Source organism: Paraburkholderia ultramafica, assembly GCF_902859915.1.
Classification (GTDB): Bacteria; Pseudomonadota; Gammaproteobacteria; order Burkholderiales; family Burkholderiaceae; genus Paraburkholderia; species Paraburkholderia ultramafica.
On the sequence record NZ_CADIKK010000029.1, the window covers coordinates 56523 to 105434 of the forward strand.

A 48912-nucleotide genomic window follows, 5' to 3' on the forward strand; every position below is an offset into this window, starting at 1 on the left:
GAGAAAGATCTGTGCGACGCGCTGCGCGCCACCTGGGATGCCGACCGCGATGAGCGGGTCCTGGCGGATCTTCTCCACCCACGCGACGACGATGCGGGCCTTGTTCGAGTCCGGGTCGATGCCATAGCTGGAAAAGACGCTCCCCAGGTCGCCTGGTCCGGCGTCGGCCGATGCCGCCGCGGTGGCATCGGCTGGCAGCGCAAGGGAGTCCAGATCACGGTGTATCGCGGCACTGGCCAACGTCGTGGCCGCGAGCGTCACGATCAGCGTAGCGAGACAAGAGGCGGAACGTTTCATGTCGCTTCCCGGTACTGAAGCGCAATACGCGTTGGTTAGCCCGTTGAACGTTGGGATGGAAAAGTTTATCGCCTCGCCGGAATGTGGAGACGCACAGTTTGTTTTAGGCCGGATCGGCGGACCTTGGCTGGCTGCGGCCGTCAGCGGGCGGCCGGACCAGCGCTTTGCCCATCTTCAAGGCTGCGGCTGCACCTTCGCCCAGCCCGGCCCGGGATCGAACGACGGCATCGCGTTCACCTTGGCCGCGCTATCGGGGCCAAGGTCGCGCTCGTAGACCTGGCCCGCGTGACTCACCATGAAGGTCTTGATGCCGGTGTCCCCGTACCGCACTGGCCATGCAACGACGGCAAAGCCGCCAAACAGCTTGCCGTGCGCGAGATAGTCGTAAGCGCCGCCTGGCGCGTGCGAGCCCTGCGAGGTGAGCAGCTTGTAGTGATAGCCGTGGTATCCGGTGTCTTTGTTGCTGCGCGCGGTCGCCCTGATGAAGGCGGCCCCGAGCGGACTGGGCGGCGCATCCGCTTGCGTCGGCCAGTACAGGCCGTCCTGTTTCCCCGGCGAACTCACCAGCTTCGACGCATACGATAGCAGGCCGTCGCCGTCATGGTCGGTGAGCGCGTATTCACGCTGCGCGTCGTAGACCGCGAGCATCGTCTGAATGACGGCGAGCTCGTTGCGGCCGATGCGCCGCAGCCGCATTTCCTCGGCGCCCGCCCGCATATCGAAACGCCATCCCTGGGCGTTCTTCACGAGCGGAATCGGGAAGGTCCAGCCGTCGTCGCCGACTGCGATCTGCGCATGGTGGTCGTCGATCTGTTTGATCTCGTGCGACTTGCCCCATTCATCGAGGAAGCGGGCGCGTATTTCGGCGTCGGCGGGCGGAATCAGGTCGCGAAAGTGCTGGCCGAAAATGGCTTGCAGCGTGGCCTCTTCGTTGTGGGTGACGGCCTCGCCAAATGCACTCATCGCGGCATCGGGAGAACTGAAGTCCTTCTCGGCGTGAGCCGCGGGCAGCGCGCCGAGACACAGCGCGCACGCCACGGCGGCAGTGCGCAACGCGCCTGCCAACGCGCCCGAGCGAAATCGTAACGGTGCTGTCATGTTCTGATCTCCCTAGCGTCTTCCACCGCGTCCGCCGCCGCCCGCCCGCATGCCGCCGCCGCCGCTCGGCCGGTTGAAGCCCGAGCTCTGCATGCTGGAGCGTCCGCGGTCGGCACTGCGTTGGGTCGCGCCGCCCGCGCCCACGCCCTGAAATGCGCTGTCGCGGCCGCCACCGACACCACCGGCGCCGCGTCCGCCGCCGGCACCGCCGACACCGCCAACACCACCGGCACCACCGGCACCACCGGCACCACCGGCACCACCGGCACCACCGGCACCACCGGCACCACCGACACCACCGGCGCCGCGTCCGCCGCCGGCACCGCCGACACCACCGGCACCACCGACGCCACCGACGCCACGTCCGCCGCCGGCACCACCGGCACCGCCAACACCACCGGCGCCGCGTCCGCCGCCGCGGTCGCCGGCAACCGACCTGTCCGCCGTCCCTGCGCGATTGCCCGCGCCCGCCCGGTCGGCGGTGTTGGCGCGCCCGCCGCCCGCCGTGTCGCGGCCGCGGAAATCGTTACGCCCCTCCGCACCGCCGACGTTGCGCGAATACTTTTCGCGGGTCGCGTTGTCGCGATAGGCGACGCCCTGGCGATGGCTCCCGTCGTGCTGCCAGCGGCCTCCTTCGACCTTGGTGCGGTCGAAGTTCCGATCGATGTTCGCGGCCTTGTTGACGTTGACATTGACGTCGCCGCCGCCCCAGTTGCAATTGCCGAAGATCGCACCGGCGGCAGCGAGCCCGACGCCCCAGGCGAACCCCGTCATCAGCGCGCCGCCAGGATAATAGGCCGGCGGGGGCGGCCAGTAGGTTGGCGGATAGGCCGGATAGCTCCACGCACCGTATACGACGGTCGGGTTATAGGCGGGCACGTAGATCACCTGCGGGTTGGCGGGCTCGATTTTCACGATGCTCTGCCCGCCGGCGGGCGCCGGTTCGACGATCACGTTCTGCTGCTCGTTCGACTTGAGGTTGCCCGAATCCTTGGCGCGAGCGCGCAAGCGCTGCACGGCGGCGAGCACGTCTTTTTCCTGCGCGAGGAACGCGTCGCCGAGCTTCTGGGTCCAGTCGAGCTTGTCGCTCATCGGCTCGAGAATTTGCGGGAAGGCCACCATCGATTTCACGCTGACATCCCATGTCTGGTTTTCGACGGCCTTCACGGCGGCGTCGCCCGTGACCTTCGGATTGGCCTTGACCCAGCGTGCCGCATGCACGATCTCGAGCGGATAGGTCGCCGCCATCAGCACTTGCGACAGCACGGAGTCGGGGTAGAGGGCGATCGGCGCGACCAGCGCCTCGATTTCTTCCGGCTTGAATGGCTCGCGCGGCTGCGCCGGCTGGGTTTGAGCACGCGCAACGCCCGCCCCCAGGGTCAGCGCGACAAGCATCCACAGGCATAGCACTGTGGCCCATCGGTGATTCCACAGGGACATGGCTGCTCCTTCAGACTGGTTGACAGGTATCCGAACTAATCAGGCCCGCTGCAAATGACGGCGAATTGCAGAATCCTATGCGTGAGTGTGCGATCTCTACCCAATATGATGTTAGAACATCCAACGGGTCTTGTGACGCAAATACGCAGTCCATTTACCACTTTCGAAACGGGTGCGATGCAAGCGAAAACGATGCTGACGCGGCGTGGTGCGAGGCACGCAATGACGTCGGCGCGCGCCACGCGATAGTTAGCGCACTTCAGCGCAGCCGAGCTTGTCGCGAGCGTCGTGGAGTCTGCTAGAACATGCTCCGCCGGCTAGGATCGCGCAACGGATCCGGAGACTTCTGGGTTTGTCGCACGATGCCCTGATCGTCAAAGTAAAAGTTGAAAATCATGTAGAAGACATTGCTTTCCTGATAGCGGTATGACCACACCTCCCGTTTCATCAACGGGAAATAGGATTTCTCGAATGGACGGCCAAAGTTGACGAGCACGTCGTCATGCGTCCACTTGCCGACCTCGGCGCGATAAAACTCGTTTTCCTGCAGCACTTGCCGGGCACTCACCACCTTGCCGGATGCATCGATGTCGGCCGCTGTCGTCGTGGTGCCCATCGGCTGTGTCGGCCACATCAGCCGCTTGCCGCCATTCGGCAGATCGTAGATTTCCTTCGGCGGTCCCATGCGTGCGATCAACGCCGCCTGATCCGAACCGACTTCGATCTGCTGATACGGTTGCGCGCAGCCCGTGAAGGCCAATACCGCGATGCAGATCACTAACCTTGCAGCCCGGCTATCCATGATCGTTCTCCCACAAAGACGCGGTGTCCGAGGCCGTCTGTCCGGGATACTGCGCAGACGACTTGCGTCAACGGCAACGGCCGGCCTGTGTGATGCCTGAATGAGTTATAGACCTTATTGATCGAGCGGACAGGCTGCCGTTATGTGCGCGATCATCCATCACCGAACTGCGCGTCGCAGTGCGAAATCATTTGCACAAATCGCGCGAGCACAACATTCACATCCTGGTTCTTAGGCATTGATCGGGACGGCCGCTCATGATGAATGGGATGCAACGCTGGCCGTCAAACAAGCGCGTTCAGCGTCCCATTCGTCGGTCGTAGCCGCGCGAGATGCGATCGAGCAATGTGGGATCGCGGGCGTTGGGCGAATTGAACTGCACGACGACACTGCCATCGGCTTGCTGGCGCACACTCGCCGTGACGGTGCTGCCGTTTAGTCCACCGACGACGGTGCCGCTGGCTGGATCCTGAACGGTAATCGCCAGACCTTCGTCGCTAATTGCGCCCGCCGCGGCCGAGAAGGACCGGTCGAAGCTGGCCGGTGTGGTGACGACGGTTCCGGCAGGCACCGCGTAATACGGGCATCCGGTCAATGGCAGCAACAACGCGCAGACACTGACGAGTACGAGCCGCTTGAAGATCACATCCTCGCGTTTCACTGACCCGGCTCGAATGACGTAGCCCCTGGGCGCGTGAGATTGACGCTTACTCGATGGAGTCATCGCTGTTCCCCTCGATTGAATACGACGCCCGGCAATGCATACATTCTTGTCCCGGCATGCGGCCTCCAGTAAATCGCGGCGATCCTGTCCTTTGCGGTGTTGCGCGCGCAAGCATTACGCAGCAAGTCATGCAATGCGCGGCGAGCAGAGCGGCGGCCGGCGCGTGCAGTACGATCGCCGCATTCGATCATGCAGCAAGCGTACGGCGCGGTTTTCACGACTGGCGCCCACTACTCAATACTTGATATCGCGCGCCGTCTGACGCCCTTGCTGCTTGGTCTGCCGCTTATCCTGCCGGCATTGCGAATTGCTTTTCTGGTCTGTCGCGCGGCATTCCTGCTTGGTGTTTCGTGAACCCTGCCGTGTCTCCTGGCGGACGTCACGCCCAGCACGGCGTTGTTGCGCCTGCTCAGTGGCCCACGACTGCGTCGACATGGTGGCCAGAAACATCGCGGCTACCACGGTGATGAACCGGCGGTTCCATGCTGGCATGATGTGATCTCCGATGGACGATGTCGCGTAACCTGCATCCAGTCAAAACAATACTGACAGCGATCGAATCCGCGCCTGCCGTCGATCGCACCATGAAGGCATTGCATCGCGTGCGGGGTGAGGGGTTCCGCAAAGTTCTCTCGTTCCCGTGGCTCGCTTCAGTTTCGGACAACCTTGTCGGGGTCGCCGGTCGTATCGGCGATCTGCGGCTCGCCGCCCTGCGGGGCCGAGGCGTCCGGCAGGCCGACCCACGCCAGCAGCAAGTGGTACGTCACCGCGAGCACCACCGGACCGATGAAGAGTCCCGCCACGCCGATCGACAGCACGCCGCCGAGCACCCCGGCGAGGATCAGCACCATCGGCAGCGCGACCGCTCGCCGGATCAGAATCGGGCGCAGGATGTTGTCGAGCATGCTCACGCCGATCGCCCACGCCAGCAGCAACAGCGCAGCCACGTTCGAGTCACGTGAATACAGCCACGCGACACAGCCGAGCAGCGGCAACAGCGGGCCAATCTGTACCAGGCACGTGAGCACCAGCAGTGCGCTCAGCACGCCGGCGAACGGAATGCCCGCCACCCATACGCCCGCTGCGGCAAGCGAAGCCTGCACGACCGCCGTGACCACGATGCCGAGCGCAATCGCGCGAATCGCCAGACCGATGAGGCGAATGATGTCGGCGCCGTAGTGCGGCGAAATCCGCTGGGCGACCCGGATGACGAGTTGCGCGGCGGTTTCTCCCTTCGCGTACAGCAGGCCGCAGACGATGATCATCAGCAGCAGATGCAGGACGAACACGCCGAGCAGGCTGACATGCGCGAGCAGCCAGCGTGCGCCGTCGACCATGTACGGCTGGATTCGCGCGAGCGCGCCGCCGGGACCGGCATCCGACAGGGTTTGCCATTCGTGCGCGATGCGCTCGCCGATCACGGGAATCGCGCCGAGCCAGCGCGGCGGCGACGGCAGCGCGTAGGTCGGCAAGCCTTTCACGAACGCCATGATTTCGGCGGCATGGTCCGCGAGTGTCGAGACTGCGCCATAGACGGGAATCACAATCGCGACGAGCTGCACCAGCAGCATCACGCAGACCGCCGCTCCGCGGTGTCCGCCCAGCGCGCGCTGCAGCCGGATGAACGCAGGCCATGTCGCGACGACGATCATGATGCTCCAGATCAGCGCGGGCGCGAACGGCAGGAGGACATACAGACTGCCGCCGCCCAGCAGCAACATCGCGCCGATCCCAAGCACGGCGCGCGGCAGATCCGGCAGCGGGCGCGCGCCGCCGTTGGTTGGCTGGCCGGTTGCCGGGGCAGGTGCAACGTCGTTCATGGCCTGACGAACTCCTGTGGCGCCGCAAGCGCCGGAGTGATGCTGAAAGACCGCCGGCGCGGGACATCCCGCCCCGGCATGCGCCGCGCTACGACCGGCGCTGACACGCAAGCACGCCACGCCCGGAGGCGGGCGCGAGGCGGCGCACACGCCGCATGTCCAGCTTACCAGCGCGACCGATCACGACTATCGGACCTTGGTCCTACCGAAGCGCGCAGCGCACAGGCGAGCATTCGTGCGGCGCTTCGAGCAACGCAGCGTGCCTGGGCACAGCCTCAGCCGTTCAGTAATCGAGCGGATCGCGGATCAGCGGACAGGTCATGCAATGGCCGCCACCACGGCCGCGCCCCAACTCGCTCGCCGCGATCGTGATGACTTCCACGCCGGCCTTGCGCATCAGGGTATTGGTGTAGGTGTTGCGGTCGTAGCCGATCACCACGCCGGGCTCGATGCACACGACGTTGTTGCCGTCGTCCCATTGCTCGCGCGCAGCGGCGAAACGGTTGCCGCCGGTCTCCACGACACGCAGCCTCGCCAGGCCGAGCGCGCCGGCCACGACATCCATGAAAGGTTTGTCCTCGTGGCGCATGCTGAACTTCGACTCGCTGGCGTCGTCCGGTCGTAACGAAAAGGCGACGATTTCCTTCACGACTTCCGGATAGATCGTGACGAGGTCGCGGTCGCAGAACGTGAACACCGTATCGAGGTGCATCGCCGCGCGCGATTTGGGCATGCCCGCGACGATGATCTGCTCGACGGCGCCTTTCGAGAACAGCGCCTGGGCGAGTTCACCGATGGCCTGGCGGCTCGTGCGCTCGCCCATGCCCACGAGCAGTACGCTTTTGCCGACCGGCATCACGTCGCCGCCCTCGAGCGTCGACAAGCCGTGATCGACGTCGGGGTCACCATACCAGGTCTCGAACTTCGCATTGGCGAAGTCCGGATGGAAGCGGTAGATCGCGGCGGCGAGCAGCGTTTCCTGACGGCGCGCCGGCCAGTACAGTGGATTGAGCGTGACGCCGCCATAGATCCAGCACGTGGTATCGCGCGTGAACACGCTGTTCGGAAGGGGCGGCACCACGAAGCTGGCGTACCCGAGGTATTCGCGGAACAGCTTCAGCGTATTGCTGTGCCCGGAATCCGGAATATCTTCGACGGTCACGCCGCCGATCAGGAACTCGGCGAGCCGCCTCGGCTCGAGACTGTCGAGCCAGCTTCGCACCTCGCCGGCGAGACCCGCGCCGGTCGTGTTCGAGCGGATCTTTCTGTCGAGAATCCACTTGCGCGCTTGCGGGTGATGGACGGTCTCGGTGAGCAGATTGTGCATCTCGACGATTTCAACGCCGCGTTCGCGCATTTTCGTCACGAAGTCGAAGTGATCGCGCCGCGCCTGACTGACCCAGACCACGTCGTCGAACAGCAGTTCGTCGCAGTTGCCGGGCGTCAGACGCTGGTGCGCGAGTCCCGGCGAACACACCATCACGCGGCGCAGCTTGCCGGCCTCGGAGTGGACCCCGAGCTTGAATGTCTCAGTACTCATCACGCTTCTCCTGAGATCAGTGGGCGAGAGAGCGCTTCCAGAGTCCGGCGGCCGCAAGCCACGCTCAGTTCGCGACACAGATCAGGACAGCTTTCCCGAGGTCCGTGCAAGCGGGTTTTCCCGCCATCGCACGCACAGGTTTTTCCCGGAGACTCAAGACCATTCAAACGGGTAGTCGCCCTGACTTCCGGTAACAGAAAATCACACCATGCGGTCGAAGGCAATTGGCCTAAGGTCCTATATCCGCAAGGCGCTCGATCACGAAGCGGCGCGATCGCCCGCGCCGGGCCAATAGGACCAAAGTCCAATAACGGGGGCAGGTATTCTGTGTTTTTCTTGAGCCATGCTCAGGGCATCGTGCCGGCCATGCCGACCCGGCACGGCCGGGACCGGATACCGATCTTCACGGCTGTGTTTCGACCTCGCCATGACGGGCAGAGCCCGTTGCACCGACCACGTGAGTTCTTATGAGCGATCCGGATTCTTCGTCGCCCGTTGCGGAACCGGGCCGGCTTGCGCGCCGCACGACGGCCGTCCGGCAGACCGGCTGGAGCCGATGGCTGCCGGGACTTCGCACGTTGCGCGATTACCGCATCGCATGGTTGCGGCACGACATCGTCGCCGGCCTGGTGCTGACCACGATGCTGGTGCCCGTGGGCATCGCCTATGCGGTGGCGTCGGGCGTGCCTGGCATTTACGGGCTGTACGCGTCCATCGTGCCGCTGCTCGCTTACGCATTGGTCGGACCCAGCCGGATCTTGGTGCTGGGCCCGGATTCGTCGCTGGCCGCTGTCATCCTCGCGGTCGTCCTGCCGCTTTCCGGCGGCGACCCGCATCGCGCGATCGCCGTGGCGGCCATGATGGCGGTCGTGTCGGGGACGGTGTGCATTGCGGCCGGCGTGGCACGCCTCGGCTTCATCACCGAACTGCTTTCCAAACCGATCCGCTACGGCTACATGAACGGCATCGCGCTGGCGGTATTGGGCAGCCAGTTGCCCAAGCTTTTCGGCCTGTCGATCAAGGCCAGCGGACCGCTGGCAAACGTCTGGGCCACCGCCACGGCGGTGTTGGCCGGCAAGGCGAACTGGATCACGTTCATGATCGGCGCAGGCACCCTGGCCGTGATTCTGCTGCTCAAGGGTTACAAGCGCTTGCCCGGCATCCTGATCGCCGTGGCAGGCGCGACTGTCGTCGTCGGGTTGCTGGACCTTGCGGCACGCGCCGGGGTGTCGGTCCTCGGCAGGCTTCCGCAAGGTCTGCCCGCGTTCGCCATTCCCTGGATCACCACCGCCGATATCGTTCCCGTCCTGATAGGCGGATGCGCGGTCGCTCTCGTTTCGTTCGCCGACACCAGCGTGCTTTCGCGAGTCTATGCGGCCCGCACCAGGACCGATGTCGACCCGAACCAGGAGATGATCGGGCTCGGCGCCGCCAACCTTGCCGCCGGATTCTTTCAGGGCTTTCCGATCAGCAGCAGTTCGTCGCGTACCCCCGTGGCCGAAGCGGCGGGCGCCAGAACGCAACTGACCGGGGTCGTCGGCGCGCTGGCTGTTGCGCTGCTGCTGATGGTGGCGCCGGACCTCCTGCGCAATCTGCCCAACAGCGCACTGGCCGCGGTCGTGATCGCCTCGGCCATCGGACTGATCGAGATCACCGACCTGCGACGCATCTCTCGCATCCAGCGCTGGGAATTCTGGCTATCGATCGTCTGTACGGTCGGCGTGGCCGCGCTGGGCGCGATCGAGGGCATCGGCCTCGCCATCGTGATTGCCCTCATCGAATTCCTGTGGGATGCCTGGCGACCCTACTCGGCGGTTCTGGGCCGCGCGGACGGCGTCAAGGGCTACCATGACATCACGCGCTATCCGGACGCGCGCCTGATCCCCGGGCTGGTCCTGTTCCGCTGGGACGCTCCGCTGTTCTTCGCCAACGCCGAAGTGTTCCACGAGCGGGTGCTGGATGCGGTCGATACATCGCCTACGCCGGTGAGCTGGCTGATCGTCGCGGCGGAACCCGTCACCAGTGTGGACGTGACGTCCGCCGACATGCTGGCCGAACTGGACGACACGCTGCACGCGGCAGGCATCCAGTTGTGCGTGGCCGAGATGAAAGATCCCGTCAAGGACAAGCTCAAGCGCTTCGGGCTGTTCGCGCGGCTGGGCGAGGAGGCGTTCTTTCCGACCATGGGTGCCGCCGTCAGCAGCTATCTCGCGGTCCATCGGGTGGACTGGCAGGACTGGGAGGACAGGAGCCGCTGAGCGCCGCGAGGAACCGCGAAAACACGGATCGGAAGCAGCACCAGACGCAGCGGCAGGCTGTAGTTGCGCCGCACGGCAGCGCGCGTTTGCCGCGGGTTGAACGGATGTCATGGTCGCTCCCGTTCACGCGGATTGCTTCCTTGTCCATGCGGCTTTGCTCGTCTACAGTCGTCGTGAGCGGCCGCTTTTTGCGCCGCAACGAGCGCAATCCTGATTTGCATCAAAGTGCTCCAAACCGGACAGGGCGACTCTGACGTGCAGATGGCTCGCACGACGCACGATCGGACCGGCATGAGGCGTCGTTCACCGATGGGGACAATCATGGCGGATCTGTATGTGAGCAACGTCGACGCGGACGTGCCCGATGAAGATATCAAGGCGTTTCTGGTCAAGTACGGTTTTCCGCCGTTCGACAGCATCCAGCGCGTCCCGGGTGACGGGTTCCGGCCCGCGGTGGTGCTGACGTTCGACGGTGTCGAGCCCGAGTTGCTGCGCCGTCTGCAGCCCCGCGTGCACGACATGTTCTGGCACAACCGGAAGATTACGGTGCAGGTCATGACCGGCCGGTCCGAGGAATGATTTGGCGGAGGGGCATATGGGCATCCTTGACTGGCTGATCAATCGCGGTGAAGACCGGGCCGAGCAGGAGGAAAGCGAGCGGGTCACAGAAGCGATCGAACGCATCCTCGCGATCAATCCGCGCCTGGGGCTGGCGCGGCGCTACCGCGAGCGTCTTACCGAGGCGGTGACGGTATCGGTCCGATACGAAGACGCTCTGGTCGCATCGTTGCCGGCGCCGCACGAGGCGAGCGCGGCGGCCTGGTCGTCCGATCCGTGCATCCGGGCTTTCTTCGCGACGCCCGACGACATGCCGCGCATTTTCAGCCGATCGAGAGAGCTGCGCGCGCATTTCGACCGCTATCCCGAGACGGTCGAAGCGTATGCGGTGTTGGGGATGACGCTGACCGAGCGCCATGTGCTGGGCGTCGCGCTCGAAGGCGATTCGATACGCAACGATGTCGCGCAGACCACGCTGTGCTTCAGCGACCATCGCACGAGGATTTGCGGGCGCACGGAGGTCGAGCTGCGTCAGGAAATCGGACGGCTGCTGGTCGATCAGCTGGCGCTGGAAGGGCTGGAGATGCTGGCAACCGATCGCCGTAATCTGGTGGCGCAGGGGCGCGAACTGCTGCGTGAACGGCTGGCCTTGCTGCAGAGTCAGGGCGCCGGCGTGAGCTCGATGGTGGGGCACGAGCCGCAAGACGATGCCGAGGAACTAGCCCGCGTGCAGGCAAGGATCGAGGAAAACGCAAACGATCTCGCGGCCCTCAGGGTGCCGACGAATTTGATCGAACTTGAATTCGAGCGTGTCTGTGAGGTGCTGTCCGATCCGTCCACCCACCTTTACATCACGAAGAAGCGGGTACGCATCGATCTGATGAACGTGGTGCAGGAGACAGTCACGCAAGCCGGCCACGAGATCGAATTCGACATCGCGCGCCTGCCCGGCAATCCGCCGCAAATGCGTGCATTTGCACTGGTGCGCTATCGCCGCGACGGCTTGCTGCCGGACGGACTGCATATCGACGCGGCCATGCGGGCGCTGTAGCCCGGTGCGGTGTGAAGGTTCGAGGTTTTTGCCTACCGCCTGGGCACACGGTCTTTCTATTGTTCAGGAGCCAGGTATCGCAAGGCTTGCTCCATTGCCGGATCGTTTTGCATTGTTCGGGATACCCGCCACGGTCGCGAGCTGGACACGACATGGCGGGTGGGCCGGTATTCACGTCATGCGGCCGTAGCGCTCAGCGGAACAGGCGGCTCGCGAGTTCGGCAACGTGCTTGCCCTGGTAATGTGCGATGTCCAGTTCGTTGCGCGAGGGCTGCCGGCTTCCGTCGGTGCCGGCGAGGGTGGTCGCACCGTATGGCGTGCCGCCGGTGATCTCGGCCATGTTGGTGAGTCCCGCGCATGCGTACGGCACACCTACGATCACCATGCCTTGATGCAGAAGCGTGCTGTGAAACGACGTGATCGTGGTTTCCTGGCCACCGTGCTGGGTTCCCGTCGACGCGAATACGCTGCCGATCTTTCCGACCAGTGCGCCGCTCATCCACAGGCCGCCGGTCTGGTCAAGGAAGGTACGCATCTGGCCAGCCATGTTGCCGAATCGCGTGGGCGTGCCAAAGATGATGGCATCATAATCGGCAAGCTCAGCCGGGGTGGCAACCGGAGCCGCCTGATTCAGCTTCACGCCAATCGTCCGGGCCTGCTCCTCGGCAATCGTTTCGGGCACCCGTTTGAGCGTCACCCCGGTGCCGGGTACCGAGCGTGCGCCTTCGGCCACAGCGTTGGCCATCGTTTCGATATGGCCATACATCGAGTAATACAACACCAGTACCTTTGCCATGTTTTCCTCCTGCTGGGTTGGGCCTCGCATGCCGGCCGCCGCGCGCGCGACGGCGGCGGCGGCCGGCGCGGGCTGCTACTTTTTCGCTGCCGGCTCCACGGAAATGGCGAGCGCTTCGGTGTACACCGCCTCCACCTGATCCCCCTTTTTGATGTTGGCGAACTGCTCGGGGTTTGCCACATGCAGGTCTACCGTGTTGCCCTTGGGACCTTTCAGCGTGACCATCCTGCTTTTGGGGTGGACCTCGACGACGTCGGCGACGATCGTCAATTGCCGGCCGATGGCCCCGCCGGGCTTGCTTCCCTCGGGGGTGCGCTCCATTGAGGGCTTCTCTTCGACCGAGGTCGCGGCGCCGCCGTTTTTCTTCAGGCTCAGGGTCAGCGATTCCCGGTAAACGACCGTGACGACGTCACCCACCTTGAGCTGGTCGAAGTTGCGCGCTTCATCCCCGACCTCCACTTCGACGATCTTGTGGTTGCTGGTTTTCAGCACGACGGTTCTCGTCGCGGGATCGATGCTCTCCACCGTGGCCGTCACCTTGGTGGTGCCCTTGATGGTGGCCTGGCCCGGCGCTTTGTGCATTTCCACATGGGGTTGCGTCTGTGCCCATGCGGCTGGTGTGATGGCTGCGAGGGCGGCGATGACCAGCAATTTTCCGTTCTTCATTGAGCTCTCCTTTGAAACGATGAAGCTTCCCCGGTAGCTGGTCTGGACCTATGCAGAACCCGCTATGCCGTGCATCGCTGCGTGAAGCGCAGGAGCATCGACGATTCCGGACCGGCGGGCTTCAGGGCCCGCCCGTGGACTGATCGGATTACGCGTGACATCGGGCCGGTATCAGCCGGTGTCTGGCGCATTCTTTCGCTGTCTGATCCTGTGTTCCTCCCTGTGCGTGTGCCCGCTAACGTGAGGTCTGCGTGCCGGACGGTGCGGTCGTGCCAGAACCGGCAACGCCCAGCCACTCGTCGATCACATCGGCCACCGACACGCGTCGCCCGAAATAGCCGACCTGTTCTTCCAGCCCCTCGGCGCGCAGGATGTCCCGCACGCCCGCATGCGCGTTCACCAGCCGCAGGCGCGTGCCGGCTGCGCGCAGCTCCGAGTGCAGCGTCGCCAGCATGCGCGCGCCCGCGAGGTCGACCAACGGCGAGGTGGACAGATCGCATACCACGAGCCTGAGCGGCGCCGCGGCGCCGCGGATTCGTCTCCAGACCGTGGTACGCACATGGTCGGCGTTGAAGTACAGCAGCGACGCCTCGACGCGGAACATCAACGCGCCCGGCACAGGCTCGTTGTCGGGATGGCGTTCGAGGTCCGAGTAACGGCGTGCGCCGGGAATGCGTCCAAGGATCGCGACGTGCGGGTGGGCAGCACGGCTGATGAGCAGCAGCATCGACACCAGCACCGCGCAGAGCACGCCCTTCAGGATGCCCAGCAGCAGCACGGCAGCAAAGGCCACCATCGCGACGAGGAATTCATAACGGCTGACTCGCCACACGTGGCGCAGCTCACGAATGTCGATCAGGCCTTGCACCGCGACCAGCACGATCGCGGCGAGCACCACGTTGGGCAGATTGGTGAGAAGACCCGTGAGGAACATCAGGCAGAGACCAATCGTGATCGACGCGAACACCAGCGAGAGCGGTGTCTTCGCGCCAGCCTTGTGGTTGACGGAAGACTGCGAGAGTCCGCCCGCTACGGGGTAACCCTGAAAGAAGCCGGCAGCCAGATTGGCCGCGCCGAGGCCGAGCAGCTCCTGGCGCGGATCGATTTCATAGCCGTCCGCCTGCGCAATGGCGCGCGCGGCGGACACGCTTTCCACATAGCACAGCAGGATGCACGCGAATGCCAGCGGAATCACGCCGTCCACGTCGCTCACCCGCAAACCTGGCGGATGGAACGCGGGCAAGCCCTGCGGCAATACGCCGACGACCTTGAAGCCCATCGATGCGAGCGGCGTGACCGACAGCAGAATGATCGACATCGCGACCACCAGCAGCGCGACCGGCCGCCCCGGCAGAAGCTTTTCTCCGAGCAGCAGGAGGGCGAGGGCAATGAGGCCGAACGCGAGCACCGCGAAATTCGTCGCGGGGAGCTGGCCAGCCAGCACCGCGATGCGCTCGAAAAACTGTTCGCCGCCGCCCGGCACGCCGAACAGCTTGGGCAACTGGGTCAGCGCGATCGTGAGCGCCGCGCCGGCCTTGAAGCCGAGCAGGATCGTTTCGCTGATGAAGTTGACGAGCGAACTCAGCCGCAGAATCCACGCCACCACGCACATGCCGCCGACGAGCATCGCCGTCAGCGCCGCTATGGAGGCGAACCGCGCCGGGTCGCCGCCGGCCATGTCCGCGACCGTCACGCCGACGAGCATCGAAATCGCCGATGTCGGGCCGATCGCGAGTTGCCGCGAAGATCCGAACAGCGCGTAGAAGAGGCCGCCCACCAGATAACAGTAGATGCCGTATTGCGGGGGCAGCCCGGCGAGCGTAGCGTAAGCGAGCGACACCGGAATGCCATAGGCCGCGAGGGTCACGCCGGCAATCGAGTCGCGCGTCAGCCACTTCGCCTGATAGGCGGGCAGCCACTGCGCGGGAGGAAACACGGCGCGCCACCCGGCAACAGGCGCCGGGTTGATGGTTTCGCCTGGCGGGCGAGGTGCGTCGGTCATTAGGGGCGTCTCCTTTCGTGGCGCCGGGGTCGAGGCGGGATCGGCGGGCCGACATCGCAGTCCGGACACGCGCAGTCCGGACACGGACGCCTGACGCCGACGATCCGCCGACGATCGTATGCCGCTCATCCAGCGTAGCCCTTGCGAGGGGCGGCGGACATCGGACTTTGGTCCTGGTTCCTCGTGGGTCCCGCTGCCTCGTCTGGCGGATAAGACCATGGTCCGATTGTGTTCGCCGGACCCGCAACGCAATCATGGAAGCAGGACTGTGACGGTTTGCTCCGCGCAGCGCGGGGCGCGCGCGAGCGCTTTACAGCAGGCAGGTTATGGGCAGGTCGCACAGGCCGCTGACGATCGCTGACCGACGTCGGGCGTTCAGCGTGACGGTGAAGCCGTCAGCGCCGACGGCATGCGTCAACTGCAGGGCATGCAGGTCGCCATGTTGAATGGCACGAGGCGCACAGGCACACGCGCGCAATGCGATGCCGTCATCGCGCGCACAATCGAGGAGTTGCTGTGAACACATACAGGAAACGCTACATTAGCGCGGTCATCGTCGGCGGAGTGCTGGTCGGCTCCGCCGTGCACGCGAGGCCGGTCGCCTATCCCGCCAAAGGGCAAAGCCAGCAACAGCAGCAGCAGGACGACGGCGCATGCCATGCGTGGGCCAAAAGCAACACGGGCATCGATCCAGCGACGGTGGCCGCGAACCAGCCGCCGCCGCCTTCGGGACCGGCGGTGGGCGGCGGTGAACGCCTCAGGGGCGCGGCGCGTGGCGCGGCCGGCGGCGCGGCGATCGGTGCAATCGCGGGCGATGCGGGCAAGGGTGCCGCGGTCGGCGCGGTAGGCGGCACGATGGTTGGCGGGGCGCGGGCGCGCAACAATCGGCAGGCCGCAGCGGCTAACAGCCAGGCGCAGACCCAGGGGGCAATGGATACTTTTTATCGCGCCTGGGGCGCCTGCATGCAGGGGCGCGGTTACACGGTCAACTAAGCGTTGAGCGCACGCCGCGGTGAGCCGGCGTGCGCGTGATCGCGTGATCCAACGCGGCGCTCGACCGCGCCGCTCAATCGTGATGCACGGCCTGATGTCACCGCAGGCCAGCAGCGCCTGCATGCAGCGCTGGGGCGCAGCATGCGTCGCAAGTTCGGGCGGCGTCGCGACGCATGGGGGCAACGTGATCGTCCCGAGCGACGATCCGGGCGACCCGCATCCCGTTCTCGCACTGTGCTCTGAAGCGCCTCGCGACGGGCTTCATGGTCGCGTCACGCAATGCTGGCCTGAACGCGGCGGCTGCGAAGGGAGCAACTATTTACGTTTCAGCAGTTGCCATTTCCCTTTGCCTGCCCGGCAGTATTGAGGATGCAGGTCGAGCGACTGGCCCTTGGCGCGCAGCGTCACGGCCAGGTGGCGGCAGGTCCGCTGGTCTTGTGTGGTGGTCTGAGTGGGTGTCAGGTCCGCATCGATCGCCACGCCGTTGCCGAGACCGTGATTGTTCCATGCAGCGGTTTCGCCGTCCGCCTTCGACTCAAGCGCGCTATCGATGGCGCGGTTCAGGGAGTCCATATCCGGCTGTTTCATGTAGGCGAGGGGCGTGTTGTTGAGAAAGCCCAGATTCGACGTGCCGGCGACGGCGTTCATATTGAGCAGCGCGCCAGCCAAAGCGAGGCCGGCAAACTGCGTGGCACGCAGCGGCGTGCGGATCTTCAGTGGCATTTTCCGTTCCTCCTCGACGCGCAGGCACGATGTGCAACACACACGTCTTCAATTTGCTCAGGATGACGATAGATTGCCGGAATTCATGGCGACGCCCGGCGCTGCGCGCGAACGACAGATGATCCGCGTGGCGTTCGCCTTCGGGACGAAGCAGGCTTTCACCGCAACCAATCCGGCTTTTCCCTTACATCATGTCACCCGGCAGGCGCGCGGGAATCGGACCTTGGGCCTATCCAAAGTATTTCGACGCAGGCGGGCGTGCATTCCCGGCGTCGTCGTGCGTCATCAGGCGCGGATTTTGGCGTGCTGTAAGACCAAAGTCCGATTCCACCCATGCGGCGCCATGACATCATGTAATCGGGCGGAAACCGGAAGTCCCCGGTAACGTGACCGCCCGGCGTGTTCCGCATGGCCGCGGCTGTACCCATCCGCAGTTACAACGCCGCCGGTTGCCCGAAGCAGACATGGCAGGCGGTGCGAACTTGCGCCACGCAGCAGATGAACCGTGAAGCGCGTCTTACTGGAAGTCGCGACGAGGCACGTTGCGCCCGACTGTCAGGCTATTGGCTGGAACCGGATCGAAGGACGAAGTGGTCAGAACCACGCACCGGGGATTCGCCTCGGAACCACAATGGAGGTCAATAATGAACAGACGGAACTTTGTGCTGAAGACCGCGGTGGCCACGGCCGTTGCGACTATGGCCCTTGCGGGCTGCACGACGACGCCGGGCAGCGGCAAGAGCCCTGAAACCGATGCCTCGAAGCGCCAGGCGATCGACGCGAGTGTCGATGGCACGTTGTCCCGGCTCTTCTCGACGGTACAAGGCTCACGCGAACTCGCAGCGAAGGCCCAGGGCGTCCTGGTGTTCCCGGACGTGAAGAAGGCGGCCTTCATCGTTGGCGCCGAGTATGGCGAAGGCGCATTGCGTGTCGGCGGCAAGACGGTCGGCTACTACAGCACGGCGGCGGCGTCGTTTGGATTCCAGGCCGGGGCTCAATCCACCGCCGTCATTTTCATGTTCATGACGCAGGAGGCGCTCGCCAAGTTCCAGAGCGCGTCTGGCTGGTCGGCCGGCGGCGACGTGGCGGTGTCGGTCGTGAAAGTGGGCGCGAACGGTGCGATCGATACGTCATCGGCTTCGTCGCAGGTGGTGGCCCTCGTACTCACCAATACCGGTCTGATGGCGGACGCTTCGGTGAATGGAGCGAAGGTGACCAGGCTCAATCTGTGAACCGGTCGGGCGGCTTGCCTCGCTGCGCCAGGATTGCCTGAGCGGTCATAACGGTCGCCGCTTTTCCCGGATCGCGCGTCGCGGAGCCGATCGACACGGAACCGACGATAGTCACGGCCATGATCAGGCCGAACAGGATTTCAGAGACCCGATCGACGGGGTCGAGCAAAGGCACGCGCTTTTCCGGTTTCATGAAGACTCCTTACCGTATCGGCTCTTATTGCAGGCCCGGCTATCCGCGACGAGTTGCCCGAGCGCAACGGTATCGATTCACTCGTCCGGTTGAGGTTCGCGCGCATGCGATCGAGGTTCCGGATGCATTGGATCAGGCTGGCTGCGCGGCACCATCAGCCTAAAGTCCTATTGCCCGCCGCCCACCCGGCGACGATAGTCAGCAGGGTATAAGACCCGGCTGCGACCGGAAGGCACGGAGGCGAAATCATGTCAAAAATGGCCGATGACGGGAAGACGGGTGCGAAGCGCGCAGACAAGCTCGACAACAAGACCTATCTGAAGGAACTGGCGCGGCTGCATGCCGAACTGGTCAAGCTTCAGGAGTGGGTGGTGAAGAGCGGCGCGAAGGTGTGCGTGCTGTTCGAAGGGCGTGACGGCGCAGGCAAGGGCGGCACGATCAAGGCGATCACCGAACGTGTCAGTCCGCGCATCTTCCGGGTCGTCGCGCTGCCGGCGCCGACCGATCGGGAAAAGAGCCAGATGTACATTCAGCGCTATTTGCCGCATCTGCCCGCGGCGGGCGAGATCATGCTGTTCGACCGCAGCTGGTACAACCGCGCAGGGGTGGAGCGCGTGATGGGCTTCTGCACGGAGGAACAGGTTCAGGAGTTTCTGCGGGTCGTCCCGCTCGTCGAACGCGCGATCATCCATTCAGGCGTGATCCTGCTCAAGTACTGGCTGGAGGTGAGCGCCGAAGAACAGACGCGGCGGCTCGAAGCGCGGATCCACGACGAGCGCAAGATATGGAAGCTCTCGCCGATGGACATCGGATCCTATCGCCGCTGGTACGACTATTCGCGCGCGCGCGATGACATGTTGGCGGCGACGGATACCGAATACGCACCATGGAATGTGGTGGTGTCGAACGACAAGAAGCGCGCACGCCTGAACCTGATCAGTCATCTGCTGAGCCAGATTCCCTACGAAGCCGTGCCACGCGAGAAGATCACGTTGCCGGCGCGACAGAAAGCGCACGGGTATGAGAATCCGGACTACCCGTACAAGTACGTGCCCGACAAATTCTGAGCGCGGCTGGCTGCGCGTACGCGAGTCAAAAAAAGCGGACTGTTTCGCTTTGCGCCTGACTTTCGAGTGCGCGGTGTACGCATTTGCCGCGTGTCGACGACACATTCGTCTTTGAAGTACTCCGTGGCTTCCCGCAATTTCGGCCAGCAGGCCGTCTCTTTTCGCCAGGTGGGCACACGTCGGCCGGAAGATTCCACACTCAAAACGCGACGCGACGCTCGTCGTCGACGACTTCAATCCGCGTGTTGATATCCGCATCGCATATCCACGCTGGCGCTAATAAAATCTCATCACTCGCCGTGCAGGCGAGGTTATTAAGCGCCCCGAAAAAACCTGCAGATCTCTCGTCTTTTTTTTGACCTGACAGCGCTGGCATGGCCGTGCATTTACGAGAAAATGCCGAGCGGATTTCACAATCTCTTTACATTTCAGTATATGTTACTGACAGGCGCGAAAGCTCGATGCTCACGCCTGGGCGGATGCTTGAATGCCGGGGCCGTTCAAGAATCATTGCTGGATCGACCTGCCAGTTTGCCGGCGTATCAGTCAAGTGTTCGGGGCGATGCGGCATAGATGGCCGCGAGCCCGCTGCGAATGGAACATTGCTGCTCGACACCGTAACGAACAGTACGGAGAGTTCGATCATGAATATCCCCACGCAGGATCACCGCAATGTGGTGGCGGGAGTCGTATCAGCTTTTGAGTGGCTCACCAATGCATGGCGCGCCCGCCCCGGCGAGCAGGACCCCGTGCCGGCGACGCTGGCCGGCGGGATCAACACGACAATACCTCTGCATGACAAAGCGCCGTGTGATGCGCCCGGCATGTTCCTGCGTATGCGCGGCGCGTCCGGGCAGGATCCGGCGCATCGGGAACAGTCTGGCGCGCGGGCACACAGGCGCTCCAAGGCAGCGCGTGTCGACCGGATGGGGCGATTGACAGCCGCACTGGCCGGATATGTTCCGTGGTCGGGCCGCCACCCCGAAGACGAACCCCGCCATTCCTTGGCAGAGGGCTTGCAGCCATTGCTGGACATGGTGCCCGGCGCGGTGATCGCCGTCGACGACGCTCACCGGGTCGTGCTGGTCAATGAGCCGGCGGCGACGCTGTTCGGCTATACAGCGGAGGAACTGGGCGGCATGTCCTTCGTGCAGCTGTTTCCCCGCATGGCCGACGACGACGCGAAAGCCGGCTCCGGACCCTCGTCGCCCGGCGCACCGGGTGACGGCCTGGCAGGCGCCGATGAGTTGCGCACGGCCATTGCCAGATGCAAGGACGGCTGCGAACGCACAGTCAGCGTCAAGTGCACACAATACGGAGCCGCTGGCGCCGCCCCGTGGATCGTGCTGATCGTCGATCCGTGCGGGCAGGAGGAAGCGCGCCGGGACGAGCAGCAGAGGGCGCATCTTGCGCGCGCATCCGAGCTGGGCGAGATGGCGGCCGCGCTTGCTCATGAGATCAACCAGCCGCTCACTGCGATCCTGAGCAACGCCCAGGCGGCGCAGCGATTCCTGGAGTTGACCCCGAGCGACATCTCCGATTTGCGCGAGGCGTTGGCGGACATCGTGGCCGATAGCTTCCGCGCCACCGAAATCGTGCGCAAGCTACGGCAGTTCGTCAGGCGGGTTCCCCCCGACACGCTGCCGCTCGATATGGGCAACCTCGCGCGCGAGGTGATGCACCTGATGCGTCGCGATGCGGTGTCGCGGGGCGTACGCATGACGCTGGATAGCGCCGCACAGGTGCCACTGGTGCGCTGTGACAAGATCCAGTTGCAGCAGGTCATGATCAATCTGCTGCTGAACGCATTCGACGCGGTGGAGGGATGCTGTGCGGAGGATCGCGTGGTGTCCGTGACAGTCAGCACCGCGCCGCAAGGCGAGGGGGTCCGCATCGCGGTGAGCGATCGCGGCCTGGGTCTGAATGCGGATCAGGTCGGCGAGGTATTCAAGCCTTTCTCGTCATCGAAGCCGCATGGACTAGGGCTCGGCCTTTCGATCAGCTGCTCGATCGTCTCGATGCACGGCGGACGCCTGTGGGCCGAGAACAATGGCGACCGCGGCGCCACGTTCCACATCCTGCTTCCATCGGCGAGCGGGGCTGAAGGCTGCGACCCGCGTCAATCATCGTGAACGGACTTGCTTGCGTGGTGTTCGTCGTCGATGACGACGAACACGTCCGCACCGCCCTCGCGCGACTGATTCGCTCAGCCGGGTATCGCGTGGAAACCTTCGACAGCGCGGAGGCGTTTATCGAACGTGCCGATCTGGAGAGTTGCCCGGCCTGTCTGTTGCTCGACCTGCAACTGCCGGATCTGAGCGGACTGGCGCTGCAACGTCGGCTGCATGAGTGGCTGCCGATCATTTTCATTTCCGGGCACGGCGACCTGAGTTCCGCCGTCGACGCAATGAAGGCGGGGGCGACAGACTTTCTGCCGAAGCCGGTCAGTGACAGCGTGCTGCTCGACGTGCTCGAACGGGCGCTCGGACGGGCACGGCGGATGTTCGAGTCGCGCGCGGAACGGGCGGACATCCAGAGCCGGCTGGATCATCTGACGCCGCGCGAGCGCGAGGTGATGACGCTCGTGGTGGCGGGCTACCTGAACAAACAGGTGGCGAGCGAGCTGGGCGCGGCGGAGAAGACGATCAAGATTCATCGCGCACGCGTGATGGAAAAGATGAAAGCCGGTTCGCTTGCCGAGCTGGTTCGTCTTGCCGAAAAAGCCGGCGCTGCGCCGACCACAGACGCAAGCCGCTAGCGCGCCGCGAGCGCGTGTCATCCGAAGCTGACACGGTGCCCGCGTGCCGGTGCGGATCAGCCCTGGTGCGCGTCATTTCCTTCGCGCTGCCCCTCGTCGTACCCGGAGACCTATCGCGCACACGCGCGCCCACACGCGCCCACACGCGCCCCGACGTCGTCGGCGATCCCACGCAATCCATCGACGGCGGTGGACCAAAGTCCTATTCCCGTTTGCACGCGAGTCCATTAGGCTTGGTCTGCAGGATTGACCTTACGACATCGCCTAAAAGGTCCGAAAGCGCCATATGGGTAAGCTCAAACCAACCGCTGCCGTCGTAGACGATGAAGAATCGGTCGGAAGGGCGATCAAGCGCCTGTTGCGGTCGGTTGGCATAGAGGCGGAGGTCTTCACCAGCGGCGATGCGTTTCTGGACACGCTGTCGTCCGTCCCCTCGTACCGGCCGGACTGCGTGATTCTCGACATCCAGATGCCCGGCACCAATGGCCTGGAGGTGCAGCGCCAGCTGGCCGGCCGCGGCATGCCCGTCATCATCATCACGGCTTACGACGATCCGGGCGTACGTGAGCAGGTGCTGGCCGCGGGCGCCGTCGGTTACCTGCGCAAACCCTTCAACGGTTCCGTGCTGATCCGCACCGTTCAGACCGCGATGGGCCTTCCGCCGACACCCTGACGCCGTTGTTGCCGCGCGCTTGCGAAGCGCTGCGCCGAGTGTAACGGCCGTAACGATCATATGAGACCAAAGTCCGATTGTCCTGGCTGCACCGGGTGACCACACTGGAATTCATGCAGCCGTCAGCCGCGCTGGCGCCATCCGGAGAACACGGATATGAAGAACCCGGACGCACTGAGTTGGATCACGCGATGAATACTGCCTCCGTTACCCGCGCACTGCCCATTCGAGGCCCGCGTTCCTCGCGTTGGCGGACCCTGCCATCAAGCCTTCTCGCGTTGCCGCTGCTCACCGCACTGCTTGCGCTGCTCACGCTGGTCGCCGGATGCGGCAAGAAGGAAGCGCTGCCGCAAGCCAGTGCGCCTGAAGTCACGGTGATGACGGTCACGCCGCGCGATACACCGGTCGAGTTCGAATTCACCGCGCAGACCGAGAGCTCGCGCGAAGTGCAGATCCGCGCCCGGGTGGACGGCTTTCTCGACCGCCGCACGTATGTCGAGGGCTCGCTGGTGAAGACGGGCCAGACCATGTTTCTGATGGACCCCAAACCATTCGAGGCCGCGCTGCAGACGGCGAAAGGGCAATTGGCCCAGCAGCAGGCGAGGTACCAGGTGGCGAAAGCCAATCTCGCCCGTGTGCAACCACTGGTCGCGCAGAACGCGTTGAGCAAGAAGGATCTCGACGATGCGGTCGGCAACGAGGCGCAGGCCGCCGCTGCTGTGATCGCCGCCAGGGGCGAAGTGGACACGGCCCAGTTGAATCTCAGCTATACGACCATCAAATCGCCGCTGACCGGCCTGTCGAGCTTCGCGCGGCAACAGGACGGCAGCTATGTGACGGCGACCCAGTCGGGTTTGCTGACCACCGTGTATCAGCTCAATCCGATGTGGGTGAACTTCAGCATCTCCGAGAATGAAATGCTGAAGTACCGCGACCAGATTGCCGCAGGACATCTGCGCTTCCCCGCGAATAACGATTTCTCGGTGTCGCTCGTTCTCGCCGACGGTTCGACTTATTCGGAACACGGCACCATCGACTTCGCCAATCCCGCTTTCAGTACCGAAACGGGGACCTTTCTGGTGCGGGCCGTATTCGACAATCCCAAAGCGGCGCTGCGTCCCGGGCAGTTCGTGCGGGCCCGCGTGGGCGGAGCGATCCGGCCAAACGCGATCCTCGTGCCGCAGCGCGCGGTCCTGCAAGGCTCGAAAAGCCACTTTCTGTGGGTGGTGGACAACGAGTCGAAGGGCCATCAACGGGTGGTTGAAGTCGGCGAATGGCAAGGCGATGACTGGTTCATTACCGACGGATTGAAGCCCGGCGAGCGCGTCGTGGTTGACGGGGCGATCCGCGTGAGCGCCGGTGTGCCGCTGAAGATCGTCCAGCGGCTGCCGGGCGAGGGCGGCGGCGCGCAACCGGCAGGCGCTCAGGCGGGCGCATCCGCAACAGCCTCTGCTGCGCCTGTGTCCGGCGCCAGCGCGTCCGAGTGAAGGACGGCAACGATGAGCATCTCTCACTACTGCATCGACCGGCCGATCTTCGCGTCCGTGATCTCGATCGTCATCACCCTGGGCGGTGCGTTGACGATGTTCGCGCTGCCCGTCGCGCAGTATCCGGACATCACGCCGCCGCAGATCACGATCTCGGCCACTTATCCGGGCGCGAGCGCGGACGTCGTCGCGAACAACGTGGCCGCGCCGATCGAGCAGCAGGTGAACGGCGCGGACAACATGATCTACATGAACTCATCGAGTTCATCGACGGGCAATCTGACGATCAACGCGTTCTTCGAAATCGGCACCAATCCGCAACTCGCGCAGGTCGACGTGCAGAACCGCGTGAACCTGGCGCTGCCGCAATTGCCGCAGTCGGTTCAGTCGCAAGGCGTGCAGGTGCAGAAGAAGTCGTCGGCGTTCATGATGGTGATCGCGATCTACTCGCCGGACCAGCGCTTCACCAGCACTTACATCGCCAACTACGCGAATATCTACGTGCTCGATGCGCTCAAGCGGATTCCGGGCGCTAACCAGTCGAGCATCTTCGGTACACCTGACTACGCGATGCGGGTCTGGCTCAAGCCCGACCGCATGGCGCAACTCGGTATCACGGCGACCGACGTGCAGAATGCGGTCGCGAACCAGAACCAGCAGTTCGCGGTCGGCCGCATCGGGCAGTCGCCAACCGGCGATCCCGTCGAACAGTCGTTCGCGGTCACGACCACCGGGCGGCTCGCCGAGCCGGCGGAGTTCGACAACATCATCCTGCGAGCGGCCAGCGAAGGCTCGGCGATCGTGCGGCTCAAGGACGTCGGCCACGCCGAACTGGGCCAGAAAGACTACTCGATCCGCAGCCGCTTTCAGGGCAAGCCCGCGACGATCATCGCGGTCTACCAGCAACCGGGCGCCAACGCGCTCGACGTGTCGAAGCAGGTGAAGGCCACGCTCGCCGAGCTCAGCAAGTCGTTTCCTGAGGGGATCAAATACCAGATTGCGATGGATACCACCGAGTTTACGCGGGCGTCCATCTCCGACGTGATCCGCACGTTCTTCGAAGCGCTGGTGCTGGTGGTGATCGTGGTGTACGTGTTCCTGCAAAGCTTGCGGGCGACCTTGATCCCGGTGCTGGCGGTGCCGATTTCGATTGTCGGTACCTGCATGGGCATGGCGCTGCTGGGCTTCTCGATCAACATGCTGACGCTGTTCGGGATGGTGCTCGCGATCGGCATCGTGGTTGACGATGCGATCGTGGTGATCGAGAACGTCGAACGCAACATGACCGTCCACAAGCTCAATCCGAAGGAGGCGGCCAAAGCGGCGATGGACGAGGTGGCGGGGCCGGTGATCGCGATCGTGCTGGTGCTGTGCGCGGTGTTCGTGCCGGTGGCGTTCGTGAGCGGGATTACCGGCCAGTTGTACAAGCAGTTCGCGATCACGATCGCGATCTCGGTGGTGATCTCGGGTCTCGTGGCCTTGACCTTGTCGCCGGCGCTGGCCTCGCTGCTGCTCAAGAGCTCGCACAAGGAGAAGAAAGGCTTTTTCCGCTGGTTTGAGAATTCGTTCACGCGGATGACGGTGGGCTATTCACGCTCGATCCAGGTGATCATCAAGCGCTTCGTGCTGGCTCTGCTGCTCTTTGGCGGCATGATCGCGCTGACCGTGGTAATGGTGAAGTCGATTCCCAGTGCTTTTCTGCCGCCTGAGGACCAGGGCTACCTGCTGGGTGCGATCCAGATGCCGGATGCCGCGAGTCTCGATCGCACGGGGGCCGTGTCCGACCAGGTTACCGAATACTTCATGAAACAGGACGCCGTCGGCAGCATCACGACGGTCGACGGGTACAGCCTGCTCGACGTGCAGAACAAGAATAACGCCAGTACCTTCTTTGTCGGTCTGAAGAGTTTCGACGAGCGCTACACGCGGGCCAACCGAGCGACGCAGAATGCGCGAACCGTGCTGATCGACGCGTACCGGACCTTGTCGAAGATCACCGCCGGGATCGTGACGCCGGTCAATCCGCCATCCATTCCTGGCCTTGGCACGACGGGCGGCACCGAGGTGTGGATCCAGAGCAAGGGCGACGCGACGATCGGCCAGCTCGCCGGGGTCGTGCAGCAGTTCATCGAGCGGGCGAGGAAGCGGCCCGAACTCTCACGCGTCACGACGACCTTCAACGCTTCGTCGCAGCAGCTGCTGGTCGAGGTCGACCGGGAGCGGGCGCAGACGCTCGGCGTGCCGATCGAAGATGTCTACAGCTCGATGCAGACGATGTTCGGCTCCCTCTACGTGTCGCAGTTCAACCGCGCGAGCCGGCTGTGGCAGGTGATCCTGCAGGCCGATCCGGTATACCGCCTCAAGCCTCAGGATCTGGACCGGATCTTCGTGCGCAGCAAGACTGGCTCGATGGTCCCGCTCAGAACGGTCGCGACCTACCGGTATGTCACCGGCCCCGATCTGATCACGCGTTTCAACAACTTTCCGGCCGTCCTCGTGACAGCGAATGCCGCACCCGGTTTCAGTTCGGGCCAGGTGATCAGCACACTGGAAGAGCTTGCCACGCAGATGCCGCCCGGCTACGACGTCGCGTGGAGCGGTGAGGCGTACGAAGCGCGTAAATCCGGCGGAACCTCGGGCGCGGTGTTCGTATTCGGGCTCATCATGGTGTTCCTGATCCTCGCCGCCCAGTACGAAAAGTGGTCGTTGCCGCTCGGCGTGTTGATGGCGGTGCCGTTCGCGCTGTTCGGCGCGTTGCTCGCGATCATGATGCGCGGTCTCGAGAACGACATCTACTTCCAGATCGGCCTGACGATGCTGGTCGCGCTCGCCGCGAAGAACGCGATTCTGATCTTCGAGTTCGCCGTCCTCAACCGCGAAGGAGGCGCGTCGGTGCTGGATGCGACCGTGCGCGCGTCCGAAGAGCGGCTGCGCCCGATCGTGATGACATCGCTCGCCTTCATCCTCGGTTGCGTGCCGCTGGCGATTGCAGTTGGCGCATCGGCCAACAGCCGGCATTCGATCGGCACCGGCGTGATCGGCGGGATGCTCGGCGCAACCGTCATCGCGGTGTTCTTCATCCCGATGTTCTATTTCCTGCTCGAGACGCTGTCGTCGCGCAAGAGCGGGCCGAAGGAGAAGCCGGGGCCGGGTGCCGACAGCCCCGGAGGCGCGGCGCCGCCGGCGGGCGGCCCGGGCGCGCCGAAGGCCACGCCGTCAGCGCAGCATGAGGGCGACTGAGATGCGTGCAACAGCATTCGCGCGCCTGCTCACACCGCTCCTGCTGCTGACGCTGAATGGCTGTCTGCTCGGACCGGACTACGTGCGGCCCAAGGTGGACGTGCCGGCCACCTTCCGCTTCAGCATGGAAGAGACCGCCGACACCGCCAACACCGCCTGGTGGGAACAGTTCGAGGACCCCGTCCTCAACGACCTGATCACCGCCGCGCTCGCGGATAACCTCGACGTCAAGATTGCCGCCGCACGCGTCGAAGAGTTTCGCGGCCAGTTCGTGACGACCCGTTCCGGGTTGTTTCCGCAGGTGGGGGCGAACTTCGGGGCGTCGCGTCAGCGCGCGTCGCAGGACGGGTCGGTGCCGCTGCCGGCCGGGGTCAACCCGGTCTTTAACGAGTTCGACGCGAGCGTGTCGGCGTCGTGGGAAATCGACCTGTTCGGCAAGATCAGGCGCGAAACCGAGGCGGCGCGGGCGAACCTGCTGGCGAGCGAGGAGGGCCGCCGCGGCACGATCCTCACGCTGGTGGCCTCGGTCGCTTCGTCCTACATCAATCTGCGCAGCCTCGACCGGCAGCTGGACATCGCGAAGGCCACCGCCGAGAGCCGGGCCGATTCGGTCAAGGTGTTCACGCTGCGCTTCCAGGGCGGCGAAGTCTCGCAGATGGAACTGGCGCAGAGCCAGTCCGAATATCAGGCCGCATTGGCCACCATTCCGCAGCTCGAAGCGCAGATCGCCGTGCAGGAAGATGCGATCGCGGTGCTGCTCGGACGCAATCCCGAGCCGATCCTGCGCGGCCGGGAGCTGGACGCGCTGGCGCCGCCGGCGATTCCCGCCGGCTTGCCGTCCGATCTGATCGCACGCCGTCCGGACCTGCTGGAGGCCGAGCAGAACCTGGTGGCGCAAAACGCGCTGATCGGCGCGGCGCGTGCGCTGTACTTCCCGTCGATCTCGCTGACGGGGTTGTTCGGCTCGCTCAGCACGGACTTTTCGAACCTGTTCACCGGCCCGGCGCGCGTGTGGTCGTTTGCCGGTGCGGTCTCGGTGCCGATCTTCACCGCCGGCAACATCGAAGGCCAGGTCCGTCAGGCGGAAGCGCGTCAACAGGAAGCGCTGCTGGCCTATCGCAAGGCGATCCAGGTGGCGTTCCAGGAAGTCGCGGACGCGCTCATCACGGCGCAGAAATCACGCGAGCAACTGAACGTGCAGGCCGACCAGGTGACCGCGCTGTCCACCTACGCGCACCTCGCGCGGCTGCGCTACGAAGGCGGCTACACGAGCTACATCGAGGTGCTCGACGCCGAGCGGAGTCTGTTCAACGCGCAGTTGGTCTATGCACAGACGCAAGGCACGGAGCTGAGCTCGTTCGTCAGCCTGTACAAGGCGATGGGCGGCGGCTGGGTCGTCAAGGCGGAGCAGATGACGCAGCCGCAAGCGCAGCCGCCGCAGCCGCCCGCTCCCGCCCAGCCGGTGGCGGCCTTGCCGGCCTCGGAGGCTCAGCGATGACGCGCGCCGCTCTGCTTGCCTGCCATGAATGCGATCTGCTGCAGACCGAAGCGGAGGTTCCCGAAGGCGGCGTGCTGCGCTGCCGGCGCTGTCATGGGGAGCTGTACCGCAATCGCGCCAATTCGCTCGACCGGGCGTTTGCGCTGTCGCTGGGGGCGGCCGTGCTGCTGGTGATCGCGAATTCGTATCCGATTGTCGGGCTGTCGGTGAACGGCACGCTGGTCGAGACGACCCTGATCGGCGCGGTACGCGTGCTGTACCTGGACGGGATGTGGCCGCTCGCGGCGCTCGTGTTCTTCACCACGATCCTCACCCCTTTCGCGCAGGTCGCGTCGATGCTGTGGATGCTGGTGCCGTTGCGGGTCAATCGCGTGCCCTGGGGGGCTGCGTCCGTGTTCCGGCTGGCGCGCCTCGCGCAGCCGTGGGGCATGACCGAGGTGCTGATCATTGGCCTGCTGGTCGCGCTCGTCAAGCTTGCCCACATCGCCAGCGTCGTGACAGGTGTCGGACTGTGGTCGTTCGGCGCACTGATGCTGGTGCTCGCCGCCGCGGCTGCGGCGTTCGATTCACGCGCGCTGTGGGCGCGCATCAGCACGTTGCAGCATGCCGCTGGCGAGCCGCACGACGAGCGTGCCGGGCTGCATGGCTGGCTGAGCGCGGCGCAGTGCGGGCTGGTTCAATGTCATGACTGCGGCTTGCTGGCGAAGGCGCCCGCTCACGCGCATGAGCTGAACTGTCCGCGCTGCGGCGCCTCGGTGCATGCCCGCAAGCCGGATAGCCTGTCGCGCACGTGGGCGTTTCTATTCGCCGCGATGGTGCTATACATCCCGGCCAACGTCTTGCCGGTGATGTACACCAGTTCGCTGTTCGGCGCCGAGAAGGACACGATCATGAGCGGCGTCGTCTATCTGTGGACGTCCGGTTCGTGGCTGCTCGCGCTGGTGGTGTTCATCGCGAGCATCGCGGTGCCGATGCTGAAGATCATCGCCATCGTCTTCCTGTCAATCTCGACCCAGCTTCACTCGCGCTGGAGCCCCGAGCAGCGCACGCGCATCTACCGGATCGTCGAACTGGTCGGGCGCTGGTCGATGCTCGATATCTACGTCATTACGATGCTGGTGGCGCTCGTCCAGTTCAAGGCACTGGCCACCATCCAGGCGGGCCCGGCCGCCATCGCGTTCGGCGCGGTGGTCGTGCTGACCATGTTCGCCGCCATGTCGTTCGACCCGCGCCTGATCTGGGACGCGGCGCAGCAAGATCATGCCAGAGACCGGAAAAACACCTGACCTGCCGGAACTCCCGGAAGCCGTAGCCGCGCCGCGCGCGCGCTGGCGGCTCCAGGTGGTATGGCTGGTGCCGATCATCGCCGTGCTGATCGGCGGCTGGCTCGCTGTCAAGGCGGTGCTCGAGCAGGGGCCGAAGATCACCATCACGTTCAACACCGGGGAAGGGCTGGAAGCAGGCAAGACGAAGATCAAGTTCAAGGACGTCGACATCGGGGTCATCAAGGAGGTGAGCCTTTCGAGGGATCACAAGCACGTGATTGCCACCGCGGAGGTCGTCAAGGATGCGTCGGATCTGCTGGTCGATGACACGCGCTTCTGGGTCGTGCGTCCGCGCATTTCCGGCGGCACGGTGTCGGGCCTCGGGACGCTGCTGTCCGGTTCGTTCGTCGGCATGGACGCGGGCGCGTCGCCGAAAACACGCCAGGCATTCACCGGTCTCGAGACGCCCCCCGTGATTGCGAGCGACGTGCCTGGCCGGGAGTTCGTGCTCAAAAGCCAGGACATGGGCTCGCTGGCTGCCGGCACGCCGGTGTTTTACCGCCGGCTGCAGGTGGGACAGATCACGTCGTTCAGTCTCGATCCGGATGGCAGGAGCGTGACCTTGCGTGCGTTCATCAATGCGCCGTACGACAGGTTCGTCAGACCCGATACGCGCTTCTGGCATGCGAGCGGGGTCGACCTGGCGCTCGATACCAACGGCGTGCGGGTCAACACGCAATCGCTCGTATCGATTCTGGTCGGCGGCGTCGCCTTCGACACGCCGGACCAGTCGGTCGGCCAGCCGCCCGCCGCGGCCCAGACGTCATTCGCGCTGTTCGCGAGCTTCGGTGACGCGATGAAGCGCCATGACCGCATCGTCACCCGGTTCGTCGCGGAATTCAAGGATTCGGTACGCGGCTTGACGGCCGGCGCGCCGCTCGATTTTCGCGGCATCACGGTTGGCGAGGTGACCGGCATCTATACCCGGTTCAACCGCGAGACCCGCAAGCTGAGTATCGTCGTTGAAGTCGCATACTATCCCGAACGCTTTACGAACCGGTATGAGGGCGGCCCGACCGGCAGCCCGGCCGTTGAGAACGAGAACCAGCGCGAATTTGCGGATTATCTGGTTGCAAGGGGCATGCGCCTGCAATTGAGGACCGGCAACCTGCTGACCGGTCAGCTTTATCTTGCGGTCGACTTCTTCCCGGATGCGCCGAAAGCGAAAATCGACTGGAGCAAGGATCCAGCCGAATTTCCGACCGTTCCCGGCACACTGCAATCCCTGCAGGATTCCATGACGCGCCTGATGACGAAACTCAATACGATTCCGTTCGAAGCGATCGGCAAGAATACGCAACTGACATTGCAGAGCGCCAATGCGTTGCTCGGCCATCTCGACACGGATGTCGTGCCGCAAGCGAAGGACACCCTGAGCGCCGCACATGGGGTGATGAATTCCGCCAACAGCGCGTTGCAGCCGGATACGGCGTTGCAGCAGAACGTCTCCGATGCGATGAGCCAACTGGCGCAGACAGCCGCCGCCGTGCGCACGCTGGCAGACTACCTCGAACGACATCCCGAGGCACTCGTGCGCGGCAAGCCGGAGAACAAGCCGTGACACGCATTCCTTTGGCCATCCTGATCGTTCTGATCGTGCTGTCAGGTGCGTTGCTGGGCGCCTGCGGCAGTTCGCCGACGGCGACCTTCTACACGCTGAATCCCGATGCCGCACTCGCGCCGCTGGTGCCGGCGAAACCGGTCCCTGTCGTGGTCGCTCCGGTGACGATTCCCGACGTGGTCGATCGGCCCCAGATCGTGACCCGGGTGGGCAACAACCAGGTGGCGCTCGACGAATTCGCCCGCTGGGGTGAGCCGCTCAAGGGCGACATCGCGCGGGCGATTGCCGGCAATCTGGCGAGGTTGCTGGGATCGGACCACGTATCGGTATTCGATACGGGCGTGGATGCGGCGCATACCTGGCGTGTCCGCGTGGACGTGATGCGTTTCGACGCGGTGCCCGGTGAGGCGGTGACGGTCGAAGCGCAATGGGCGGTGGTGCCCCCGGGCAAGGCGGCGCCCGTCGCCGGGAAGTCGCTGGTGCGCCAGTCGATGGACGGGCACGGCTACGACGCATTGGTGTTGGCCGGCGATCGGGCGCTTGGTGCCGTGAGCAGCGAGATAGCCGCTGCCATGCAGGCAGGCTCGCCTCAATAGCGGAGTGCCGCGACGACATGCGTCGCGTCGCGCTCAGAAGGCGTGGCGCATTCCGATCATCACAGCGGTGGTGGCAAGACCCGGGGCAACGGGTTGGCCATACACGATGGTCTGGTTCATCGTGCCGTTGTTGTTGACGTGGCCGACTTGCAAGTACGCCATGGTGCGTTTCGACAGATTGTATTCCGTACCGATCGCGAACTCGGTCGAGTGATTCCCCGAGTGGTTCGTGTCTTTCAGGTAATAGAGACCCGACGTCACTTTCCACACGGGCGTGATGACATAACCGAGCCCGAACGAGTACATGTCGAAATCGACGTCGTTGGCGCGCGCCGGGTTTTTCCCCTTGCCGTACGAAGCGGACACGATGAAACCATTGATCGTGTACTTCGCGCCGAAATAGTAGAACCGGTTGTTGTTCAAGCCCGTCAATGGCATTCCCGGGGCCGGGTTGGTGTCGTGCCCGTTGTAGTACACGGCAGCCAGATTGAGACCGTAGTTCGAGTACTTCAACACCGCCGATTCGCGCGTGCCGCCCTGAAACTGTCCCGCAACGCCGCCCGGCGCGTATTCGAGCGCGAGCGACACGCCCGCGAAGTTCGGCGTCTGATAGACCAGCGCATTGCTGTCGTACAGCGCACCGATCGGCGCGTTGGTGTTGGTCCCCGGCCAGCCGGCAGCCTGATTGATGCCGAGCCACGCGGTCAGAATACTGCCGAAGTATTGCGCGTTGCGAACGTCGGTGTCGGCCATCGCATAGATCATCGGCACGATCTGGCGGCCCGCGTTGAACGTGCCGATCGGCCCGGCTACGCCTACCGTCGCGAACTGGTTGAATGCCGCGGTGACGCCGGTCGTATCGCTGAGTCCCGACTTGCCGGTGCTGCTGTCGAACGAACCCTGAAGCTTGAAGTTGATGGAATAGCCGGCGCCGATATCCTCGCTGCCCTTGATGCCCCACAGGCTCGCATAGATACCGCCGTCCTTCAGGCGATACACCTTGCCGAGATTCGGCGCATGCGGTGCAAACGACGCGGCCGCCGTGCTCTGATAGAGCAGCCCCGAATCGACGACGCCATACAGCGTCACTGACGACTGCGCGTGTGCCACGCTGATACATCCTGAAAGCGCAGCTGCGCCAACCCATTTTGCTTTCACTGTGTCTCCGTCCTTCCGAATCTGCGAGGCCACGCCAACGGGGCCCGGTTACTACCTGTACGTCACTCGAACCTTTGGCGCAACAACTTCTTGTCGATCTTCCCGACACTCGTCTTCGGTATGTCGGAGACGAAAATCACGCGCTCGACTTCCGGCACCGCATAGCGGCTGATCCGTTTCGAGTCGGCGTGTCCGAGCAGATGCGCGCGCACCTGTTGCGCTTCGAGCACGGCTTGCGGGCGCAAGACGATGAGCGCCTGCGGACGTTCGCCCCAGCGCTCGTCTCTCACGCCGATCACCGCGCTTTCCTCGACGCCCTGCATCGCGTTGATGAGCGCCTCGATCTCGATCGACGATACCCATTCACCGCCCGTCTTGATCACGTCCTTCATGCGATCGACGATCTGCACACAACCGTTTGGCAGCATCACGGCAACGTCCTGCGTATGCAGATAGCCGCCCGCCCAGAGCGCTTCGGACGCTTCCGGACGGTTGTGATAACCCTGCGTCAGATACGGCGAGCGCAGCACGATCTCGCCTTGCGCCTGGCCGTCGCGCCGCACGTCGTTCATCTCGTCATCGACCACCCGCAATTCGACCATCGGCACCGGCCGGCCCGTCATGCAGCGCTTGCGCACGGATTCGTCGATGCCGGCCTGCTCCGCATCGGGCGCGAACTGCGAGAGCGCCGCGATGGGGCCGGTCTCCGACATGCCGTATCCGGCGAACACGTCGATGCCTCTTTCGAGCGCGGCGCGGCAGAGCGTCGGCGACAGCGCCGAGCCGCCGATGATCATCGTCCATCCCGACAGGTCGTGCTGCTCGCGTGCCGACGCATCGAGCAGCATCTGCAGCACGGTCGGCACGCAATGCGAGAACGTGACCCGTTCCGTTTGCTTCAGGCGCAGCAGCAGGTCGGGCAGGTAGCGCCCGGGCAGCACGATCTTCAGGCCGAGCATCACCGCGATATACGGCATGCCCCACGCGAGCACATGAAACATCGGGGTGATCGGCATGTAGACGTCGTCGCGATGCAGGCGCTGGCCGGTGCGCGGCGAACACAGCGTCGTCGCGGTGGCGAGCGCGTGCAGCACGATCTGGCGATGACTGTAGTACACGCCCTTCGGGTCGCCCGTCGTGCCGGTGGTGTAGAAGATGGCCGCACGGGTGTTCTCGTCGAAATCTTCGAACGCGAAGTCCGCGGATGCCGTCGCCAGCAGTTGTTCGTACTCGCCGGTAATCGGCAACGATGCAGCAGGTCGAGTGTCGTCGTCGCTTGCGACGATCACTTCGCGCACGGTCTTCAATTCCGGCCAGATCGCTTCGACGATCGGCAGAAAATCGCTGTTGACGATCAGCACCTCGGCGCCGGCGTCGTTCAACGTGTAGGCGATCTGCTGCGCCGAAATGCGCACGTTCACGGTGAAGATCGTCGCGCCCATCATCGGGATCGCGAAGTAGCTTTCCAGATACCGATGCGTATCCCAGTCCATGACCGCGACGGTCGAGCCCGCGCGCACGCCGCGCGATGCGAGTGCATTGGCCAGCAGGCCGACGCGTCGGCGAAAGCCGGTAAAGGTGTAGCGCTGTTCGCCGCGATACGTGATCTCCTGGTCGGCGCACACGCTCAGCGAGTTGACGAGCAACTGCTTCACGAGAAGCGGATACGCGTAGGCGGAGGCGGTGGTGGCAATCAGGTGATCGGACGTCTCGGTTTCTCGCACGGAGGGCTCCCGTTGGTGGAGTCGGCGCCACCCGGATGAGCAGCATCATGAAAGCGAGATTACAAAACCCAATCGATGGCGGCCCCCCCAGGTCGGAGGGGGCGGGTCCAGGAGCATAAAGACGCCGCTCATGCGTTGCCGGCTGCGTGTTTGGCGGCAAAACGCTTCGCAGACCGGGCAGAGGCCGCTACTGCGCGGCTTCCAGCAGGCCCAGAACCAGCGCGCGGCGCACGGCGTGCTTGCGGGAACTGGCATCGAGCTTGTCAAAGAGATTCTTCAGATGCCATTTGACGGTCTCTTCACCCACCGACATCGCCAGCGCAATCTCCTTGTTGGAAAGATTGCGCGCAAGGAGTTCGAGGATTTCCCGCTCCTTCGGCGTCAGCACGACGCTTGGCACCGCGCGCGGCGCGCCGCTTGCCGGGCGCGCCGGGATCGGCACGACGCGCGGCGCGGGCATCGCATGAATCGGCTGGCCGGCATCGGCGGCTTCTTCGCCGACCCGCCTCATCCAGTCCGCGCTGCCGGGATGCGCGTCGGCGAGCGTGCGCGTCAGGCCGTAGGCATGGGCCAGATTCATCGCTTCGAGCAGCAGCGGACGGCCTTGCGCGCCGGTTTGCTCCAATGCGAAAGCCTGTAGCACCATGATCTCGATGCGGTAGCGGCCCAGTTTCATCGCGTTCGCCTGTTCGAGCGCGACAGCGAGGGCATCCAGCGATTCCGGCCAGCGCCGCGCGGCAACCGACGCATACGCGTGCGACAAGGCCTGCAGCATCGCCACCGGCCGCAGCCACAAGGGCCCATGACGGGCGGCCTCGTGCGCGACGATTTCGTCGATGCGCTGGACCAGCGCCTCGCATGTCTGCGTACGATAGCGTCCGGCGTGCAAGCGGACCTGCTCCGCGAGACTCACGATGCACAGACGCGGCAGCCGGCGGCCGACGCCCATCGCGTGCAACGCCTCCAGCAGATCGAGCGCGCGATGCTCGACGCCTTGCACCGCGGCGATCTGCGCGGCGGTGCGGTAGGCGAGCGTCACCATCTCGGGCGTGCCGCCGCGCTCCAGCACGTCGAGCCGGTTCGCGAGCAAGGCCGCCGCCTGTTCCACGCGGTCGGTTTCGTAGCACACCGCCGCGCACATCGCGGCAAACATGCAGGTGAGCGGATGACGCCGCCCAAGGTCCGCTTCGGCGCTCGCGAGCGCGGGCATCAGCACGGCTTCGGCGAGACTCGGCTGGCCTTCGAGCAGATAGCTCAGGCCGATCGTGTGATCGCCCCAGCGCTTCACATAGCCGAGCCCCGTGGCGCTTTCACGGCGCGGCGCGAGTTGCTGGTAACGCCTCGCCTGCGCGGGTTCACCCTGCAGGATCGCCAGTGCCGAGCGGCGGTTCGCGTGGATCTGCGCGAGCCATGACGTGGCGGATGGCACGGTGTCCAGCCACGGCTCGAGGAGCGTCACGAAGCGGTCGGTGTTATCGGCGTAGTAAGCGGCCGCGCTGAGGATCATCGCGCATTCGTAGCGCAGTTCAGTGCCCGCGGCCGGGTCCGCCAGCACGTGTTCGACCTGGCGTTCGGCCTCCGGGTGCCGCTCGCCGAGCGCCAGCACCCACGCGGCGGCAAGACGCAGCCGTGGCCGGCGCTCCAGTTCCGCCTCGGGCAACAGTTCGAGCCAGTCGAGCACGGCCGCCAGGTTGCCCTCTTTCACGGCGTCATGCAGGCATCGTTCCGCCAGATCGTAGGCAGCCTGATGTTGTCCCGCGGCATGCGCGTGGCGCGCCGCTTCGCCTAGCATGCCTTGCGCGGCGAGCCACGCGGAGGCGCGTGAATGCAGCGCCGCGCGTTCGGCTTCGGGCAGGTCCGCGAGACGGCCTCGCAGCACGTCGCGCACCAGCACGTGAAGCCGGCACCACGCGCTGTCTTCGCTGGCGATGAAAACCGGCGTGTCGCGCACGAGGCGCGCGAGCCGTTCGAGGGCTTCGTCATCGCCCGTCAATGCGACGCATAGTTGCGGATGCAGCCGGTCCACCACGCTGATGCGCGTGAGGAACGCGTTGTCCTCGGCGGACAGCTTCGCAATCAGCGCGCCCACGAGGTGATGGCGCAAGCCACCGCGGTCGGCCGACAGCGCTTGCGCCGCCTCGCGCGGATCGTCGGCTCGCGCCATCGCCGCCAGCGCGAGCTGGAAGCCGAGCGGCCAGCCGTCGGATAGCTCGAAGAGTTGCGCGGACACATCGGCGTCGACGCGCGCGCCGAAGCGCTCGCTGATCAGCGCAATCGCCTCGTCCAGCCGAAAGCGCAGCAGCTCGGGGCCGATCAGTTCGCCCGCACCGTAGGCGAGCAGATCGCCCGCCGCGTCGTCGAGGCCGCGCCGTGCCGACACCGCCACGCGCAGGTTCTGCGGCGCGTTGTGCAGAAGATAGGACAACGCCGCCGAGCCGCCAGCGGGCAGGCGATCGGCTTCGTCGACGATCAGCACCACGTTGATCGAGAGCTGCGCGACTTCCGCGAGCCACGCGGTGATGCCTTCCAGTTCGCGGGACGATGCCGCCGCACCGCTGAGCACGAGCCGCCCGAAGGTGGGCCGCGCACAGCCCGCGCGCACCGCGTGCACAAGGCCGAGCAGCAGGCGCCGCGCGTCGTCGCGCTCATCGACGGACAGCCACGCGACGGCCACGCCGCGCGCCAGATGTTCACGCCGCCATTGCGTCAGCAACGAGGTCTTGCCGTAGCCTGCGGGCGCCTGAACCAGCGCGACCTGCAGATTGCGCAGCCGCGCCTCATCGGCGCTCAGACGCGCGCGTACCAGCAGATGCTGCGTCGCGCGCGGCGCGATCGTCTTCAGGATCAGTTCGGTGGCTGCGCCGTCGGCGCCGTGGATTGTCGAAGCCATGTGGGCAATATCGGACGGGATTGCGGTACAGCTTACGCGAGCGCCGCCGCTGCGGCAAAGCGGGGAAGTACGGTTGCGGCGCACTTCGCGTGTCGAGCCCCCTCTTGATGAGTGGGGCCGCGGCAGCCCACCCTCGCTACGATACCGTCCAATAGACGTTGCAAACGAGGCCACATCATGAATTCCACGCCGATGACGGCGGCCGTCAGCGCGATGTACGCAGGCTGACGGGCACGCCATGTATCGTCATTTTCTCGTGCCGGTGGGCGCCACCGATGCCGCCATCACGGCCATGGGTCACGCGCTCGAATTCGCCAGATCGATTGGCGCGCGTGTCACGTTTTTCCATGCGTGCGTCGCATCAGAGCGCGATGGTGATGAAGCCTGGGCCGAAAACCGTGCGGCGGAGTGGTTCGCCAAAGCCGAGGCGGCTGCGCGTGCGCAAGGTGTGCCGTGCGCGACGACATCGCGCACGGAAGCGAACCCGGGCGACGTCACGTTCCAGACATTCGCCGACGCGGCCCGCGAGCACGGCTGCGACCTCATCTGCGCATCGCAAGACGCGCCGTGGCTGGGCCGCCACCCCGACGTCGATTGCCTGGATGCCGGCAGCCCGGATGCCGGCAGCCCGGACGCCGGCCAACTGTTCGCCGTGAGTGGAATCCCTGTGCTGACGTGCACCGTGCAGCCGCACCGGACGACCGACCTCGCGATCGGCGCGCTGCTCGCCGTGAATCGCGCGCTCAGCGCTGAACTGCGCGTGATGCTGGACCATGTCCACGCGGCGGTCTCGCGCGGCGCGCCGTGCGACGCGCTTGCCGTGCGTTCGAATGCTGTCGCGTTACGCAAAGTGCTGGCGTTGCGCCAGCCGCCGGACGAGGGCGCCAGCCTGTTCGCGAGGCTGCGCGATCGCACGTCCACGCTCGATGCGGAACTCGCCGAACTCGAACGCCAGCATCAGCACGAAATCCGTCTGATCGACGAACTGATCGGCAACGCCGCTGCGCTTGCGGAGGGCGGACTTTCGCCAGCGCGCTTCGAAGAGCAGTTGCGCGCTTGTGCCCAGTTCATCTGGGAACACCTGGGACGCGAGGAGGGCGTGATCCTGCCCGCAGCGCGCCGCTATCTGAGCGATGCGGACTGGCAGGCCATCGGCGTGACGCCCGGTATCGCCGCGCGAGCGACGAGCGCTGAGCCTGACACTGGCAAGCCGGGCAGCGCGCGTCCATGACAGGATAAAGCGCCTCACGCCGAAAGCACCGTCTCCGGATGCCGAAAATCCTGTCGTGCACACGCCTCGGAAAACGGACGAGAAGCTGCTGTTCGTCAACGCGTTCACGAGCGAAGACCAACGTTAAAAGCTCACAGCGAACCCGAACGACACGCCATGCACGTTGCGCCCGAAAACATATCGCGCGAGCAGACGTGTGCGAGTAATGACAATTGGATATTTGCTGCTATCGAGTTCAAGACCCACGCCCAATGACGTGAGATCGTTAAATCCCAATACGCCCGCGCTGTCGCCGAAATAGTGCGAGTAGGCGGCTTCGAGCACATAGCGAATCGGCCGGTCGAGCGCGTGCCAACCCGTTGGCGCGCGCCAGCGTGTCCATAGGCTGACCTGCTGCGCCATGGCTGAACCCTGCACCCCTGCGGAAGTACCGCCGAAGCTTCGCAGATAGATATCGGTCGCGCGCAATTCCGCATCGATCTCGTAGTTTTCGCGGTAGTGCTCGTAATCGAGCATCAGCGAGCCGCCATAGCCGTAAGCGTCCAGCGATCCGTTGTCGAGAAACTGGAGATTGCTGTCGGTGACGTGATTGATCACCGACTGCCCGACCTTCAGATCGCTCGCGACACGTCCAATGGTGCCGTTCAGGATCGGACGAAACACCAGTTCATCCGTGATGCGGAAGTCCCAACCGATACCGGCCGTGGAACTGAAGGTATTCCATCGCGTCGGCAGCGGACGCTGTTGGGCGCCATCGGTGGCGATGAACGTCGGGTCGTAACGGCTGTACGCGAGCGTGCCCTCCAGATACAACGGAAAGGACTTGCTGAGCGTGAAGCCGCCGCCGAGTTGCGTTTGTCCGAAGCCCGGGTTGCCCGTGGTCCCGCTGTTGATCGACAGCGAACTGGTGGTCACATCGGGGACGGTCGTATACGTCATGACGGCCAGCACGGCGTCGGCATGCTGCTTTACATTGCCGCCGATCACCGTGCGGCTCGACAACACGTCCGGTATTCCCTGCGCGTGCGACTGGACGGACAGCAAGGCCAGAACCACGCCAGCCCATAGCGCGGATGACGCGCAAGTCGACCTTGGCGAACGAATACGAGTGCTCTTCATCCCGTGTCGAGATCTGCCCGGTAGATCGCAAGCTGCCTTGACGGTCCAAACGCGCATGGCGCACTCCCTTCAGTTACGGCATTGGATTTCACTCGTTGATGCACCGGGCATGCGCAGGAATCCGATGTGCAGCGCGAGGTCTGGGGGAATCTTCGGCGGCACGCGATTTTAGCTCTCGGGTGAAGGACTCTGGGCGTCAGTTGCGGGCTCTGAAAAGAATAGCAGGCCAAGTTCCAGACCATGGCCGACGGCAAGCGCCCAGTCCTCGAACTTTAACCGTGCGGATGGCGCAGCCCGTGGTGGCGGAACGGGTGGCGCAGGCGCGGCGGAGGCGGCCGGCGCTAGTTCGTCATACGAAGGGAAGCGATTCTGGCTGAATCAATATGCGATATGACCATTCCCGGCCCACCGCATGAGCGCCATTGATGCGCGTCACGGCTGGAGACTGCGTTTCCGTCCGGGAGTTGAGAGCGGCAACGCTGCCTGGTTCAAGAATGCTCGACGAGTTGTATAGGCAAATCCACTCGTGCTTGTCTGCATCCGCCATGTCGGTTTCGAGCATCCAGTGCACGTCGCATTGACGACAGCGATATTTGCACACCTCGATCGGGCGACGGCCCAGCGGACGCAATCTCGTCGCACAGTCCGATTTCAGCAGTTGTGGATGGGGCGCAGGAGTGGCGCTCAGCAGCATTCTTTCGCACGCGTCGCATAGCATGGGAGTCAGGCTCGCAGAAGAATGACGGGACAAATATAGCACTGCGAATGGCAAAGTTGCGCGGCGCATTTGATGACATGGCGTCCTTGAGCCAACTTTCAAAGTGCAAGCATCGGATCGACGGCCACACCCGAAACGGCATCAGCATGCCGAAGTGGACGCGAACAAATGGCGATGGCCGCAGGTCGCGATGAATCTGTCCGACGATGGCGGCGCAGTTCATTGGGCTCGGGCCATTGAAGCCGCGATTGCGCTGGCAAGCCGCCGCGCATTGCGCGTGCGCGATCGAGCCGCCGGGGCAGCGGAGCGCGGCGCACGAGCCGTGCTAATCTTGCTGCCTTCGTGGAAGCAACGCGGCAACCCAGACACCCTGATGGAAGCCTTCGATCCAAGCGGCGTCGAGCCAGCGGTCTTCGTGGTCGGCGAGCGCCGTGAGACGCTGGACCAACCGTGGCAAGCCTGTCATCGCGCGCGGCTGATGTACGTGAGCGACGGCGTGCTGACCGTGCGCACCGAAACCGGCCACTGGGTCGTGCCGCCCGGGCATGCGGTCTGGATCGTGCCGAACGTGCTGCATTGCCTGTGCGCCACGCGACGCGTGCAACTGTATTCGCTGTATGCCGCCACGGAGGCCGCGCCGCTGCCCGCGCAAAGCGGCGCGGTCGTGCCGGACGCGCTCGTGCAAGCGTTGCTGATCGCCGCGGCCAATCTGCCGCTCGACCAACCGTTCGACGAACCCGCCAGCCGTCTCGTGCAAGTGCTGCTGGATCGCCTGCCGGCCTTGCCGGCCGCGCCGCTGGGCCTGAACTGGCCGGTCGACCCGCGCATCCGGCGGATCGCCGCAGCGCTGAGCGCCAACCCGGCGCAGCCCGCGTTGCTCGAAGACCTCGCCGCGGCCGCCGGTGTCAGGGCTCGCACGGCGGCGCGTCTGTTCGTCAAGGAAACCGGGCAGACCTTCGGTCAGTGGCGCCAGCAGTTGCGCCTGCTGGTTGCGCTCGAACATCTGGGCGCGGGCGAGAGTGTCACGCAAGTGGCGCTTGAAGTCGGCTACCACGACGTGTCGTCGTTTATCGCGGTGTTCCGCGACGCGTTCGGCGACACGCCCGCGCGCTATTTCCGCTGACGCGGCGCGGCCGACGCCGCGTCGTGATGCGCGAGGATCAGCGAACGTGGGTGCGCGCGAAGGCGAACGCGAAGGCGAGACTCAGGACAAAAAAACAGAAACGTCCCGCTCAATGCGCGCCCGCCGCATCCGGACCACTGCCGCCCTTGGCCGGCCGCGTAATCCAGATCAACGGAATGATCAGAATGAAGATGATCGCCGACACGTAGAAAATATCGTTCAGGCCCATCATCGCGGCCTGAGTGTTCACGGTGAAATCGAACAGCGCACGCGCCGATTGCGTATTCAGATGCAGCAGCGACTGACTCGAATCGATCTGTTGTGCGAACGCCGGGTTATTGATGGAGGCTTGCTCCGTGAGTCTCGCGTGATGGAGCACCGTGCGGTTGTTCCATTCGTTGCCCGCGATCGACGTGCCCACCGCGCCGCAAAACACGCGCACGAAATTCGACAGGCCCGCCGCCGCCGGAATCTTGTGAGGCGGCTGGCCGGACAGGATGATCGAAGTCAGCGGCACGAAGAACAGCGCCATCGGAATGCCTTGCAGCAGCGTGGGTATCACCAGATGCCACGTGTCGATTTCGATCACGTACTTCGAGCGCATATAGAACACGATCGCGAAGCCGATAAAGGCCAGCGTCGCGATGATGCGCGCATCCGAGCGCGGCAGCACGCGGCCCATCACCGGCGCGAGCAGCACCGCGAACACGCCGAGCGGCGCGGTCACGAGACCGGCATCGACGGAGCGGTAATTCAGATACTCCTGCATCCATTGCGGCAGCAGCACGAGGTTGCCGAAGAACACGCCGTACGCGACCGAAATCGCAATCGTGCCGCCAAGGAAGTTGCGCTGCTGGAACAGCCGCAGATCGACGATCGGATGCTCTTCGGTCAGCTCCCACACGAGGAAGAACGCGAAACTGATCAGCGCGGTGATGCCGAGCATCACGACCACCGGCGACGAGAACCAGTCGAGGTCCTTGCCCTTGTCGAGCATGATCTGCAACGACGCGACCCAGGTGATCAGGAGACCGAGGCCGATCACGTCGATCGGCGGCTTGCGGGTCGGCGATTCGCGGGTGCGATAGATCATCCACGTGACGCCCGCCGCGAACAGGCCGACCGGAATGTTGATGTAGAAGATCCACGACCAGCTATAACTGTCCGTGATCCACCCACCGAGCGCGGGGCCCGCGATCGGGCCGACAGTCGCGGTCATCGCCCACAGCGCGAGCGCGGTCGAGGCTTTCTCTTTCGGATACGAGCCGAGCAGAATCGCTTGCGACAGCGGAATCAAGGGGCCGGCCACCGCGCCCTGGAAGATCCGCGCGAGCAGCAGGGTCGGCAGCGTCGGCGCAATGCCGCACAGCCACGAAGCCAGCACGAACATCAGGATCGCGCCGACGAACAGCTTCACCTGGCCGATGCGCTGCGTGAGCCAGCCGGTTAGTGGAATCGACACCGCATTGGCCGCGGCGAACACGGTGATGACCCATGTGCCTTCATCGACCGACACGCCGAGGTTGCCCGAAATGGTCGGAATCGCGACGTTCGCAATCGACGTGTCGAGCACGTTCATGAAGGTCGCGAGCGCGACGGCGATGGTCGCCAGAACCAGCTTGCCGCCTTCGAGCGGCGGCGGTGGTGCGGGCGGCGCGGCAGCAGGCGCGGCGGTGGGCTGGCTCAAACGGTTCTCCGGATCGGGTGCTGCGGATCAAGTGGACGGTTGTGCTATTTCCCGCGGACGTCAGGCGCTGGACGGCGGGTCCGTCGAATGCTCGCAAAAGCATACCTGTATCCGGATTTTGGCGTCGCCGGGGCATGCAGGTTGGGCGGCGGAAACAAATCGGCCAGCGTATGCTCGCGGCTGGAGCTGCTGATGCCATTCATGACATCGAGGTCATTCATGTCATTAAGGCAATGAGAGACCATCAGGCTGTTAAGGATGCGTAAGGCAGCATGCCGCCGCGTGGCATCCGCCACGCGTGCGTACACCGGACACGAACCGCGAATCAACCGAGAAAGAAGGAAACGAAGATGGCCTGGGAACAATTCGAACACGGCTGGCGGCGCGCGCCGATCACCGCGCCTGCCAAAGGCCTGGTCGTGCTGATGCACGGCATCGGCAGCAATGCGCGCGATCTGATGCCGCTCGCGGACATCTGGAGCGAGAGCCTGCCGGACGTGGCGTTCACGTCGCTCGACGGCACCGAGGCTTTCGATGGCGGCTTCGGTGGCCGCCAGTGGTTCAGCCTGCGCGACGTCAACGAGGCCAACCGCGACGCACGCGTGGCCGCCGCCTATCCGGCGCTGCGCAGCATGCTCGAAGCCGAACTGGCGCATTGGCAAGTGTCTTTCGATAAGCTTGCGCTCGTCGGGTTCTCGCAAGGCTCGATCATGGCGATGCACCACGTGGCGACCAGCCCGGAAGGCGCGGCCGGCGTCGTCGCATATTCGGGGCGGCTCGCCTCGGCGATCGTTGCGAACAAGGGCACGCCGCTCACGCTGATCCACGGCGAGGACGACGAGGTGATCCCGGTGCGGGAGCTGGAACACGCCGCCGACGCGTTCAGCCACGCTGGCTACACCGTCGACGCCTACGCGCTGCCCGGCATCGGTCACACCATCAACGCCGACGGCGTCGCGCTCGGTCACGAGGCGCTGGAGCGCGCACTGGGTGCACTGTCGCGTGGCTGACACGGCCCTGATTGAAAAGTGTCACTAAAGATTCTGAACTGCTTGCCGTTAAGCGCTCATTAGCTTGAAAATTACCCCCGCCGCGCGGACCGCGCACTGCCCAACCGGGCGCCGAGCGGCTCGGGGGACCGGGGGCGCACTTTCAAACTGCCCGGCATGGGTGGATAACGACACATCAGAAGCCTTTCTTATGGCCAGACCGACGCCGTATTACCCGCTTTTCGAGCGACTGTTCCGTCATTCCGTGACGGTGGACCTCGGCACGGCCAATACCCTGATCTATACCGACGACGGCGGCATCGTGCTGAACCAGCCGTCCGTCGTCTGTTTCCAGAAAGAGCCCGCGGCCGGCGCCAAACGCGTCGCGGCGGTGGGCACTGAAGCGCACCAGTTGCTGGGCCGCGCGCCGCGCAACCTCGAAGCGGTGCGGCCGATGCGCCACGGGGTGATCGCCAACTTTTCCGCCGCCGAGCACATGATCCGGCAATTCGTCGACATGGCGCGCCCGCGGCCGCTGTTCAGCCGCCGCGCCGCGTTCACGCTGTGCGTGCCGGGCGGGGCGACCCAGGTCGAGCGGCGCGCAATCAGGGAAGCGGCGCTCGCGGCCGGCGCGTGGAAGGTCAGCCTGATCGGCGAATCGCTGGCGTCGGCGCTCGGCGCGGGCTTGCCGGTGGCGGAGGCGACCGGGTCGATGGTGGTCGATATCGGCGGAGGCACCACCGAAGTCGGCGTGATCGCGCTCGGCGGCACCGCGTATAGCGGCTCGGTGCGCGTCGGCGGCGACAACTTCGATGCGGCGATCGTGAGTTACGTGCGCAATCTGTACGGCGTGCTGCTCGGCGAGCAGACCGCCGAGCACGTGAAGAAGACCATCGGTTCGGCGCTGCGCGATGTGCCGCTCGAGCACATGAACGCGACCGGCCGCAGCGCCGACGACGGCTTGCCGCGCACGGTCCAGCTGAGCAACCACGATATCGCCGACGCGATCGATGTGCCGCTGCGTCAGGTGATCGGCGCGGTAAAGCGCGCGCTCGAAACGGCGCCGGCCGAACTGGTGACGGATATCGCGGACAACGGCATCGTGCTGACGGGCGGCGGCTCGCTGCTCGCGAACCTCGGGCGCCGCCTGACCCATGAAATCGGCCTCGAGGTGCGGGTGGCCGACGAACCGCTGACCTGCGCGGTGCGTGGCGCGGGCGTGGCAGCCGCGTCCGGTTTGCTCGACGAAGCCGGGTACGAATGAGCGTCGCGGGACGCTGCCGCTGATCTTCGTTGGCGGGTCGGCCCGTCGGCGTTTTAGTGCTTCAGTGTTTCAGCGTTTGCGCCGCGCCAGACGGCGCTGCGGTCAACCGGTCAACCGGTCAACCGGTCAGGCGTGCGGGTCCGGCTTGGGCCCGTCCCGAGCCGCCATTGCCGCCGTCTCACACCGGCCTGAACCAGGCTGGCGCGCCGAACGAGTTGCTACACACTTCCCGCGGCTGTGTGACAATACGCATCGCGTCCCAATTTCAGGGACGCGGATGCGTTTCTTTTCCCAATTCGATTTCTCGCCGGCGCCGCTGAATTGGCGTGTTGCCGCGCCGTCTGTGAACCACCCGTGAATCAATCTGCTGCCGCTTCGTCGCCGTCGTCATCCCCGTCTTTCATCGAGTTGCAAAGCGGTCTACGCATGCCCTACGTGGCAGCGGGCGAGGGCGATCTGCTGCTGTTCGTGCACGGCTCGCTGTGCGATTACCGCTATTGGCAACCGCAACTCGCCGGGCTTTCGAAGCACTATCGCTGCGTCGCGGTGAGCCTCACGCACTACTGGCCGGTGACCGATACCGAGCCCGGCCTGCCGTTCAGCTGGAGCGCGCATGCGGACGAAGTTGCGGAATTCATCGACCGTTTCGGCGTGGGACCGGCGCACGTGGTGGGGCATTCGCGCGGCGGCTGTGTGGCGTTTCATTTCGCGCGGCGCCATCCCGAGCGGGTACGCACGTTGACGCTCGCCGATCCGGGCGGCCCGTTGCAGATCGCCGGGCGGCCGCCCGCGCGTTTGCCGGAGACGGTCAACGCGTTGCGCGCGAAAGCGGCGCAATTGATCGAAACGGGCGACGTCGAAGCAGGCTTGCAACTATTCGTCGATTCAGTCAGCCGGCCCGGCTTCTGGGCGATGAGCACGCCAGGCTTTCGCCGGATGGCGACCGATAACGCGCCCACGCTCGCGCGGCAATTCCGCGATCCGCTGCCCGCCTATGTGCCCGACGAAGCAGCTGAAGTGCGCTGCCCGGTGTTGCTGATCGATGGCGAGAAGAGTCCCGACATGTTCCGCCGGACCGCAACCGCGTTGCAATCGTGGCTTCCCGATGCGCGCCGTGAGACGGTACGCGGCGCGTCGCACGGGATGAACCTCGCGCATCCGGCCGCGTTCAATCGCTATGTCGACGAGTTCATTCGGGCAATGAGCGGACAATGAGCGCGAGATAGACCCGTCATACGAACCCGCAATGCGTGGTGCCGTGCCATATCGGGTCGCTCGCGGACCTTCACACGCGGCGGGCCGGCACCGAAGCCTGATCAAGCACTTGAGTTCAAGCCTTGCGATGCGCGTCTTTATCGAGCGCGCGTTCCGCCGCTTCGCCGACGACGCCGTGGTAGTACAGATGCACGCCGATCGCAAGCGAGTCGTTGCGAATTTCGTGGAAGGCTTTCCACGCTTTCACGGGGTCCTTGAAGAGGAGGTAGTGCGCTTCCTGAGCAATCAGGTCCGCCACTTCATGCAGGCCGTGGCCGTGCAACAGGTCCACGAGCGCATCGAGACTGCGATGCGTGCGCGCGTCGGTGCGCGGATAAAGCATGTGCAGCACCGCCACGTCTTGCGTCTTCAGCGCCGCTGATAATGCAACGACGATGTCCTGATGATTCAGCGCGGTGACGGTCGTGTCTTCCGTGTGCACATGATCCGGAAATAGCGTTTCGAGAGAGGCGTTCATCGGGTCCTTCCTGTTCTTCTGGCTGATTAAAAAAGCCCGCCATAGCATGGCGGGCCAAACACAGCGATGTGTTAGCCGGGAAGCAAAACACGGATTCAGTATCGCAGATGCACCCACGCCCGCGCAGCCTGACTGCCGCAAAACATTGTTGCAACATGCGCGCTAACTTTCATTTGGCTGGCGGTGTCGTGAAGCGTACGGCGCGCTTTTTTAATGCGGTGTTGATGCGGTGTATTTGCGCACCTCGCAGACAACGAGTGTTGCGTGAACCGAGATGGTGTGTTGCGGTCAATCGTCGCAATCGACGACCCTCTGGCCCGTAGAATGCGAAGCGGAGCCTGAGCATGCCAATGCACCCATAACGATAAGACGATATGACAGTCGGGCATGCCGGCACGTGTGCGATGTGAAAGTAAAAGGAACGTGTAGATGATCTCGAAGACACACGCAACGCTGAGCTTTTCCGACAGCGACCAGACGATTGATCTGCCGGTTTATGAGGGCTCGCTCGGGCCGGATGTGATCGACATTCGCAAGCTATATGGCCAGACCGGCAGATTCACGTACGATCCGGGTTTCATGTCGACGGCGGCATGCAATTCCGAAATCACGTATATCGACGGTGACAAGGGCGAGCTGCTGTATCGCGGTTATCCGATCGACAATCTGGCGCAGAACGCCGACTTCCTCGAAACCTGCTATCTGCTGCTGAAGGGCGAATTGCCGAACGCGCAGCAGAAAGAAGAGTTCGTCAACTCCGTCACGAAGCACACGATGGTGCACGAGCAGATGCACTTCTTCTTCCGCGGTTTCCGTCGCGACGCGCACCCGATGGCGATTCTGGTCGCCGCGGTCGGCGCGCTGTCGGCGTTCTATCAC

Annotated in this window: 43 protein-coding genes (1 of these 43 cut by a window edge); 21 read left to right on the top strand and 22 right to left on the bottom strand. The window is 64.5% G+C overall.

Annotation, left to right across the window (positions count from 1 at the left end; all coding sequences use genetic code 11):
• The 8 genes from HV744_RS26465 to arcA form a co-directional block, all read right to left on the bottom strand.
• Positions 1–261, bottom strand: the 5' end (the start) of a protein-coding gene (locus tag HV744_RS26465) for a hypothetical protein (RefSeq protein WP_246279205.1). 582 nt of this gene lie to the left of the window's left edge; the window shows 261 of its 843 coding nt (coding positions 1–261); the start codon lies at positions 259–261; its stop codon lies beyond the left edge, outside the window.
• A gap of 210 nt (positions 262–471) precedes the next feature.
• Positions 472–1395 (bottom strand): DUF2950 domain-containing protein, encoded by a 924-nt coding sequence (locus HV744_RS26470; protein WP_175152327.1) that lies wholly within the window; start codon positions 1393–1395, stop codon positions 472–474.
• 12 nt (positions 1396–1407) lie between these two features.
• Entirely contained in the window at positions 1408–2835 is a 1428-nt protein-coding gene (locus tag HV744_RS26475; protein WP_175152328.1) for a DUF3300 domain-containing protein, read from the bottom strand.
• Between the two features lie 298 nt (positions 2836–3133).
• A complete protein-coding gene (locus HV744_RS26480; protein ID WP_175152329.1) occupies positions 3134–3637 on the bottom strand; it encodes a hypothetical protein in 504 nt (167 codons plus the stop codon).
• 298 nt (positions 3638–3935) lie between these two features.
• Positions 3936–4298, bottom strand: coding sequence for a hypothetical protein (locus tag HV744_RS26485; RefSeq protein WP_246279206.1), 363 nt, complete (start codon positions 4296–4298; stop codon positions 3936–3938).
• A 297-nt stretch (positions 4299–4595) separates the two neighbouring features.
• On the bottom strand, positions 4596–4853 hold the full coding sequence (locus tag HV744_RS26490) for a hypothetical protein (RefSeq protein WP_175152330.1): 258 nt from the start codon (positions 4851–4853) through the stop codon (positions 4596–4598).
• Positions 4854–5011: 158 nt separating this feature from the next.
• Positions 5012–6181 (bottom strand): AI-2E family transporter, encoded by a 1170-nt coding sequence (locus HV744_RS26495; RefSeq protein ID WP_175152331.1) that lies wholly within the window; start codon positions 6179–6181, stop codon positions 5012–5014.
• Between the two features lie 283 nt (positions 6182–6464).
• A complete protein-coding gene (gene arcA, locus HV744_RS26500) occupies positions 6465–7721 on the bottom strand; it encodes an arginine deiminase (protein ID WP_175152332.1) in 1257 nt (418 codons plus the stop codon).
• A gap of 467 nt (positions 7722–8188) precedes the next feature.
• Between arcA and HV744_RS26505 the strand changes: the two genes are divergently transcribed.
• From HV744_RS26505 to HV744_RS26515, 3 genes are all read left to right on the top strand, one after another.
• Positions 8189–9979 (top strand): SulP family inorganic anion transporter, encoded by a 1791-nt coding sequence (locus HV744_RS26505; RefSeq protein ID WP_175152333.1) that lies wholly within the window; start codon positions 8189–8191, stop codon positions 9977–9979.
• Between the two features lie 321 nt (positions 9980–10300).
• Positions 10301–10558: an RNA-binding protein gene (locus tag HV744_RS26510; RefSeq protein ID WP_175152334.1), complete on the top strand. Its 258-nt coding sequence runs from the start codon at positions 10301–10303 to the stop codon at positions 10556–10558.
• 16 nt (positions 10559–10574) lie between these two features.
• Positions 10575–11588, top strand: a complete 1014-nt coding sequence (locus HV744_RS26515; protein WP_175152335.1) for a hypothetical protein — start codon at positions 10575–10577, stop codon at positions 11586–11588.
• A 193-nt stretch (positions 11589–11781) separates the two neighbouring features.
• On the opposite strand, the gene wrbA is transcribed toward HV744_RS26515, so the two are convergent.
• From wrbA to HV744_RS26530, 3 genes are all read right to left on the bottom strand, one after another.
• Positions 11782–12384: an NAD(P)H:quinone oxidoreductase gene (gene wrbA / locus HV744_RS26520; RefSeq protein WP_175152336.1), complete on the bottom strand. Its 603-nt coding sequence runs from the start codon at positions 12382–12384 to the stop codon at positions 11782–11784.
• Positions 12385–12459: 75 nt separating this feature from the next.
• A complete protein-coding gene (locus tag HV744_RS26525) occupies positions 12460–13050 on the bottom strand; it encodes a hypothetical protein (RefSeq protein ID WP_175152337.1) in 591 nt (196 codons plus the stop codon).
• A gap of 235 nt (positions 13051–13285) precedes the next feature.
• Positions 13286–15052, bottom strand: a complete 1767-nt coding sequence (locus tag HV744_RS26530; protein ID WP_175152338.1) for a SulP family inorganic anion transporter — start codon at positions 15050–15052, stop codon at positions 13286–13288.
• A gap of 516 nt (positions 15053–15568) precedes the next feature.
• Between HV744_RS26530 and HV744_RS26540 the strand changes: the two genes are divergently transcribed.
• Positions 15569–16045, top strand: coding sequence for a glycine zipper domain-containing protein (locus HV744_RS26540; protein ID WP_175152340.1), 477 nt, complete (start codon positions 15569–15571; stop codon positions 16043–16045).
• A gap of 315 nt (positions 16046–16360) precedes the next feature.
• Here the strand turns inward: HV744_RS26540 and HV744_RS26545 are convergent, their stop codons facing one another.
• Positions 16361–16768, bottom strand: a complete 408-nt coding sequence (locus HV744_RS26545) for an RT0821/Lpp0805 family surface protein (RefSeq protein ID WP_175152341.1) — start codon at positions 16766–16768, stop codon at positions 16361–16363.
• A 644-nt stretch (positions 16769–17412) separates the two neighbouring features.
• On the opposite strand from HV744_RS26545, the gene HV744_RS26550 reads away from it, so the two are divergent.
• Positions 17413–18000: a BPSL1445 family SYLF domain-containing lipoprotein gene (locus HV744_RS26550; RefSeq protein WP_175152342.1), complete on the top strand. Its 588-nt coding sequence runs from the start codon at positions 17413–17415 to the stop codon at positions 17998–18000.
• On the opposite strand, the gene HV744_RS26555 is transcribed toward HV744_RS26550, so the two are convergent.
• Complete coding sequence (locus HV744_RS26555) at positions 17990–18193, bottom strand: hypothetical protein (RefSeq protein WP_175152343.1); 204 nt, start codon at positions 18191–18193, stop codon at positions 17990–17992. The two genes, HV744_RS26550 and HV744_RS26555, sit on opposite strands and share 11 nt — an antisense overlap.
• Before the next feature lie 248 nt (positions 18194–18441).
• Here HV744_RS26555 and ppk2 point away from each other — a divergent pair, with 248 nt between their 5' ends.
• Positions 18442–19260, top strand: coding sequence for a polyphosphate kinase 2 (gene ppk2, locus HV744_RS26560; RefSeq protein WP_175152344.1), 819 nt, complete (start codon positions 18442–18444; stop codon positions 19258–19260).
• 199 nt (positions 19261–19459) lie between these two features.
• Here the strand turns inward: ppk2 and HV744_RS26565 are convergent, their stop codons facing one another.
• Both HV744_RS26565 and HV744_RS26570 read right to left on the bottom strand, forming a co-directional pair.
• Positions 19460–19636 carry a hypothetical protein gene (locus HV744_RS26565; RefSeq protein WP_175152345.1) on the bottom strand — a complete coding sequence of 59 codons (177 nt, stop codon included), beginning with the start codon at positions 19634–19636 and terminating at the stop codon, positions 19460–19462.
• Positions 19637–19681: 45 nt separating this feature from the next.
• Positions 19682–19906, bottom strand: coding sequence for a hypothetical protein (locus HV744_RS26570; RefSeq protein ID WP_175152346.1), 225 nt, complete (start codon positions 19904–19906; stop codon positions 19682–19684).
• Here HV744_RS26570 and HV744_RS26575 point away from each other — a divergent pair.
• The 9 genes from HV744_RS26575 (at position 19905) to HV744_RS26615 (ending at position 32398) form a co-directional block, all read left to right on the top strand.
• The gene (locus tag HV744_RS26575; protein ID WP_246279207.1) at positions 19905–21392 is read left to right on the top strand and encodes a PAS domain-containing sensor histidine kinase; all 1488 of its coding nucleotides are present in this window, start codon (positions 19905–19907) and stop codon (positions 21390–21392) included. The genes HV744_RS26570 and HV744_RS26575 overlap by 2 nt on opposite strands.
• Positions 21389–22018, top strand: a complete 630-nt coding sequence (locus tag HV744_RS26580) for a response regulator transcription factor (protein ID WP_175152347.1) — start codon at positions 21389–21391, stop codon at positions 22016–22018. Before HV744_RS26575 ends, HV744_RS26580 begins: the two co-directional genes overlap by 4 nt.
• A gap of 286 nt (positions 22019–22304) precedes the next feature.
• Positions 22305–22691 (top strand): response regulator transcription factor, encoded by a 387-nt coding sequence (locus tag HV744_RS26585; protein ID WP_175152348.1) that lies wholly within the window; start codon positions 22305–22307, stop codon positions 22689–22691.
• A gap of 191 nt (positions 22692–22882) precedes the next feature.
• Positions 22883–24178 carry an efflux RND transporter periplasmic adaptor subunit gene (locus tag HV744_RS26590; protein WP_425497843.1) on the top strand — a complete coding sequence of 432 codons (1296 nt, stop codon included), beginning with the start codon at positions 22883–22885 and terminating at the stop codon, positions 24176–24178.
• A 12-nt stretch (positions 24179–24190) separates the two neighbouring features.
• Positions 24191–27418: an efflux RND transporter permease subunit gene (locus tag HV744_RS26595; protein WP_175152349.1), complete on the top strand. Its 3228-nt coding sequence runs from the start codon at positions 24191–24193 to the stop codon at positions 27416–27418.
• Position 27419: 1 nt separating this feature from the next.
• On the top strand, positions 27420–28916 hold the full coding sequence (locus HV744_RS26600; RefSeq protein ID WP_175152350.1) for an efflux transporter outer membrane subunit: 1497 nt from the start codon (positions 27420–27422) through the stop codon (positions 28914–28916).
• Positions 28913–30202 (top strand): paraquat-inducible protein A, encoded by a 1290-nt coding sequence (locus HV744_RS26605; protein ID WP_175152351.1) that lies wholly within the window; start codon positions 28913–28915, stop codon positions 30200–30202. Before HV744_RS26600 ends, HV744_RS26605 begins: the two co-directional genes overlap by 4 nt.
• Entirely contained in the window at positions 30177–31802 is a 1626-nt protein-coding gene (locus tag HV744_RS26610; RefSeq protein WP_175152352.1) for a PqiB family protein, read from the top strand. The genes HV744_RS26605 and HV744_RS26610 overlap by 26 nt, the downstream gene beginning before the upstream one ends.
• Positions 31799–32398 (top strand): PqiC family protein, encoded by a 600-nt coding sequence (locus tag HV744_RS26615; RefSeq protein WP_246279208.1) that lies wholly within the window; start codon positions 31799–31801, stop codon positions 32396–32398. The genes HV744_RS26610 and HV744_RS26615 overlap by 4 nt, the downstream gene beginning before the upstream one ends.
• Before the next feature lie 33 nt (positions 32399–32431).
• On the opposite strand, the gene HV744_RS26620 is transcribed toward HV744_RS26615, so the two are convergent.
• The 3 genes from HV744_RS26620 to HV744_RS26630 form a co-directional block, all read right to left on the bottom strand.
• Complete coding sequence (locus HV744_RS26620) at positions 32432–33556, bottom strand: porin (RefSeq protein WP_175152353.1); 1125 nt, start codon at positions 33554–33556, stop codon at positions 32432–32434.
• Between the two features lie 62 nt (positions 33557–33618).
• The gene (locus HV744_RS26625; RefSeq protein ID WP_175152354.1) at positions 33619–35280 is read right to left on the bottom strand and encodes a fatty acid--CoA ligase; all 1662 of its coding nucleotides are present in this window, start codon (positions 35278–35280) and stop codon (positions 33619–33621) included.
• Positions 35281–35467: 187 nt separating this feature from the next.
• Positions 35468–38170, bottom strand: a complete 2703-nt coding sequence (locus tag HV744_RS26630; protein ID WP_175152355.1) for a winged helix-turn-helix domain-containing protein — start codon at positions 38168–38170, stop codon at positions 35468–35470.
• Positions 38171–38408: 238 nt separating this feature from the next.
• Between HV744_RS26630 and HV744_RS26635 the strand changes: the two genes are divergently transcribed.
• Complete coding sequence (locus tag HV744_RS26635) at positions 38409–39401, top strand: universal stress protein (RefSeq protein ID WP_175152356.1); 993 nt, start codon at positions 38409–38411, stop codon at positions 39399–39401.
• A 123-nt stretch (positions 39402–39524) separates the two neighbouring features.
• Here the strand turns inward: HV744_RS26635 and HV744_RS26640 are convergent, their stop codons facing one another.
• Both HV744_RS26640 and HV744_RS26645 read right to left on the bottom strand, forming a co-directional pair.
• Positions 39525–40451 (bottom strand): hypothetical protein, encoded by a 927-nt coding sequence (locus HV744_RS26640; protein WP_425497846.1) that lies wholly within the window; start codon positions 40449–40451, stop codon positions 39525–39527.
• Positions 40452–40869: 418 nt separating this feature from the next.
• Positions 40870–41214 carry a hypothetical protein gene (locus tag HV744_RS26645; protein ID WP_175152358.1) on the bottom strand — a complete coding sequence of 115 codons (345 nt, stop codon included), beginning with the start codon at positions 41212–41214 and terminating at the stop codon, positions 40870–40872.
• Positions 41215–41608: 394 nt separating this feature from the next.
• Here HV744_RS26645 and HV744_RS26650 point away from each other — a divergent pair, with 394 nt between their 5' ends.
• On the top strand, positions 41609–42361 hold the full coding sequence (locus HV744_RS26650) for an AraC family transcriptional regulator (protein WP_175152371.1): 753 nt from the start codon (positions 41609–41611) through the stop codon (positions 42359–42361).
• A 109-nt stretch (positions 42362–42470) separates the two neighbouring features.
• Here HV744_RS26650 and HV744_RS26655 read toward each other — a convergent pair whose 3' ends face one another.
• Positions 42471–44048, bottom strand: coding sequence for a DHA2 family efflux MFS transporter permease subunit (locus tag HV744_RS26655; protein ID WP_175152359.1), 1578 nt, complete (start codon positions 44046–44048; stop codon positions 42471–42473).
• A 350-nt stretch (positions 44049–44398) separates the two neighbouring features.
• Here HV744_RS26655 and HV744_RS26660 point away from each other — a divergent pair, with 350 nt between their 5' ends.
• From HV744_RS26660 to HV744_RS26670, 3 genes are all read left to right on the top strand, one after another.
• Positions 44399–45058, top strand: a complete 660-nt coding sequence (locus HV744_RS26660) for an alpha/beta hydrolase (RefSeq protein ID WP_175152360.1) — start codon at positions 44399–44401, stop codon at positions 45056–45058.
• A gap of 190 nt (positions 45059–45248) precedes the next feature.
• Entirely contained in the window at positions 45249–46301 is a 1053-nt protein-coding gene (gene mreB, locus HV744_RS26665; RefSeq protein WP_175152361.1) for a rod shape-determining protein, read from the top strand.
• Between the two features lie 426 nt (positions 46302–46727).
• Positions 46728–47516, top strand: coding sequence for an alpha/beta fold hydrolase (locus HV744_RS26670; RefSeq protein WP_175152362.1), 789 nt, complete (start codon positions 46728–46730; stop codon positions 47514–47516).
• A gap of 115 nt (positions 47517–47631) precedes the next feature.
• Here HV744_RS26670 and HV744_RS26675 read toward each other — a convergent pair whose 3' ends face one another.
• Positions 47632–48033: a hypothetical protein gene (locus tag HV744_RS26675; protein ID WP_175152363.1), complete on the bottom strand. Its 402-nt coding sequence runs from the start codon at positions 48031–48033 to the stop codon at positions 47632–47634.
• Positions 48034–48462: 429 nt separating this feature from the next.
• Here HV744_RS26675 and HV744_RS26680 point away from each other — a divergent pair.
• The coding region (locus HV744_RS26680; protein ID WP_281363672.1) for a citrate/2-methylcitrate synthase at positions 48463–48912 on the top strand (450 nt) is incomplete at its 3' end.

What these genes read in the sequence shown, in the direction of transcription:
- HV744_RS26470 (WP_175152327.1), bottom strand. Translation starts at nt 1,395, where the DNA reads ATGACAGCACCGTTACGATTTCGCTCGGGCGCGTTGGCAGGCGCGTTG.
- HV744_RS26475 (WP_175152328.1), bottom strand. Translation starts at nt 2,835, where the DNA reads ATGTCCCTGTGGAATCACCGATGGGCCACAGTGCTATGCCTGTGGATG.
- HV744_RS26480 (WP_175152329.1), bottom strand. Translation starts at nt 3,637, where the DNA reads ATGGATAGCCGGGCTGCAAGGTTAGTGATCTGCATCGCGGTATTGGCC.
- HV744_RS26490 (WP_175152330.1), bottom strand. Translation starts at nt 4,853, where the DNA reads ATGCCAGCATGGAACCGCCGGTTCATCACCGTGGTAGCCGCGATGTTT.
- HV744_RS26495 (WP_175152331.1), bottom strand. Translation starts at nt 6,181, where the DNA reads ATGAACGACGTTGCACCTGCCCCGGCAACCGGCCAGCCAACCAACGGC.
- arcA (WP_175152332.1), bottom strand. Translation starts at nt 7,721, where the DNA reads ATGAGTACTGAGACATTCAAGCTCGGGGTCCACTCCGAGGCCGGCAAG.
- HV744_RS26505 (WP_175152333.1), top strand. Translation starts at nt 8,189, where the DNA reads ATGAGCGATCCGGATTCTTCGTCGCCCGTTGCGGAACCGGGCCGGCTT.
- HV744_RS26510 (WP_175152334.1), top strand. Translation starts at nt 10,301, where the DNA reads ATGGCGGATCTGTATGTGAGCAACGTCGACGCGGACGTGCCCGATGAA.
- HV744_RS26515 (WP_175152335.1), top strand. Translation starts at nt 10,575, where the DNA reads ATGGGCATCCTTGACTGGCTGATCAATCGCGGTGAAGACCGGGCCGAG.
- wrbA (WP_175152336.1), bottom strand. Translation starts at nt 12,384, where the DNA reads ATGGCAAAGGTACTGGTGTTGTATTACTCGATGTATGGCCATATCGAA.
- HV744_RS26525 (WP_175152337.1), bottom strand. Translation starts at nt 13,050, where the DNA reads ATGAAGAACGGAAAATTGCTGGTCATCGCCGCCCTCGCAGCCATCACA.
- HV744_RS26530 (WP_175152338.1), bottom strand. Translation starts at nt 15,052, where the DNA reads ATGACCGACGCACCTCGCCCGCCAGGCGAAACCATCAACCCGGCGCCT.
- HV744_RS26545 (WP_175152341.1), bottom strand. Translation starts at nt 16,768, where the DNA reads ATGCCACTGAAGATCCGCACGCCGCTGCGTGCCACGCAGTTTGCCGGC.
- HV744_RS26550 (WP_175152342.1), top strand. Translation starts at nt 17,413, where the DNA reads ATGAACAGACGGAACTTTGTGCTGAAGACCGCGGTGGCCACGGCCGTT.
- HV744_RS26555 (WP_175152343.1), bottom strand. Translation starts at nt 18,193, where the DNA reads ATGAAACCGGAAAAGCGCGTGCCTTTGCTCGACCCCGTCGATCGGGTC.
- ppk2 (WP_175152344.1), top strand. Translation starts at nt 18,442, where the DNA reads ATGTCAAAAATGGCCGATGACGGGAAGACGGGTGCGAAGCGCGCAGAC.
- HV744_RS26565 (WP_175152345.1), bottom strand. Translation starts at nt 19,636, where the DNA reads ATGCCAGCGCTGTCAGGTCAAAAAAAAGACGAGAGATCTGCAGGTTTT.
- HV744_RS26575 (WP_246279207.1), top strand. Translation starts at nt 19,905, where the DNA reads ATGAATATCCCCACGCAGGATCACCGCAATGTGGTGGCGGGAGTCGTA.
- HV744_RS26570 (WP_175152346.1), bottom strand. Translation starts at nt 19,906, where the DNA reads ATGATCGAACTCTCCGTACTGTTCGTTACGGTGTCGAGCAGCAATGTT.
- HV744_RS26585 (WP_175152348.1), top strand. Translation starts at nt 22,305, where the DNA reads ATGGGTAAGCTCAAACCAACCGCTGCCGTCGTAGACGATGAAGAATCG.
- HV744_RS26590 (WP_425497843.1), top strand. Translation starts at nt 22,883, where the DNA reads ATGAATACTGCCTCCGTTACCCGCGCACTGCCCATTCGAGGCCCGCGT.
- HV744_RS26595 (WP_175152349.1), top strand. Translation starts at nt 24,191, where the DNA reads ATGAGCATCTCTCACTACTGCATCGACCGGCCGATCTTCGCGTCCGTG.
- HV744_RS26600 (WP_175152350.1), top strand. Translation starts at nt 27,420, where the DNA reads ATGCGTGCAACAGCATTCGCGCGCCTGCTCACACCGCTCCTGCTGCTG.
- HV744_RS26605 (WP_175152351.1), top strand. Translation starts at nt 28,913, where the DNA reads ATGACGCGCGCCGCTCTGCTTGCCTGCCATGAATGCGATCTGCTGCAG.
- HV744_RS26610 (WP_175152352.1), top strand. Translation starts at nt 30,177, where the DNA reads ATGCCAGAGACCGGAAAAACACCTGACCTGCCGGAACTCCCGGAAGCC.
- HV744_RS26630 (WP_175152355.1), bottom strand. Translation starts at nt 38,170, where the DNA reads ATGGCTTCGACAATCCACGGCGCCGACGGCGCAGCCACCGAACTGATC.
- HV744_RS26635 (WP_175152356.1), top strand. Translation starts at nt 38,409, where the DNA reads ATGTATCGTCATTTTCTCGTGCCGGTGGGCGCCACCGATGCCGCCATC.
- HV744_RS26645 (WP_175152358.1), bottom strand. Translation starts at nt 41,214, where the DNA reads ATGCTGCTGAGCGCCACTCCTGCGCCCCATCCACAACTGCTGAAATCG.
- HV744_RS26660 (WP_175152360.1), top strand. Translation starts at nt 44,399, where the DNA reads ATGGCCTGGGAACAATTCGAACACGGCTGGCGGCGCGCGCCGATCACC.
- mreB (WP_175152361.1), top strand. Translation starts at nt 45,249, where the DNA reads ATGGCCAGACCGACGCCGTATTACCCGCTTTTCGAGCGACTGTTCCGT.
- HV744_RS26670 (WP_175152362.1), top strand. Translation starts at nt 46,728, where the DNA reads ATGCCCTACGTGGCAGCGGGCGAGGGCGATCTGCTGCTGTTCGTGCAC.
- HV744_RS26675 (WP_175152363.1), bottom strand. Translation starts at nt 48,033, where the DNA reads ATGAACGCCTCTCTCGAAACGCTATTTCCGGATCATGTGCACACGGAA.